50 protein-coding genes and 3 tRNA genes (1 of these 53 running past the window's edge) are annotated in these 57671 nt (G+C 47.2%); 23 read left to right on the forward strand and 30 right to left on the reverse strand.

Going from position 1 to position 57671, the window contains the following annotated elements; all coding sequences use genetic code 11:
• Positions 1–217: 217 nt before the first annotated feature.
• Entirely contained in the window at positions 218–1825 is a 1608-nt protein-coding gene (locus J0L70_RS02885) for a slr1306 family protein (RefSeq protein WP_287453025.1), read from the forward strand.
• Here the strand turns inward: J0L70_RS02885 and J0L70_RS02890 are convergent.
• Both J0L70_RS02890 and murD read right to left on the reverse strand, forming a co-directional pair.
• Entirely contained in the window at positions 1822–2124 is a 303-nt protein-coding gene (locus J0L70_RS02890) for an isochorismate lyase (RefSeq protein ID WP_287453027.1), read from the reverse strand. The genes J0L70_RS02885 and J0L70_RS02890 overlap by 4 nt on opposite strands.
• Positions 2121–3485, reverse strand: a complete 1365-nt coding sequence (murD, locus tag J0L70_RS02895; protein WP_287453028.1) for a UDP-N-acetylmuramoyl-L-alanine--D-glutamate ligase — start codon at positions 3483–3485, stop codon at positions 2121–2123. Before murD ends, J0L70_RS02890 begins: the two co-directional genes overlap by 4 nt.
• Before the next feature lie 175 nt (positions 3486–3660).
• Here murD and J0L70_RS02900 point away from each other — a divergent pair, with 175 nt between their 5' ends.
• On the forward strand, positions 3661–4983 hold the full coding sequence (locus J0L70_RS02900; protein ID WP_017288014.1) for a 16S rRNA (cytosine(967)-C(5))-methyltransferase: 1323 nt from the start codon (positions 3661–3663) through the stop codon (positions 4981–4983).
• Positions 4980–5396 carry a tellurite resistance TerB family protein gene (locus J0L70_RS02905; protein ID WP_017288013.1) on the forward strand — a complete coding sequence of 139 codons (417 nt, stop codon included), beginning with the start codon at positions 4980–4982 and terminating at the stop codon, positions 5394–5396. Before J0L70_RS02900 ends, J0L70_RS02905 begins: the two co-directional genes overlap by 4 nt.
• A 26-nt stretch (positions 5397–5422) precedes the next feature.
• Here J0L70_RS02905 and psb35 read toward each other — a convergent pair whose 3' ends face one another.
• The 5 genes from psb35 to petP form a co-directional block, all read right to left on the reverse strand.
• Positions 5423–5638, reverse strand: coding sequence for a photosystem II assembly protein Psb35 (gene psb35, locus J0L70_RS02910; RefSeq protein ID WP_017288012.1), 216 nt, complete (start codon positions 5636–5638; stop codon positions 5423–5425).
• Between the two features lie 109 nt (positions 5639–5747).
• Positions 5748–8120, reverse strand: coding sequence for a transglycosylase domain-containing protein (locus tag J0L70_RS02915; protein WP_287453033.1), 2373 nt, complete (start codon positions 8118–8120; stop codon positions 5748–5750).
• Positions 8121–8357: 237 nt separating this feature from the next.
• Positions 8358–9335: a chlorophyll synthase ChlG gene (chlG, locus tag J0L70_RS02920; RefSeq protein WP_017288009.1), complete on the reverse strand. Its 978-nt coding sequence runs from the start codon at positions 9333–9335 to the stop codon at positions 8358–8360.
• Between the two features lie 45 nt (positions 9336–9380).
• On the reverse strand, positions 9381–10472 hold the full coding sequence (locus tag J0L70_RS02925) for a Get3/ArsA fold putative tail anchor-mediating ATPase NosAFP (protein ID WP_287453034.1): 1092 nt from the start codon (positions 10470–10472) through the stop codon (positions 9381–9383).
• A 109-nt stretch (positions 10473–10581) separates the two neighbouring features.
• Positions 10582–10878: a cytochrome b6f subunit PetP gene (gene petP / locus J0L70_RS02930; protein WP_239741164.1), complete on the reverse strand. Its 297-nt coding sequence runs from the start codon at positions 10876–10878 to the stop codon at positions 10582–10584.
• Positions 10879–11074: 196 nt separating this feature from the next.
• Here petP and J0L70_RS02935 point away from each other — a divergent pair, with 196 nt between their 5' ends.
• Both J0L70_RS02935 and J0L70_RS02940 read left to right on the forward strand, forming a co-directional pair.
• Positions 11075–11836, forward strand: a complete 762-nt coding sequence (locus tag J0L70_RS02935) for an SH3 domain-containing protein (protein ID WP_287453035.1) — start codon at positions 11075–11077, stop codon at positions 11834–11836.
• A gap of 225 nt (positions 11837–12061) precedes the next feature.
• The gene (locus J0L70_RS02940) at positions 12062–12832 is read left to right on the forward strand and encodes an SH3 domain-containing protein (RefSeq protein WP_287453036.1); all 771 of its coding nucleotides are present in this window, start codon (positions 12062–12064) and stop codon (positions 12830–12832) included.
• Between the two features lie 55 nt (positions 12833–12887).
• Here the strand turns inward: J0L70_RS02940 and purB are convergent, their stop codons facing one another.
• From purB to J0L70_RS02955, 3 genes are all read right to left on the reverse strand, one after another.
• A complete protein-coding gene (gene purB, locus J0L70_RS02945; protein WP_017288004.1) occupies positions 12888–14210 on the reverse strand; it encodes an adenylosuccinate lyase in 1323 nt (440 codons plus the stop codon).
• A 117-nt stretch (positions 14211–14327) separates the two neighbouring features.
• Entirely contained in the window at positions 14328–15011 is a 684-nt protein-coding gene (locus tag J0L70_RS02950) for a cysteine hydrolase family protein (protein WP_017288003.1), read from the reverse strand.
• Positions 15012–15016: 5 nt separating this feature from the next.
• Complete coding sequence (locus tag J0L70_RS02955) at positions 15017–15790, reverse strand: slr1353 family protein (protein ID WP_287453037.1); 774 nt, start codon at positions 15788–15790, stop codon at positions 15017–15019.
• A gap of 248 nt (positions 15791–16038) precedes the next feature.
• Here J0L70_RS02955 and phoU point away from each other — a divergent pair, with 248 nt between their 5' ends.
• Positions 16039–16710, forward strand: a complete 672-nt coding sequence (gene phoU / locus J0L70_RS02960; RefSeq protein ID WP_017288001.1) for a phosphate signaling complex protein PhoU — start codon at positions 16039–16041, stop codon at positions 16708–16710.
• Between the two features lie 7 nt (positions 16711–16717).
• On the opposite strand, the gene J0L70_RS02965 is transcribed toward phoU, so the two are convergent.
• The 6 genes from J0L70_RS02965 to J0L70_RS02990 form a co-directional block, all read right to left on the reverse strand.
• Positions 16718–17383: a double zinc ribbon and FHA domain-containing protein gene (locus J0L70_RS02965; RefSeq protein WP_017288000.1), complete on the reverse strand. Its 666-nt coding sequence runs from the start codon at positions 17381–17383 to the stop codon at positions 16718–16720.
• Positions 17384–17479: 96 nt separating this feature from the next.
• Positions 17480–18187 carry a retron system putative HNH endonuclease gene (locus tag J0L70_RS02970; protein WP_287453038.1) on the reverse strand — a complete coding sequence of 236 codons (708 nt, stop codon included), beginning with the start codon at positions 18185–18187 and terminating at the stop codon, positions 17480–17482.
• 2 nt (positions 18188–18189) lie between these two features.
• The gene (locus J0L70_RS02975; protein ID WP_287453039.1) at positions 18190–19488 is read right to left on the reverse strand and encodes an AAA family ATPase; all 1299 of its coding nucleotides are present in this window, start codon (positions 19486–19488) and stop codon (positions 18190–18192) included.
• Positions 19489–19557: 69 nt separating this feature from the next.
• Positions 19558–19647 (reverse strand) — tRNA-Ser (locus tag J0L70_RS02980).
• A 70-nt stretch (positions 19648–19717) separates the two neighbouring features.
• Positions 19718–20809: a phospho-N-acetylmuramoyl-pentapeptide-transferase gene (gene mraY / locus J0L70_RS02985; RefSeq protein WP_017287999.1), complete on the reverse strand. Its 1092-nt coding sequence runs from the start codon at positions 20807–20809 to the stop codon at positions 19718–19720.
• Between the two features lie 83 nt (positions 20810–20892).
• The gene (locus tag J0L70_RS02990; protein WP_017287998.1) at positions 20893–21132 is read right to left on the reverse strand and encodes a DUF3134 domain-containing protein; all 240 of its coding nucleotides are present in this window, start codon (positions 21130–21132) and stop codon (positions 20893–20895) included.
• A 295-nt stretch (positions 21133–21427) separates the two neighbouring features.
• On the opposite strand from J0L70_RS02990, the gene J0L70_RS02995 reads away from it, so the two are divergent.
• The 3 genes from J0L70_RS02995 to J0L70_RS03005 all read left to right on the forward strand — a co-directional run bounded on the left by J0L70_RS02995 (position 21428) and on the right by J0L70_RS03005 (position 23873).
• Complete coding sequence (locus J0L70_RS02995) at positions 21428–22012, forward strand: PAP/fibrillin family protein (protein ID WP_190653702.1); 585 nt, start codon at positions 21428–21430, stop codon at positions 22010–22012.
• A complete protein-coding gene (locus J0L70_RS03000; RefSeq protein WP_190653701.1) occupies positions 22012–22782 on the forward strand; it encodes a PD-(D/E)XK nuclease family protein in 771 nt (256 codons plus the stop codon). The genes J0L70_RS02995 and J0L70_RS03000 overlap by 1 nt, the downstream gene beginning before the upstream one ends.
• Before the next feature lie 146 nt (positions 22783–22928).
• Complete coding sequence (locus tag J0L70_RS03005) at positions 22929–23873, forward strand: CHAD domain-containing protein (RefSeq protein ID WP_268184535.1); 945 nt, start codon at positions 22929–22931, stop codon at positions 23871–23873.
• On the opposite strand, the gene J0L70_RS03010 is transcribed toward J0L70_RS03005, so the two are convergent.
• The 8 genes from J0L70_RS03010 to J0L70_RS03045 all read right to left on the reverse strand — a co-directional run bounded on the left by J0L70_RS03010 (position 23870) and on the right by J0L70_RS03045 (position 29668).
• Positions 23870–24664 carry an ABC transporter permease gene (locus J0L70_RS03010; protein WP_287453041.1) on the reverse strand — a complete coding sequence of 265 codons (795 nt, stop codon included), beginning with the start codon at positions 24662–24664 and terminating at the stop codon, positions 23870–23872. The genes J0L70_RS03005 and J0L70_RS03010 overlap by 4 nt on opposite strands.
• Positions 24648–25532, reverse strand: a complete 885-nt coding sequence (locus tag J0L70_RS03015) for an ABC transporter permease (protein ID WP_190653700.1) — start codon at positions 25530–25532, stop codon at positions 24648–24650. The genes J0L70_RS03010 and J0L70_RS03015 overlap by 17 nt, the downstream gene beginning before the upstream one ends.
• Positions 25533–25544: 12 nt before the next feature.
• A complete protein-coding gene (locus J0L70_RS03020) occupies positions 25545–26645 on the reverse strand; it encodes an ABC transporter substrate-binding protein (RefSeq protein WP_017287992.1) in 1101 nt (366 codons plus the stop codon).
• 10 nt (positions 26646–26655) lie between these two features.
• Positions 26656–27780: an ABC transporter ATP-binding protein gene (locus J0L70_RS03025; RefSeq protein WP_353736604.1), complete on the reverse strand. Its 1125-nt coding sequence runs from the start codon at positions 27778–27780 to the stop codon at positions 26656–26658.
• Between the two features lie 236 nt (positions 27781–28016).
• Positions 28017–28622 (reverse strand): DUF3318 domain-containing protein, encoded by a 606-nt coding sequence (locus J0L70_RS03030; RefSeq protein ID WP_017287990.1) that lies wholly within the window; start codon positions 28620–28622, stop codon positions 28017–28019.
• Positions 28623–28685: 63 nt separating this feature from the next.
• The gene (locus J0L70_RS03035) at positions 28686–28814 is read right to left on the reverse strand and encodes a hypothetical protein (RefSeq protein ID WP_017287989.1); all 129 of its coding nucleotides are present in this window, start codon (positions 28812–28814) and stop codon (positions 28686–28688) included.
• Between the two features lie 158 nt (positions 28815–28972).
• The gene (gene psaJ / locus J0L70_RS03040) at positions 28973–29098 is read right to left on the reverse strand and encodes a photosystem I reaction center subunit IX (protein ID WP_071596157.1); all 126 of its coding nucleotides are present in this window, start codon (positions 29096–29098) and stop codon (positions 28973–28975) included.
• A 27-nt stretch (positions 29099–29125) separates the two neighbouring features.
• Entirely contained in the window at positions 29126–29668 is a 543-nt protein-coding gene (locus J0L70_RS03045; protein WP_017287988.1) for a hypothetical protein, read from the reverse strand.
• Positions 29669–29838: 170 nt separating this feature from the next.
• Here J0L70_RS03045 and tsaD point away from each other — a divergent pair, with 170 nt between their 5' ends.
• On the forward strand, positions 29839–30879 hold the full coding sequence (gene tsaD, locus J0L70_RS03050; protein WP_017287986.1) for a tRNA (adenosine(37)-N6)-threonylcarbamoyltransferase complex transferase subunit TsaD: 1041 nt from the start codon (positions 29839–29841) through the stop codon (positions 30877–30879).
• Here tsaD and J0L70_RS03055 read toward each other — a convergent pair.
• Complete coding sequence (locus J0L70_RS03055; protein WP_287453044.1) at positions 30876–31451, reverse strand: hypothetical protein; 576 nt, start codon at positions 31449–31451, stop codon at positions 30876–30878. The two genes, tsaD and J0L70_RS03055, sit on opposite strands and share 4 nt — an antisense overlap.
• Before the next feature lie 176 nt (positions 31452–31627).
• Here J0L70_RS03055 and J0L70_RS03060 point away from each other — a divergent pair.
• Together J0L70_RS03060 and J0L70_RS03065 are read left to right on the forward strand one after the other, a co-directional pair.
• Positions 31628–31701 (forward strand) — tRNA-Asp (locus tag J0L70_RS03060).
• A 457-nt stretch (positions 31702–32158) separates the two neighbouring features.
• Positions 32159–32338, forward strand: coding sequence for a hypothetical protein (locus J0L70_RS03065; RefSeq protein WP_287453045.1), 180 nt, complete (start codon positions 32159–32161; stop codon positions 32336–32338).
• A 78-nt stretch (positions 32339–32416) separates the two neighbouring features.
• Here J0L70_RS03065 and J0L70_RS03070 read toward each other — a convergent pair whose 3' ends face one another.
• The 4 genes from J0L70_RS03070 to J0L70_RS03085 form a co-directional block, all read right to left on the reverse strand.
• Positions 32417–35617, reverse strand: coding sequence for a hypothetical protein (locus J0L70_RS03070; protein WP_287453046.1), 3201 nt, complete (start codon positions 35615–35617; stop codon positions 32417–32419).
• 92 nt (positions 35618–35709) lie between these two features.
• Entirely contained in the window at positions 35710–38988 is a 3279-nt protein-coding gene (locus tag J0L70_RS03075) for a hypothetical protein (RefSeq protein WP_287453047.1), read from the reverse strand.
• Positions 38975–39214: a hypothetical protein gene (locus J0L70_RS03080; RefSeq protein ID WP_287453049.1), complete on the reverse strand. Its 240-nt coding sequence runs from the start codon at positions 39212–39214 to the stop codon at positions 38975–38977. Before J0L70_RS03080 ends, J0L70_RS03075 begins: the two co-directional genes overlap by 14 nt.
• Positions 39215–39430: 216 nt before the next feature.
• Positions 39431–39976, reverse strand: coding sequence for a hypothetical protein (locus J0L70_RS03085; protein ID WP_287453050.1), 546 nt, complete (start codon positions 39974–39976; stop codon positions 39431–39433).
• A 129-nt stretch (positions 39977–40105) separates the two neighbouring features.
• Here J0L70_RS03085 and J0L70_RS03090 point away from each other — a divergent pair, with 129 nt between their 5' ends.
• From J0L70_RS03090 to J0L70_RS03110, 5 genes are all read left to right on the forward strand, one after another.
• The gene (locus J0L70_RS03090; protein ID WP_287453051.1) at positions 40106–43105 is read left to right on the forward strand and encodes a M23 family metallopeptidase; all 3000 of its coding nucleotides are present in this window, start codon (positions 40106–40108) and stop codon (positions 43103–43105) included.
• Between the two features lie 617 nt (positions 43106–43722).
• Positions 43723–43899, forward strand: a complete 177-nt coding sequence (locus J0L70_RS03095; RefSeq protein ID WP_287453052.1) for a hypothetical protein — start codon at positions 43723–43725, stop codon at positions 43897–43899.
• Between the two features lie 150 nt (positions 43900–44049).
• Complete coding sequence (locus J0L70_RS03100) at positions 44050–44283, forward strand: hypothetical protein (RefSeq protein WP_287453053.1); 234 nt, start codon at positions 44050–44052, stop codon at positions 44281–44283.
• A gap of 337 nt (positions 44284–44620) precedes the next feature.
• The gene (locus J0L70_RS03105) at positions 44621–44866 is read left to right on the forward strand and encodes a plasmid mobilization protein (RefSeq protein WP_287453055.1); all 246 of its coding nucleotides are present in this window, start codon (positions 44621–44623) and stop codon (positions 44864–44866) included.
• A gap of 100 nt (positions 44867–44966) precedes the next feature.
• Positions 44967–47876, forward strand: a complete 2910-nt coding sequence (locus J0L70_RS03110; RefSeq protein WP_287453056.1) for a plasmid replication protein, CyRepA1 family — start codon at positions 44967–44969, stop codon at positions 47874–47876.
• 821 nt (positions 47877–48697) lie between these two features.
• On the opposite strand, the gene J0L70_RS03115 is transcribed toward J0L70_RS03110, so the two are convergent.
• Complete coding sequence (locus tag J0L70_RS03115; RefSeq protein WP_353736612.1) at positions 48698–49675, reverse strand: tyrosine-type recombinase/integrase; 978 nt, start codon at positions 49673–49675, stop codon at positions 48698–48700.
• A 179-nt stretch (positions 49676–49854) separates the two neighbouring features.
• Here J0L70_RS03115 and J0L70_RS03120 point away from each other — a divergent pair.
• The 6 genes from J0L70_RS03120 to J0L70_RS03145 form a co-directional block, all read left to right on the forward strand.
• Positions 49855–49945: transfer RNA gene (locus J0L70_RS03120), tRNA-Asp, on the forward strand.
• 191 nt (positions 49946–50136) lie between these two features.
• On the forward strand, positions 50137–51348 hold the full coding sequence (locus tag J0L70_RS03125) for a response regulator (protein ID WP_287453057.1): 1212 nt from the start codon (positions 50137–50139) through the stop codon (positions 51346–51348).
• Between the two features lie 40 nt (positions 51349–51388).
• Positions 51389–51754, forward strand: coding sequence for a response regulator transcription factor (locus tag J0L70_RS03130; protein WP_017287965.1), 366 nt, complete (start codon positions 51389–51391; stop codon positions 51752–51754).
• A gap of 13 nt (positions 51755–51767) precedes the next feature.
• On the forward strand, positions 51768–52328 hold the full coding sequence (locus tag J0L70_RS03135; RefSeq protein ID WP_287453059.1) for a chemotaxis protein CheW: 561 nt from the start codon (positions 51768–51770) through the stop codon (positions 52326–52328).
• A gap of 37 nt (positions 52329–52365) precedes the next feature.
• Positions 52366–56601: a GAF domain-containing protein gene (locus J0L70_RS03140; RefSeq protein ID WP_287453061.1), complete on the forward strand. Its 4236-nt coding sequence runs from the start codon at positions 52366–52368 to the stop codon at positions 56599–56601.
• Positions 56602–56690: 89 nt separating this feature from the next.
• Positions 56691–57671: the beginning of a hybrid sensor histidine kinase/response regulator gene (locus J0L70_RS03145; protein WP_287453064.1), read on the forward strand. It continues 2004 nt past the right edge of the window; 981 of the gene's 2985 nt are visible here — the first part of the coding sequence; its start codon is at positions 56691–56693; its stop codon lies off the right edge, out of view.

Here is a 57671-nt window from a genome sequence, read left to right on the forward strand (position 1 = left end):
TCACAACTTCCCGCTCGACTTGGCTGCTGGTGAAGTTGCACCTGTTGCAATGAGCGCACCTGCAATCAACGGTTAATCTTTAACTGATTTGAGCAAAATGAAGCCCTCCAGAAATGGGGGGCTTTTTCGTATTTGAGGATTGATCCCAGCTAGGGCAAGTCAATCGCGAGACTTTGATTTATCCTGGAAGTCAGAGATTTGCAAGAGTGGGTTAAGAATGACTAGTCCGTGGCAGCGATCGTTAATCTTAGGGGGTGTCGGCGCAACGCTTTCACTCTGGGTCCTCGAAAATTTGACGCATACCTTGGGAGATTGGCTGCCCGCCATTGTCATTGGAAGTGGAATTGCCTGGGTTGTTCTAAAATTTCAACAGAGCGATACGCCTAAGATTCGAGTCGAGCCAGTTTCGCTGAATAAAGTTCAGACTGAATTGGTCGAGGCGAAAGGACTGCTAGACCAACTCGCGATCGAGTCGCAAGATTTATCGATCGATGGCAGTGCTCAGCAATTGTCTGACCTACGATCGCAAATTCAAAACATTACTGCGGATCTGAAGCGAGATGAGATTCGGTTTGCTGTGATGGGCGGTAAGTCAGTTGGCAAAACCATGTTGATGAATTTGCTCGAGATCAAATGGGCAAGAGGCATTTCACAAAAGCTCGTTTTGCAGGACACTCCTGAACTCTTTGCAGCAACGGAAGGCGGAATTATTGCAGAGCGGGATGCGTGGAAATTAGCGCGATCGGCAGATGTCATTTTATTTATGACGACTGGTGATTTGACAGCAACGGAGTTTCAAGCCATTCAAAAAATTACTTCTGTGGGTAAACGGCTAGTTTTGGTATTCAACAAACAAGATCAGTATTTACCAGAGGAGCAAAAAATCGTTTTAGAGCAATTGCGTGAACGAGTTGATGGCATTCTCAGCCCACAAGATGTCATTGGAATTGCAACCAATCCAAAATCTTTGAAAATCCGACAACATCGATCAGACGGCACATTCAAGGAATGGATGGAGAAAGTCGAACCGCAGATTCTGCCCTTACTGGAGCGGTTAAATCAAATTCTCATCCAGGAAGGGAAGCAACTTGTTTTGTCTAGTTCTCTTAGCAATGTGACTGCGGTTCAGGCAGAAGCGAAATCAGCGTTAAATCGAATTCGACGCGATCGCGCAATGCCCCGAATTGATCAAGCGCAATGGATTGTGGCAGGTACAGCATTTGCCAATCCATTTCCAGCATTGGATCTGTTAGCAACTGCTGCTATCAACGGTCAGATGGTAATGGATCTGAGTAATTTGTATCAGCGCAAATTCACGTTAGAACAAGCGAAGACTGTCGCTGCGACGATGGCAGGTGTGATGGTGAAATTGGGGCTAGTGGAGGTTTCTACACAAGCGATCGCGGCAATTATGAAAACGAATGCGATCACCTTTGTCGCAGGTGGATTGATTCAGGGCGTGAGTGCAGCGTATTTGACCAGATTAGCTGGATTAACGTTGATTGAATATTTTGAAGGGGAATCAGCAGAAGAGATTAAGCCTGACATTCTGCAACAGATTATGGAGAAAGTCTTTGAGCAGAATCGACGATTGCCTTTTATGCAGATGTTTGTCAAACAGGCAGTTGATCGTTTGGTGAAAACGCCGCTTTCTGCTTCTGCGCCTGTCCCAACTCCAACTCCGCTAGATGGGTTGCCTGCTCCACAGGAAGCTCCTTTAGAAATCGGAGCAAAGCTAGAGAAAGATGTGAACTCGGAAATAGCAAAATCGGATGAACCAAAGCTTTTAGAAATTCCTGAAGTTTCTTTGGTTGAGATTAACTAATCTGGGTGTTGGGTTTTCCATTGCTGGAGTTCTTCCTGAATGAAGTGATTGACGAGATCTCGGTATAGCTTTTCGATCGCATCAGGGTTTAATCCTTCTACTTCTGCCCAAATTCTCCGCTGTTGCAGCATCGCTTGAAATCGTTCCGGCGCTTTGACGCTAGCTGCATCGGTTTTGAACTTAGCCGCAGCTTTCACATAAGCGAAACGTTGACCAAGAAGTTGGATGACTTGTCGATCGAGAGCATCAATCTCAGATCGAATCTCAGTCATGTTCTGGCATTCTTCAGGTGGCTTCATTGGAAGGATTCTAGACAGAGTTGACGGAAGTGATCGCCGCGATGCTCAAAGCTCTGATACTGGTCAAAACTCGCACAAGCGGGAGAGAGAAGCACGACTTTAGCGGAATGTTGTTTTGCGAGTTGGGGTGATCGTGCGATCGCGCGATCCATGGTTTCGACAATCTCGTAATTCGAGTAGCTCACCTCATCTAAGCGCTTCGCAAAGGTCGGGGCTGCTTCTCCAATTAATAGCACTGCGGCAGCATTGGATTGAATGACATTCAGCCAAGCTTGATCCTCGCCAATTTTCGGTTCTCCACCTGCAATCAGAATTGCTGGAGCTTTGACGGCAGAGAGTCCAACTTCGGCAGCATCGTAGTTTGTTGCTTTACTGTCGTTGATGTAATCGACCCCTTGATAAGTGCAGATGAATTCTAAACGGTGTTCCACTCCAGGAAATCCTGCAACGGCTTCGGCGATCGCACTCTTCTCAATGCCTGCAAAATGTGCGGCTGCAACAGCAGCTAGTAAATTCTGTAGATTGTGCGCTCCGGGCATTTTTAGCGCATCTGCTTGGACGATTTTTTCATCTCGGACAAAGACCCAATTGTTCTCGATATACGCTCCGAATGCGGGATTTCCAATCAACTCAGACCGTCCTTTGACACTTGTCCAACAGGCAGTCTCTTGAACTGGATAACCATGGGCTGTTCCAATCTTCCGAAGATAGGGGTCATCGCCGTTAAAGATCTGCTGCTTAGTTTGGTTTAGTAAACTCGCTTTGATGTTGTAATAGTTTTCTAAGGTTTTGTGGCGGGCGAGGTGATCGGGCGTGAAGGTGGTCCAGATGCCGATTTCAGGTGCAAGTGAAGGAGCCGATTCGATCTGATAACTGCTAATTTCCGCGATCGCCCAATCGGGTTTTTGGTCGAGTAATGCAACTTCGCAGGCGGCATAGCCAATGTTGCCAAAAGCAGGAGCATAAAGTCCGGCTTTCTGGAAAATTGCTGCAGTCAATGCCGTAGTTGTCGTTTTGCCATTGGTTCCGGTGATAGCGACCCAAGGAGAAGAATTGAGCGATCGCCAAGCGAGTTCCATTTCGCCAATAGTTTCGATGTTGAGCGATCGCGCTTTGACTAAACTGGGAATATCCCAGGGCACACCGGGACTGACTACGATTAAATCTGGGCGGGCTGATTCAGGGTCAAAGTTATCCCCTAACCGTACTTCAATGCCTTCTGCGATCAGGGCTTGCTGTTGAGAGTGGAGCGATTCGGAAGACCCACGATCGCTGATGATGACTTGCCATCCTTGACGTTTCAGAAGTCGGGCGGCAGCATTGCCAGATCTTCCCAAACCAATTACGTAAGCTTTCGGCATAGTCACAAACACAACAAGTCTTTTTGCATTCTTAATCGTACTGCGGAACGCTTCACGATGATTGAATCTCTATATGCTTCTTGCAGCGATCGAGACATTGAGCAATGTCACTTTCAACTGAAATCGATCAACCGATTGTTATCCTAGATAAGCCACTCTCGCATTTCCTCGATCTTTGAATCAGTCCTCTCGCCAGCTTGCTTTTACGACACTCCGATCGATTCAGAAAGGAGCCTTCGCTGATGTTGCAGTTGATCAAGTGCTGCATCAATCTGATCTGAATCTCCTCGATCGACGATTGTTTACCGAACTCGTTTATGGAACTGTTCGTCGTCAGAGAACCTTAAACGCGCTGATTGATCAGTTTGCGAAAAAGAAAGATCAACCGCCTGATCTCAGATTGATTCTGCAATTGGGACTGTATCAACTGCGCTATCTCAATCAAATTCCTGAATCCGCCGCAGTCGATACCAGCGTTGAACTTGCGAAGAAAAATAAGCTGAGTGGACTCACAGGAGTCGTCAATGGGATTTTGCGGCAGTATCTGCGATCGCAACTGATTCTTCACGCTGACCCATTAAAACTTTGCGATGATCCAGTCGAACAACTTGGAACACTACATAGCTATCCCGATTGGATCATTCAAGTTTGGTTAGAGCAATTTGGAATCGACGATACAGCTAAACTCTGTGAATGGATGAATCAACCCCCTCGGATTGATCTGCGGGTGAATACTTTAAAGACCAACATCGAGCAAGTTGAATCTGCAATTCCAGACTCGCAGTGCATTCCCAACGTGCCAAATGCACTGAGATTACCTAGCAACGCTGGAGCCATTCAGAACTTACCAGGCTATGCAGAAGGCTGGTGGATTGTTCAAGATAGTAGTGCTCAACTCGTCAGTTACTTAGTCGATCCGCAACCTGGAGAGATTGTTGCAGACGCTTGTGCGGCTCCCGGTGGCAAAACTCTGCACCTGGCAGAATTGATGCAAGATCAAGGAACCGTGTGGGCGATCGACAAAACCGCCTCTCGATTGAAAAAGCTTCAGCAAAACATCGATCGCTTAGGGGTCACTTCGATTCAGATTTTGACAAGTGATAGCCGAGACGTTCCCAGTTTGAAAGGGAAATGCGATCGGGTTTTAGTCGATGCACCTTGTTCAGGCTTAGGAACGCTGAATCGTCATGCCGATGCACGCTGGCGACAAACCCCTGAAAGCGCAACAGCACTTGCTCAACTGCAACAAGAAATTCTCACCGAAGCTGCAAGTTGGCTAAAACCTCAAGGCGTGCTTGTGTACTCAACTTGCACCTTGAATCCGCTCGAAAACGAATCCGTGATTGAGAAATTCCTCCATCAGCATCCAAATTGGGCGATCGAACACCCTACGCATCCAGCTTTGATCACACTCACTTCCCAACAAGGGTGGATCAAAGTCCTCCCGCACTGCCACAATATGGACGGATTCTTTATGGTTCGACTCAAACAAATATGAAAAACGATGTCAAAGATTTAGTAAAAATTCTGATCGGTGTCGCTTGGTTAGATGGGAAAATTCAGCCGGAAGAAAGAACGTACTTACAGCGAATTGCGATCGAAAAAGGAGTGGCAAAAGATCCAGAAATTCAACCCATCCTGCACGAACTTCGAGCGGTTCGATCAGAGGAATGCTACCAATGGATACAAGACTATCTGGGCGAGCATCCTACCTCTGAAGAATGCCATCATCTCATCGAAGCCATTAGTGAAATTATCTATACCGATGGCATGATCGACAGCGAGGAAGCCAAGCTTCTCACTCGCCTGCAAATTCTCGAATCTGAACCTGTCCCAACCCTGCAAACCAAGGTTGTCTCAGCGCTGCGTAAGCTCTATCAGCATGGACTCCAAAAAATTGAAAAGCTCTGAATCGTAATCCAGAGCTTGGTTTAAGCCTAAATACCAGGCGTTTCTTCTTTTTCAACTTCTGGCACGATATTAGGGCGCTCTTTATCTTCCCAACCGACCGGGCGTTTCGAGTTGTACCAAGCGATTGACCCAATCGTCACGGCTGCCACAAACCCAACCCCATAAACTAACGTGAACGAGGTCGGAAACTGCATTCCAGGCTTTGTTGCTACTTCGGTTGCCACTTCTAATAGAAGATTCATCTAAACTGCTCCTGTAAATTTTCTACTGTGGAATCCAGACTAACAAAGTCATCATAGCAGGGCATCTTTCGCCAGTTCGATCCGTTGTTACAGAATTAGGTACTTTCTGCTAATTCCCTGGAGGAGGTAGAGGATCAGCAGCGGCGGGAGCAGGATCAGCAGGAGGTGGCGCAACTGGAGCAGCCTCAGGTTCAGGTGGAGCAGCTTCAGGTTCAGGTGGAGCAGCCTCAGGTTCAGGTGGAGCAGATCTAGGAGGCTCTGGCTCAGAATAGCGGGGTTCTGAGTAAGTTGGTTCGGGTGGAGCTTCCTCATATCGACGACGAGGTTGTTCTTCAGGGGAATCTGGAGCTGTGCCCAGTGCTCGGAGCCGATTCGGTTTTACAGGCTGAGCCTTGATCGTGCCTTTGCGATCGTCCAAATTCTCTGGAATCTCAGCAAATTTTTGCGTCGGCATTCCTGCCACAGCTTCTTTCATGAATTCATGCCAGGTAAAAGCAGCCGTTCCACTGCTTCCCCAAGTGGGGGAATTATCGTCGTTGCCGAGCCATACACCTGTAACCAGTTGTGGGACATAGCCAATAAACCAAAGGTCACGCGCGTTTTCTGAAGTTCCAGTTTTTCCTGCCACGGGTCGATCGAGTCGGGCTGCTTGTGCTGTTCCATCTGAAACGACTCCACGCATCATCCAAGTCGTAATTGCCGCCGTTTCTGCATCTAAAACTCGTTTTGGTTTGTAGTTTGCATCATAGAGAACCTTGCCTTTACGATCGATCACTTTGCGAATTGCATGAGGTTCAACATAATTTCCCTGAGCAGCAAACACGCCATACGCACTGGTCAGTTCTAATGGATTCACTTCATATGCGCCTAGCGCTAATGAATAAGTGGGTTCCATCTTCGATCGAATTCCCATGCCCTGCGCTAGTTTGATCACAGGCTCAAATCCGACATCGATCAGCACTTTAACGGCAATCACATTCACTGAATTGGTCAGTGCCGTTTTCATGTTCAACCAGCCAGAATACTTATTGCTGTAGTTCTTCGGCTGATAGCCATCGACGCTAAAACGCTCATCCAAATAGGATTGATAAGGCGACTTGCCGGTTGCAATGGCAGTGGCATAGACAAAGGGCTTAAATGTCGATCCAGGTTGCCGTTGAGCTTGGGTCACTCGGTTGAATTGACTATCTTTGTAGAAGTCATATCCACCGACCATCGATCGAATTTCACCATTGCGCGGATCGATAGCAACGAGTGCGGCTTGCTTGAAGCCTTCAGCATTTCCGTCTACGCCGATCGCCTCTCGAATCGATCGCTCTGCAACTTTTTGCCACTTCGCATTCAGAGTCGTCTCAACGGTCACGCCACCTGCTGCAAGTACGTCTTTCGGTACAAGTTTCTCAAGCTGCTGCTGAACGTAATATGTGAAGTATGGCGACGTACTTTGAAGATTTTTCGGCATACTGGGCTTCACAACCAATTTCTCAGCCTGGGCTGCCTGAGATTCTGCTTCGCTGATGTAACCAGCCACCACCATTTTGTCGAGCACTGTATTTCGCCGCTCTTGAGCTTTTTCTAAGCTCACTAATGGGGAATATAAACTGGGCGCAGGAGGCAATCCCGCGATCATTGCCATCTCGCCTAGCGTTAGCTGATCGAGGCGCTTACTAAAATAGATCCACGCTGCATCTGCTACACCGTAAGCATTAGAGCCAAGATAAACAAAGTTCAGATATTTTTCGAGAATCTGCTTTTTATCGATCGTGCGCTCAAGTTTCTGAGCAATCAGGGCTTCGCGAACCTTGCGACCGAGAGAGCGATCGTCTTGATCGAGAAAGACCACTCGTGAAAGTTGCTGGGTGAGCGTACTTCCTCCCTCAACTACATCTCTCGAAGTCAGGTTGCGAAAGACTGCCCGCCCAATTCCCTGAAGATCAAGCCCGTTATGGTCGTAAAATCTACGGTCTTCCGAAGCAACAAATGCATCGATCAATCGCTTCGGAATCCGATCAACCGCCACTTGATCGCGCGTTGCGGGACCCAATTGATGTAAAACTGATCCGTCGGAAGCTCGAATGGTCAGTGTTCCGGGACGAGCAAATGTCTTTAATTCAGCCGGGTCAGGTAAGCTTTGATCGACTTGAATCGCAGCATATCGGAATAGTCCAGCTCCGCCCAAAATGACAATCCCGATCGCGACTCGCTTTTGTACCACCGGATTTTTGATCGGTGCAGGTATCTTATGGTCTAGTGCTTCAAGGCGACGAGTGGTAACATCTAAAAACCTTCGCACCCCTGCCATCCGAGGATGCTCCATGAGCTTCGTTACTCCTGCGGATAAAGGGTTGCGGGCGCGTTCTCGTCTAGATTTTGGCTTCACTTGGCGCTTCTTTCCTGTTCCGTCTGTCATAGAGTCCAGCCCTGTTGAAGATTGATCCATCCGAGTCGGTTTTTCTCTACGTTTTGAGCGATGCTGTGCCACGATTGTGCCTCTTATCACAAAGCAGAAGAAAAGATCCGCAGAAACCAGGGAATTCATCTCTGTTAGATTGACGGAAAGCGATTCTTACGTCAACCGTGTTCTTCAAACGGATGATCTCTGCTGCGGGGTCAGAATCATGACCGAATTTGAAGAATTACTGACGTTTAGTCTACAAGACTTTCAGGATTTTGCGATCGCAATCCCTTTGATTCCGGGGTTAGCGATCGCAAATCAAGGCTAAATATTTGCATGTCCTAATGCTAACGCCGTCACCAACATGCCAAACACAAGAAAGGGTTGGGCGCTGGCTTGATATTTAACATCGTTCTTGATCGGGTCTCGCAGGAAGTACATATCTTGAAAGGTGATCTGCGGAATGATTAACAAGATCAGCAGCGTCGCCATCAGATTCTGATGAATGGTCATCAGATAACCTGCAACTCCTGCTTGAAAAACATCAATCATTGCTACACAAATCCAAGCCGCTGTTGTTACTCCAAACATGACCGGAAGTGATTTGAGTCCTAGCGCTTTATCGCCTTCGACGCTCTTGAAATCGTTGACGATCGCAATTCCCAAGCCCGAAAAACTGTAGAACAAGGTCAAGATAATAATGGTCGGATTCAGATCGCCAAATAAAGCATGTCCTGTCCACCAGGGAATCGCAATATAGCTTGCACCGAGCGCATAACAGCCTAGCCAGCCATTTTGTTTGAGTTTGAGAGGGGGTGCTGAGTAGATATAAGACAAGAATGATCCGGCGATCGCCAGTACCGTAATCGTTGGAAATTCATGCCCTGCCCAACGATCCAAAACATAGGCAAGTCCCACACCGCTGAGGAGCAAGAACCAAATTTGGATCACAACTTGGTTCAGAGGAATCGCACCCGATGGAATCGGACGATACGGTTCGTTGATGGCGTCGATCTCGCGATCGTAGTAGTCGTTCATAATCTGCGTGTAGCCTGTGAGCAGTGGTCCTGCCAGCAGCATACAAGCCGCAGATTTCAGCACATCTTCGAGTGCCCAATGATAGTTTCCAGACGAAGCCGCACCGCAGAGAATTCCCCACATCAGCGGAATCCAGGTAATCGGCTTCATCAATTGCAGCCGAATCTTCCAGATCGAAGATTCTTTCACGTCTGCGCCTTTCATCCCCAGAATCTGGCGAGTTTTGGCAGAGCGCTCGGTTTGAAGTTCAGAAGATTCAGTCATAAGGTTAGGGTCGTGAATTGAATAATCGCGGACGACTAAGACACGCTAAAACGAGATGATTAAATAGCCGTCTTGGAATTTTGCGCCTGTCACAGGTTGCCCGCGTAATGGCGCAGGCAGGTCGATATTGCGCCGCTGATCGCCCGCTTCGATCGTGATTTCTGTCCCATACTGGGTCAGTTTGACTTGCTTTTTATCAAATCCCGGCAAGAATAAGCTTACTTTTCTTTCGGCGACATTCACCGCGATCGGTCTCGGGGCTTCAGAAGTGTGATCGAGTTCTGGCAATGCATCGATCAGGGACTGCCAGTCATTCACGGGCTGAACCGGAATCGCTGAAATTGGCAAAGGCTGAAATGCTTCGCTGACCGCAGAAGCATCGCTGGAACGATTACACAAAACGCCTGCAATGGTTAAGCCAATTTGCTGAGCGCTGCCCCAGAGATATTTTGCACTCGCGATCGCTGCTTCATCTTCAGTCGTCACTAAGAAAGCCGCCATGCGTTTCGGATCATTCACCGCTTGCTTCCCTTGATCTAACAGATCATTGGCTTGACGAGTCGGCTGGGCAAAGTTATCCCCGACGAAATTGTTGTTCGTGAAAATTGCAGCAGCGATCGGTTGAATCAACATCGAAACCGTTTTCCCTAAATCTGAATCGATAAAGACCTGACGGAATCGACGAATATACCAACTCAAGGTCTCAGGCGTTCCCAACAATCGCAGCGTATCTTGATTGCCTCCGCCATCGTAGATGATTACGTCATAGCGGCTATCAAACTCTCGCAGGGCATTCAAAGCGAGCAACTGATCCAAGCCTGGAAAAATCGCCAATTCTTGACCAAACACATTTTTTAGGATCGGTGACTGAAGATATTGCGCCTCCAACTTTTTCACTTCTTCCCAACTGCGTTCGAGCAGCGTTGTTGTCTGAAGTTGAACGGCGCTGAAGTTGGCAGAAATTTCTTGTGGATCAACGCCAACTGTTGTTCCGAGTGCTAAACCAAAAGCCGGAGTCGGATCTTGTCCGACTAGTAAAACGCGCTTTCCTTGAGCAGCAAACTTTTTGGCAGCCGCGATCGCGCAAGTTGTCCGTCCGGTTCCACCTTTACCTAAAAACGTCAATATAAAAGCCATATCCAAATCCGCAAAAAGGGGCGATTCATGAGAAGAGGGGTCAGGGAAAAAGGCAAACTGCTTGATTCCCTAACCCCTATGGTATCGACTGGTCGAATTCTTAGCTCGATTAGCCGATCGTTTCCAACTCATCCTCAAAAAACCAGGTTGAGTATTTATCCTCAAACTGGACGAGTAAACCAATGCCTTTGCCATCAACCACTTTGTATTGGCTGATAACGCCAGTTGCTCCGAGCTTTTTAACCACATCTTGGGGGACACGATCGCGCAGTCGCCGAACGCGCACTTTTTGACCAATTTCCATTGCCACTTCTGATACTTGACCATCCAAAAGTTTACCAGGATGTTGCGTCTTATTAAGCTGCTGACAAGACAGAATCAAATGTCGAGGGGTATTACCCCTCATGGGTCTGACCCAGATTATTTTGTCAAGTGGGAGAACACGATGAATTGAGAAGAGTTAATTTTCTAGGATTGTTGGGACTCCTGAACGCATTTGCATGAATTTTAGGGCAATCTACAAGAGTGAAGACGAGTCGCGGAACTGAACAAGCGCTTGTAAAGTTTGAATTCTCAATTTTGGATCAGCATGAGGCATCACCATGTCGGTTAACGTGAAGACGATTCTGAAATCTCCTTTGGCAGTTGGAGCTTGTATTACCGCAGTCATGACCGTGTCTGGAACTCTGTATGCGGTAGCGAAACCCAAGGCGACGATTAACAGTACAGAATCGGCGAATGTCATTCAAACGGTCGCGCAGGATTGTCAAACGATCGTCTTTGACGATAAGCCGCCATTGAATGTGAGATCGGCTCCAATCGAGAAGGTCGGAAATATTGTGGGGTCGCTACAGAATGGTATTGTTGTTACCGTGATTGGGCGCAGAGATGGCTGGTTACAAATTAGCCAACCTGTTGTGGGCTGGATTTATGAGAATTTAACTCGGAAAACCTGTGAAAGTGATGGTCCTGTTGCAACGCTCAATCGGAAACGAGCGAATGATCCAGCTTTAGCGAGTTTGCCGAATGATCCAGGCAGCCGCCTCTACCGTGAATCACTTTCGCATTTCCAAGCTGGAAATTTAGATGGCGCGATCGCACTTGCAAAAGCGGTGCCAGCCAACAGTGCCGCCTATCCCCAAGCTCAATCGGCTCTCAAGACGATGCCCAAATCCTGGGATAAAGCTGTGACTCAATATTCAACGGCGCTAGCAGCAGAAGAGCAGAACCGTTGGAACGATATTCTCAAGATCGCGACGAATTATCCCGATATTCGCTACTGGAGAGAGAAACTCACGCCGATTGTAAAACGGGCGATCCAGATGCAACACGATTTTTCCGGTTCAGATAGAGATGTTCAGTAAGGTGACACATTGAGCTTTGTACAATGCTCAAGACTTTCAGTAGGTCTTTGCACAGTCAAGGTCAGTGCGGGTTCACCATAGCCGAAACTCAACCCGACGCGAAAATTGAATTGAAACCTCTAGGCTTTTTCAAGTCTGGAGGTTTTTTGTAATTCAATGAACCATTCCGTGATTGAATTTGCAAGTATTGAAGTAATTTCTTGATCCCAAGCTTCTCTACGACATATGCCTTTTAGATCCTCAGCATTGATTTGGTTCCGCTCAAGCACTTGTGCAACCTTGTTAGCGATGATGGCAGCTTGTTCTTCTGCGCCTCAATCTTCTGCCCCAAGTGCAAGCTCTCCGACTGCAGCGCCTCAATCTCCTGCAAAACCGACTGAATCTCCCACGGCTGCACCTCAATCGATTCCTCAACTGTCGCCCGAATCCCCAAAATCGGATGCTGCTTCTGACGCTAAGCCCTCTGGATCAAAAGCGACTCGAACCGTCGAAAAATGTGTGATTCGTATGGCGAAAGTCAACGATCCGGAGTCACCTCTGAATGTACGATCGAGTCCCAATGCTTCCTCACAGATTTTGGGACAGTTGCCAAATGGAACGTTTGTCGATGTTGAGAATGAACAAGACGGCTGGTTCAAAATCACGGGTGAGAAGCCAGGTTGGATTGCGAAATCTAGAACAGAAAATAACTGTGGTGAAAAAGTTGAGCGGATCGAATTTGCTGGAGGACAAGACAACATTGAAATTAGAGATCGCTTCATTGGAACTGGCAGTCACACCTATTCCTTCAATTTGAGCAAAGGTCAGACATTGACGGTGACGCGCGATCGCCAAGTTTTTCCCAGAATTGTTGCGCCGGATGGGAAAGATTTGGTTGAGTACAGAGAAGACCGAAAATCTTGGACGGGTGAGGTTGCTGCGACCGGAGATTACGCAGTTATTTTTGAATCGAACTTCAAAGGATATGAATATGGAGTGTCTGTCGAGGCACGTTAGGGGAATGGGAAGTCAGCATAACCATTGCTACTTTCCCCATTCCCACATTCCCCGATTAAATCCCTAACCGTTGATAAACCTGATCGAGATTTTTCAGATGCACCTGTGGGTCAAAACACTCATCCAATTCTGTAGTCGATAGCGTTTTGGTCACGCGATCGTCTTCACTCAGCAATTGACGGAAATTCCCATCTTCCCGATTCCAGGCTTGGTGGGCGCAAGATTGCACGATCGCATAAGCATCCTCTCGGCTCAATCCCTTCTGCACCAATGCCAGCATCACCCGCTGACTAAACACTACCCCGCCGTAAACGTTCATGTTGCGAGCCATATTCTCTGGATAAACCAGCAGGTGTTTAATCAAGTCTGTCGTCTCAACCAACATAAAATGCGTCAAAATGCACGCATCGGGTAACGCAACTCGCTCAACGGAGCTGTGAGAAATATCGCGTTCATGCCATAACGCAACATTCTCTAATGCAGCGGTTGCATAGCCTCGGAGTAATCTTGCCATTCCGGTCAAACGCTCCGATCGAATCGGATTTCGCTTATGGGGCATTGCAGAAGATCCTTTCTGACCCTTTGAGAAAAATTCCTCAACTTCCAAAACATCCGTTTTCTGCAAATTGCGAATCTCAACCGCAAACCGCTCGATCGAAGCTCCTAACAAAGCGAGGCAATTCATATAATCGGCATGGCGATCGCGAGAAATCACCTGGGTTGAAGCGGCATCTGGTTCCAGTCCTAAATTCTGACAAGTCAGCGCCTCAATGCGCGGATCAATATTGGCGTAAGTTCCTACTGCGCCAGAGATTTGACCGACTGCGATCGATTTCCTCAATTGGCATAAACGATCGCGATGGCGCAACATTTCAGCCAGCCACCCTGCCAGTTTGAATCCAAATGTGATCGGCTCTGCGTGAATGCCATGCGATCGACCAATCATCACCGTATTGCGATGCTGTTGGGCCTGATATCGGATGGCTTGAATCAACGCTTCTACATGCGTCATGATCACATCTAAACTGGCGACCATTTGCAAGGCTAAAGCGGTATCCAGCACATCCGAACTGGTCATGCCTAAATGAATATAGCGACCCGCATCGCCTACATATTCATTCACGTTCGTCAAAAACGCGATCACATCATGACGAACCTGCGCTTCGATTTCTAAAATCCGCGCCACATCAAATTTCGCTTTCGCTTTAATCTCTTCAACCGCTTCAGCCGGAATATAACCTAGCTCGGCTTGCGCCTCACACACTGCTATTTCAACTTGGAGCCAGGTTTTAAATTTGTAGTGATCTGTCCACAAATCGCCCATCTCAGGCAGGGTGTAACGCTCAATCAAGGTAGGGGTGCCGAATTCAACCGTCACATTGTAGCGCCTCAAGTTCCCGATTCAAAGAGGGCAACAAAAAGGGTGACAAACCGCCACCCGAAACGCAAGGAATAATGATGAAAGTATTGATCGAGATGCACTGGACTTAACTTATCATTCTCCGGCTTTCCACGATCGTAAACCCTGTAACACCGCCTCTGTGTTTGCCGTCCATCCCACAATGCCCCCTTGTGCCCGCACCATCTCTAACGTCGCTTGTTTAAATTGTGGAAAGTAACTCTCAGTGGCATCTTCGACGAGTAAGCACTCATATCCTCGATCGTTTGCCTCTCGCATCGTGGTCTGCACACAAACTTCGGTTGTTACGCCTGCAATCAAAAGATGGGTAACATTGCGATTGATCAACTGCATCTCCAGATCAGTGTTGTAAAACGCTCCTTTTCCGGGCTTGGGAATCAAAACTTCCCCCGGTAAGGGAGCAAGTTCAGGAATGATTGCGTTTCCAGGTTCACCCAGAATCAGAATCCGCCCCAACTTGCCCTGATCGCCAATGGTCAGGTTTCCTTTTCCCCGCTTGAGCTTCGATTGCGGACAGTCAGAGAGATCCGGCAGATGTCCTTCTTGAGTATGAAAGATCGGCAGGTGCAGCGATCGACATCCTTCGAGCAGTTGTTTCACGGTGGGTACGATCGCTTGAGCGAGTTTCACATCATTGCCAAGGGCTTCACCAAATCCGCCTAACTCCAGGAAATCGCGCTGCATATCGATCACGATTAACGCGACTTGGGAATCACTCGGAAGTTCGTATTCGTAAGGCTGTGCGGCGATCGAAGGCATAAGGTTTAGAAGGGAATTTGGCTATTTTTACTGGGAAGGGCTTTCAAGTAATGCAGAAACTCGATCAGTTCATCCTCATCAAGCTCCGCACGGGTTTTCTTGCCGTATGTATCTTGCAAGTAAGTGCTGCCCTGTTTTTTCGTCCAGCCGATGCGCTCAATCTCAGTTCCAATCTGAGCGATCGCATCGGATAAGTCGATGGGTTCGGGTGCTGGAAAATCATCTTCCTCAAAATCGGGTGCAAAATCTGCTACAGGCGGCACAGGTTCGCGAGTAAATTCAAGAGGTTCAGATTTGATCTCGGGAAGATCGAAGTCTGGCACGGAAAATTCAAGCGCAGGTGCGATTTGATCTTCTTTCTTTTTGCGCGCGGGCTTTTTCGGTGCAACCCCTTCAGGAACCAACTCTTCAACGGGCGGCAACGGAATTTCTGCCATGGGGTCTAAGCTGGGTTCCACTTCTTTTGGCGCTTCTACCATCGGTCTTGCTGGCACATCAAATGTCGCGGCACCGCCAGTTGGTGAAATTCCCAACACTTCCATCGCTCTGACTCTGGCTCGATCTTCTGCGACTTCAATCTTCTCGGCAGCAGCCATCCCAGTTGCCATGGTAGTCGTTCCGACTTGCACGATCGCGCGAACGACAAATTGCCCATCCTGCACCTGCACCAGTTCTGAAATCAGCGCTCCTTGCGGAAATCGGCTCCGCAACTGAGCAAATAAACTATGTCCTTGGGAGTGAGATGCCAAATTGAGAGAATCTTCAGAGGAAGAGAACATAACAGGAGTGAGGTTCGCAATCATATCTATTGTAGGAAGAAGGGCAAACTGCCGCGACCATGAAAGTTTATAGGTTACAGGATCTCTCTCCAGATCGATCACTCTACAATAGAAAAAGAGTCAAAACGTTTTGTGTAATACCTGTCAAGATAAATTTCTCTTGTTATATTGAGGCGGCTGAAATTAACCGCTGTTCCTGATGTTCATTCGATACTCGGTTGTGTGTCCAAAATTTATCCCTCTAATTGATGCTGTATAGAAATGTGCCAGAAGGTCAGGAACCGATCCGTGTTCACTTCGAGCGTCAGATTAAACGCATTCAGCGTGATGTTTTGAGAATGGGCGCGTTAGTTGAACGCTCCTGTTGTCTAGCAAGAGAAGCTTTGTTCGATCGCAATCTTGAAGCGGCTGAGCAAATTAATAAACAAGATAAAAAAATCGATCGTCTCTATAAACAAATCGAACTCGATTGTGTGAATTTAATTGCGCTCCAGTCTCCGGTCGCGCAGGATTTGCGGCTGTTAAGTGCTCTGATGCAGTTAGTCCGAGATTTAGAACGAATCGGAGATTATGCCAAAAACTTAGGGGATGTCGCAGTGCAACTATTTCCCTATGCAGAATCACCTTACATGGGTCAGATTTTGCAAATGTTCGATCGCTGTCGTGCGATGTTGGCGTTGAGTCTAGAATCGTTGTCTGATCTGAATGCAGAATCCGGAATGGATGTGCGCCAGCGAGATGATGCGGTCGATTCTGACTATGAAACGCTTTACAACCTACTGGCGCGTCAGCAAGACGTAAAAGGCATTATCGAGCCAATTGTGCTGCAAATCCTGGTGATCCGCCATCTAGAACGAATGGCAGATCACGCTGCAAATATTGGCAAACGGGTGGCTTATATCGTGACTGGCAAACGGTGAGGATGGATTAGGTTTGAAAGAGAAACGAAATCTTATCGCCTTTGCCGAGTGAAATGCGATCGCCCGGTCTTAATCGATGCCGATTGCCCATCGGTAGGGGCGAATTATTAATATAAGTTCCGTTAGAACTGCCGACATCTTCAATGTAGTAGGTTTCACCTTCGACGCGAATGTCGGCATGAATCCGTGAAACGATCTCCGAGTTTGGAAACCCCGAAACATCAATGTCGGGTGGAATCTGATCGTTGGGTTTTCCGATATGCACCACAGTTAGACCTGGCGGGATTTCCACCACCGTGCTGGTTTGTAGATTTAACAAACGGGCGAAGGATTGCTGAAGCTGAGTTGCCAAGACTGGAGGCTGAATGGCGGCAGCTTCAGGGATTCTTTCAGCTTGGGTCGGTAGAAGAATCGGATCGGGCTGAACCAAAGGTTCAGGCACGATCGGTTCAGGCGATTCTAAGGGATCAGGCAGCGAAGATTCAGGAGTCGATAACATAGGAGCGCTCACAGATTTCAGGTGATAGCCGCACTGTCCACAGAAACTGGCATCCGCTTGCACGGTCGTGCCACAGCTTGGACAGGCGATCGAGACGGGCAAAGGCGTGTAACACGCTTCACATTGCACTGCACCGTCAGGATTAGCATGATTGCAATTGGGACAGACAATCATTTCGACAGGTTCCGATCAAAGGTGAATTTAATGATATCCGCTGAAGTTCTCAACAGCGTTTGTAACTTGCAGTAAATACAAGCTTAAATCGATTAATTACGGGATTTTAGCTCGTGAGAGTCGCTTCTCAAGATGAAAGACAACATAAGGAAAATATTCAAGGTGAGCGTTATTGTGGCGTTGACTCACTGTTTGAATCGCTTTCTTCAAAATTGCGCTTGACCAATTCCCAGTTGGGGCTTGTTGTTTGAGCTTATCGATCGTTGCCATGAGTGCGGCACTACGATTTTCGCGAAAGGTTTGAGAATTGAGATTGAGGATTCCTTTGGAAGTAACTGTGCCCAGCTCTTGTTGAATTTGAGGATTTTTCGAGCAGATTTCTCCAGAAGTACTGTAATAAATTTTGGTTTCACAGTTTTTCTGGGTCGGGTTGAGGATAATTTCTTGATTGCCTTTCAACACATCGCAGTGATAGTCTTTTGACTCGCTATCTTCGTTTCCATGACAAGCTGCAAGGAGATTGCGGTAACTTAGCCGCAGATCGGCTTTGCCTTTTTCGCCGTTGTAGATACTTTGCGGTGACCAATGTTCAATTCGAGTGTCAGGTTTTCCTGTAAGAGGGTCGAGACTTCCCGTTACTCTACGCAGACAATAGCAACAGAGATATCCCTGTTCTTTCAATAGAGACTGCCGCAAAGGCTCTTTGTCTGGATAGTCATCAAATACTGTTTTAGACTTGGGATCTGCTGCCTTGCGATATTGTGTGAGGGAAGAGGGTTCCTGATTTTTCTGAATGTATCGCATCGCTATTCGTAGAGAAATTGAAGCAAAGTGTTGGCTCTCACGATATCGGGATCGTTCTGTCCAAGGAATTGTTTGAGTTCTTCAATGGCACTCTTCGCTGCGTCGGTATTGCCTTCATCAATTAGGTGAAAAGCATGATCGAGTTGCTGCCGCATCCATTCGGGGCGCTTCTCGACTCCCATAAATTCGTAAAGGATCGAATTGCTGTCTCTACCATAGGAATAGGAAACATTATTAGAGATTTTCCCGTTATCCAAGACAAAAATTTCTTCTGGCTGCAAATTGCTGAGAACTTGAGGAGAATGAGTTGTGGTGATGAATTGGCAATTGGGAAAAGTAGTGTTCAAGGCTGGAAGAATTCGACGTTGCCATTGAGGATGAAGGTGATTATCTATTTCGTCGATGAGAACGATTCCGTGTCCGGTTTTGGGGTCGTCTAGAGCAGGATTCGCGATCGTCAATCGGCGAGCAATGTCACAAACGATCATGATGATACTTTTCTCGCCTTCTGATAACTGCTCAATCTTCAATGAGACTCCAGCTTTATCAACTTCTAAAGAACCAGTAATACTTGAGCGAAAACTGTAATCCGAATCACGTCTTTCTCTAACCACACGAAGATTAGAGAATTCTGAAACGTTTAACCTGCTCAAAAAAGTCTCTAGAGCAGTTCTAATTGTCTTTAAATTTGGGTTGACATAGCTACGGTCTTCTCTAGAAATAATTTCATTTTCTAAGTCTTCTTCGAGTCTGAACCAATTGAGAAAATCTTCGTAGTGGATTAGCCCGTTAGCAAACGCATTCTGATACGCATAGAACTGCGTAAAATCATAGGCTTTGGGTTTCGATCTCGCTCTAGAATCTAAACTGTGAATTAGTCGGTTTGCAGGATAGTATGCAAGTATCGGTAATGATGAAGTTGGTTCTTCTCTTAACTGACGATGCATTATTGCGGCGAGAAAACCATATACAGAAGCATGAGTTATGGATTGGAGTATTTCAATTTCAAAGGTCTGCGTTTCTGAACCGTGGCTGAACGTTGAAGAAAGTGTGGAGGTATCTTCTCCATCATAAATGTCGTCAACATCCAGTCCTAGCCTTGGAAATCGTAATGGTTTGGATGGTTTTAGGTGAATTAGGTGCTCAACGAATAGATTAAGAAAGCTATTAATGCTATCGAGGATAGATGACTTGCCAGCACCATTGATTCCGATGAGAACTAGTGCATTAGACTTTGGAAATTCAAGCTTGAAGTCTTTGAAGCCGCGAAAATTAGTCAGATGGAGTGCTTCGATCCTCATATTTCTAATGCTTCCTACATTTCAGATTTCTTTTTGGAGGGGTAGAAAGCTATTAATTCAAGTTTAGAACGGAGAGAGAGGGATTCGAACCCTCGGTACGGTTCAAGACCGTACAACAGATTAGCAATCTGCCGCTTTCGACCACTCAGCCATCTCTCCAGAGTTGTCGAGTCACATCATAACAGCTTTCTTGTGACTCGATCAAAGTTTTTTGTGCGGATTTGAGAAATTAGTGAATTGCAAGACTGAATCCAGCTAGGACAGCCGCGATCGTATAAAACCAACCGACAACCTGTGTTTCTGTCCAGCCCGTCAATTCCAAATGGTTATGGAATGGAGACATCCTGAACAAACGCTTGCCGATGCCATTTGCATCTTTTGTGGCTTTGTAATACGTCACTTGAGCAATGACAGAGAGAGTTTCTAAGAAGAACAAGCCGCTCAGAATCAACAACGCGAACAGCGAATTCGTTAGTAATCCAACTGCCGCTAATGCGCCACCTAACGCCAGCGATCCAGTGTCTCCCATGAAGACTTTTGCCGGATTGCGATTGTGAACCAGGAAGCCGAGGCAACCTCCACTTAGGGACGCACAGAAGATACCTAAATCAGCATGCTCAGGTGCGATCAAAGCACCCAATCCCAACAGCGCGATCGCGACTGTTCCACCTGCCAATCCATCCATTCCATCAGTCAGATTCGTCGCATTGCTTTCTGCAACTAAAACGAAACAAGCCAACGCCCAAAAGAGCGATCCCAACGGCAGCACTAGACCCAACGGCAATGCGATCGAAGTGACGCTCGGATTTGTCAGGGCTAACCAGAGACAAAACGCAACTGCAAAGAAGATTTGCAGTCCCATTTTCATCCGCGGAGAAATGCCTTTGTTGGACTTGCGGCGAATGATTTGCCAATCGTCGAGAAAGCCGATCGCAGCGTACGCCATGGTCAATGCTGAAACGGCAATTACATTGCCCGAAAAATTAGACAAAATTAAACCCAGTGCAACCGCGATGGGAACAAAGAAGGCTCCTCCCATCGTCGGGGTTCCTGCCTTCTTCAAATGCGATTGTGGGCCATCTTCGCGAATAATCTGTCCAGCTTTCAGTGCCTTGAGGAAAGGCACAGCCCAAAAGCCGATCCCTGCCGTTGCCAGTCCACTCATCCACATGGGGAACGTCAGTGATGTATTCTGGCTCCAAACTCGTCCACTAAAATGATCCAGCGAGATTGCTGCGATCGTCATGCCAATCGTGAGTAGAAGAAATAGCTTCGTACCCGAAAAATTTAAGGCTCTTCCTGTAAAAAGTTTTGCGTCCACAGGTTTCTCAATTCACTCCGCACATTTCACCACTTAATTATCAAATCAGGCACAAGATTCAGAAGAATCTCGCGCCTCATCGTCTAATCTTCTAAATCTAAATCATCATCGTCATCGTCTGTGTCAAAGGCACTGCTGCCTTCGCCATCCATCAGTTCATTGATCTCTTCTTCATCGTCTAGATAGTCGAAATCTGCATTGTCGCGTGCCAGAAGTCGTCCTGTGCTTTCTAACCAGTCGAGGATCGATGATTCCTGCTGCATCGGGATCACAGCGGCACGTTGGGTTCGAGGTTCTTGACGTAGAGAGGGGTTGTAAATCATTGAGCGGTTGTAACTCCAACAGTAGAGAGCTTCTACTTTATCTTAGATCGACCGAAACACCCAGAGTGTAACACTTACGGGTATAGCTGGCACATTGAATTTGCTTTTGCTTTCGCAAATTAGCAATATACGGTTTAGATTCAATGCATTTTCTACGTTTTTCTGAAATTGTCAAGTAAATAATTTCGGAATTTCGGATTTTTTGGATCAAGACTGAATTTAAGAAACTTTTTGAATCTGAAGCAGAGCCGTGGAGAGCGATTACGATTAATTCTGTTTACGCTAGGAGCGCATCATGATCGGGAAAGCTGCTTTACTCGAAGCGATCGCGGGAACGAATCGCGGCATTCTCGCCTCAGAGTCCGAAAAACAGGCAATTTTAGCGGCGATCGCTCAACTCGAAGATCGCAATCCTACCCCTCGCCCACTTGAAGCAATTCACTTACTTGATGGTAATTGGCGGTTAATTTACACGACCAGTCGCGGCATTTTGGGGATTGATCAATTTCCGTTGCTCAAATTGGGACAGGTTTATCAGTGTATTCACGCTCCCGAAGCGAAACTCTATAATATTGCGGAAGTTTCGGGCGTGCCGTTTTTAGAAGGAATCGTGGCTGTGGTTGCTCGCTTTCGTCGGATGACGGATCGCCGAGTCGATGTGAAATTTGAGCGATCGTTCATTGGTCTGCAACGCTTAATCGATTACCAATCTCCCAGTTACTTTATTCAACAGCTAGAATCCGAGAAGAAGTTTGCCGCGATCGATTTCCAGATCAAAGACCGGGATCAACAAGGATGGCTGGATGTGACTTATCTTGATGAGGATTTGCGGATTGGGCGTGGCAATGAAGGCAGTGTGTTTGTTTTAACGAAGAACTAATGCGAATCTCTCAAGGACATTTGAATTTACTTGAATTGTGTCCGCGCAAATTTCAGCACACTTATATAGAGCAGTTGGGATCAGCAAATTCACCAGAGCAACAGGAGCGACTTGCAGCGGGAAGTCGATTTCATGCGCTGATGCAACAGTGGGAAATGGATTTACCGATCGAGCCTTTTCTGCAAGAAGATCCGCAACTTCGCCAATGGTTTCACGCTTTTACGGGTGCTGCTCCAACAATTCTTCAGATTGAGCGTCCTAGCTTTCGGGAGAGTGAGCATCTTCGGACGCTCGAATTCAATGGGCATTTATTGACTGTGGTCTATGATTTGCTACTTTTAACAGATTCAGCAGCGCAAATTTTAGATTGGAAGACTTATCCAAAACCAGCGCGAAAGGACTTATCACAAAACTGGCAGTCTCGCCTGTATCCATTCGTTTTAGCGGAGACGAGTGAATACGCACCAGAGCAGATTTCGATGACGTATTGGTTTTTCCAAGCGCAGGGAGCCGCTGAATCTCCTCAGAGCTTGAGATTCGCTTACAGTACGCAACAGCATAAGGAAACGCGGCAAAGCTTGCAGCAATTGTTAGCCCAGTTGGATGAATGGCTCGATCGCTATGAGACCAAAAATCAGCCTTTCCCGCAAATTCCACAAACCGAAGAATGTAGCGGATGTAGTTTTGCGGTGCGATGTCAGCGATCGACAGAAGCAGTCAATGCGGAAGTGTTCTTAAACTTGGCAGAGATCCAAGAGATTCCTTTATGAAAGAAGCTGAAATTTAGGATTCCGAAATATCTCTAAAACACCACTGAATGCGTCAGAACCGCAATCATTAACTTAAGTGAGATGTTTCTATTCTGGGAGTGACAGAGACTCAGAATAGAGGTGTATTCCCTTGATAAAAACTCGCCATGAATCTCCATATCCCACTGCAATCAGAAACGCTGAGTCACTTTGCTTATCGTGCGATCGAGAAACATTTCCGTAAAGCGATGAAGCACGAAGAAGAAGTTTTAGCGGATCAAGATCCAGAGGCACTGCATCAAATGCGAGTCGGACTGCGGCGACTGAGAACCGCAATTCAGGTTTTTGGATTTGTAGCAGATCTGCCAAAAGCCGCGAGTGAAGCAAAAATCCGTAAGTTTGCTCAAATTTTAGGTGCAGTGCGAGATGCAGATGTGTTGCAGCTTGAATTGAAGTCGCCCACTTTGCCAGAATCAGAGCAGAAAGAATTAAAACGGGCGTTGAAGAAACTCCAGAAGCAGCGATCGCGAGATTTCAAAAAACTGCAAAAGGCGTTGAAATCGCATGAATACAAGGCATTTCGGAAAGAAATGGAGAATTGGTTAGCGTTGCCACATTATCGGGTGATTGGGCAACTCCCAATTCAATCCGTCTTACCCGATGTCTTGATGCCTCTGATTCATGGCGTTCTGCTGCATCCCGCTTGGCTGATTGGACGAGAAGAATCTGGCAGATTTGCCCCAATTACAGCCGAATCGATTCGAGAACAATTGCAGCAGAACGCATCGCTCCACGATTTACGGAAGCAAATGAAACGGGTGCGCTATCAAACTGAGCTGTTCACCGAGTTCTACGGAGAGGCTTACAAGGCTCAAGTTGAAAATTTCAAAGCGATTCAAGAGAGTTTGGGAGAGATTCAAGATAGCGTTGTGATGCAGGAGTTCTTAGAGAGCAGCTTGAAGCAAGCGATCGAGAAAACTTGTCCGATTTTTGCCGATCGCCTGCAAGAGAAAATCATCAACGCTTGGCAGCAATGGCGATCGCAACAAGAAAAATATCTCGACCCTTCATTCCGAATGCAGCTTCGGCGGACTGTACTAGAACCGACCTAAGTGAATCGCTTCTTCTCACCCTGGTAGCGAATCCCTTCAGCCAGTAGAGCGAGTCCACCTGAAATCACCAGCAAAACGACGCTCAATGCATTCATATCCGGTCTTACACTGGTTCGGATTCGGCTGAAGATCTCCATCGGCAAAGTTGTAATCCCTCCACCTGCGGTAAAGCTTGCGATGAGAAAATCATCCATGCTCAACACGAAAGCTAGGAGACAGCCCGAGACGATCGCGGGCATTAACTGCGGCAGCAATACCATCATCAATGACTGCATCGGAGTTGCACCCAAATCTAACGCTGCTTCCTCCAGATGCGGGTCAAGATTGACGAGTCGTGTTGAAACGACTAATGCGATGTAAGCCAGGCAGAAAACGACATGGGCAGCCACGATTGTCCAAAGGCTCAGGGGTACTGCAATGACTGCTAAAAATACAAGGGTTGCAACTGCGATCGCGATATCAGGAATAATCAACGGCAAATAAGCTGCACCTTGAAATAACTTTTTGCCAAAGAACTGATATTTTGCAAGCCCGATCGCCAGTAAGGTTCCAATGACAGCTGCGATCGCAGTTGCCAAACTTGCAACTAACAAACTATCTCGAAGCGCTGAAAGAATTCGACTATCTTGGAAAAATTTGATGTACCAAGATAATGTAAATCCAGTCCACTGAGCACTGTTTGGAGCTTGATTAAAGCTGTAGAACGCGAGCACTGATAGCGGTAAATACATAAAGCCAAACATCAGCAAGGTAAACCCTGCTGAGATGCGATTTCTAAATTGACTTTGCATTCTGATCTCCGTATTTAATGAGCAGTGCGATCGCAATACTGACGATTAAAATCAGCATCATGCTCAAAGCTGAGCCATATCCCCAATTCTGCGTTGCACCTAGGAATTGGTCATAAACGACACGCGCCGCAGTTCGGCTCGATGTTCCGCCTAATAGCTCTGGATTGATAAAGTCTCCTAGCGCCGTGATGAATACCAGCAAACCTCCAGCAATAATGCCCGGAAAGCATTGGGGGACAGTCACTTTCCAGAACGCTTGTTGAGGGGTTGCGCCTAAGTCTGCGGCGGCTTCTAACAATCGTCGATCGAGCTTTTCTAACGAGGCATAGAGAATCAGAACCATGTAAGGCAATAAACCATAGGTCATGCCGATCAGGACTGCGATCGGTTGATTTAATAAATCTAAGGTCGGTAAACCGAGACTCATCAGAAAGCTATTGAGTACGCCAGTTCGACGCAGAATGCTAATCCAGGCATACGATCGCAACAGCGAAGATGTCCAAAGTGGCAATGTAAAGCCCATTAAGATGAGATTTTGCCAGCGTTTGGGAGAAGTGAGAGCAATCCAATACGCGACGGGAAAGCCGAGGACAAGACAAGCGATCGTCGTTCCCGATGCGAAGAGGAACGATCGCCAAAGAGCAGGGAAACTCTCAGGCTGAAAAATTCGCAAGTAATTCTCCAATCCTGATGGATTCACGACATCGCCCGGTTTGATGTTGGGAACAAGGCTCAATTGGAAAATAATCAGGGTCGGAACAATCAACAGCAACAATAGCCAAAGTCCCGCAGGCGAGAGCATCAAGACTGGCTGCAACCAGCGAGGAGCGCTAGAGGTAGAGGATTCAGAAATCGAGGGCGCTTTCATAGTTTAATATCCTCAGCTACTCGTGAGTTTCGTCCAATATCGTTCGTAGGCTTCTAGCGTTTCCCGCTCTACGGGTGCGATCGATTCGGATCTATTCAACAACTCCATCGCGGGGAACAAGCTAGAATTTGACCGAATCGCTTCAGGGAGTTGAGCAATGCCAGCTTGATTGGTCGTTGCAAAGGATAACCGTTCTGTCATTTTGGCGGCGACTTCAGGCTGAAGCATAAACTCCAACCAAGCGTAAGCTCCATCAGGGTTGGGAGCCGTTTTGGGAATCACCATCGTATCTGTCCAGAGAGAAGTGCCACTGCTCGGGATGACATATTTCAACTTTGGATTGTCTTTCATTGCCAGTGCCGCATCTGAGGAGTAAGCCATCGCGATCGACAAATCTCCAGCAATTAATTGATCCCGCCAGGCATCGGTTGTGAAAGTCGCGATTGCAGGTTTCAATTCTTGTAGCCGATCGTATGCTTTTTTCAATTCGGCTGGGTTGGTGGAATTGTAGGAGAATCCAAGCGATCGTAACGTTGCTCCTAACACTTCCCGCACATCATTCATCAAGGTCATGCGTCGCATCAACTTCTCTTTGTTCTCCCACAGATAGTTCCAATCTTTGGGTGCATCCTTGATTTTTTCACTGTTATAGATCAATCCGGTCGTTCCCCAACTCATCGGCACACTGTAACGATTGCCGGGGTCATGTAGTGAGGTTTGAAAACGCGGAATCAGATGACGGAGGCTTTCTAACCGTAAGTGATCAAGCTGGCTCAAATAGCCGAGCTTACTCATCTGAGTCACTTTATAGTCCGATGGATAAATGACGCTATAGATTTTTGCTTTTCCGGCTTGGAAAGCTGCCAACATCGTCTCGTTAGAATCAAACACATCAAACTTAACTTTGATCCCTGTCTTGGCTTGAAATGCATCGACGAGTTCTTGATCAATGTAATTCGACCAAGTGTAGATATTGAGTTCATCGGAAGACTGCACGATCGCCTGATCAGTCTGAACTTTTGCTAATGTCCAACCACAACTTGACAGCGCAAACCCTGAAACTCCTGCAGCTGCAGTTTTGATGAATCGGCGACGAGAGGCACAATACGACATAACTGCCTCCTTACAACTCAGATAACGCTAAACTGTCAGCTGCATCCCAAGACACATAGAGTGGAGCGTCTGCGTTTGGAAGTTTAGGTGATTTTGGCTGACGCACAATCACACGATCGCCAGAGTTCAGGACTATCACACAATAGACATGAGTTCCCAGATACATCACATCTTGCAATCTGCCTTCAAAGCAGTTTGCTGCTGCTTGAGGAACTAGACTAATCTGGATTTTTTCAGGACGTACGCTCACCGTGACCCAGCCAGAAGTCAGGGATTTCGAGGCAGTATCCTGCTGAACGGTCATTTTGATACCCGTCTCGGTTCTAATCCAAAGCGTCTCAGGATGTGCGCCTTCAATCTTGCCGCGAAATAGATTCGTATCCCCGATGAAATCTGCAACAAATGAAGTGCGTGGACGATCGTAAATTTGCTCAGGCGTTCCCACTTGCTCAACTTGCCCCAAGTTCATCACGGCAATGCGATCGGATAATGACAACGCTTCTTCCTGATCATGCGTCACCATCACAAAGGTCATGCCTAATTCTCGATGTAACGTTGCGAGTTCAACCTGCATCTCTTTGCGTAACTTCAAATCTAATGCGCCTAGCGGTTCATCGAGCAGCAGAACGGCGGGGCGATTGACTAAAGCACGGGCAACGGCGACTCGTTGTTGTTGTCCACCGGAGAGCTGCGCTGGAAATCGATTGGCAAGCGCTTCGAGCTTGACTAATTTCAACGCATCTCGAACTCGATCTTGAACTTCTGATCGCGAACATTTCTGAATTTTCAGCCCAAATGCAATATTTTCTGCGACGGTCATATGACCGAACAGGGCGTAGCTCTGAAAGACTGTATTGGCAGGACGTTTGTACGGTGGGACATTCGACATCGAGCGATCGCGGATCAAAATCTCGCCCGAGGTCGGATGCTCAAATCCCGCAATCATCCGCAGCGTCGTCGTTTTACCACAACCAGACGGCCCTAAGATACTAAAAAACTCGCCGCGCCGAATGCCCAAATCAATACTGCGAACCGCAGGTTCACCGTGATAAACTTTGGTGACGTTTCGCAACTCGACATCTAAGCTGACATCAATGCTGCGAGAGGGTGGAGTTTGGGTTGCCATGTGAGACATAAAATATGCTGCCCTGCGATCGTGGGTCACTGACGGCGCGATTGTCCGTCATTTCCGCAACAAACCCATAGTATCCAGAAACTTTGAATTCGGAGCAGTCCGTGAATTCATGCCTTCAATCATGAAGTCTTTATTTCCAGTGGGGTCGTATTGCTAAAGTTCCCTGCCCCGATCTCAAATTCCTAAGTGATTTCCCGGAGTTCACCGCAATTTAACTCTCCCAGTCATTGGGTAGATCATTCGCTTCTCAACTCGTCAGGAATGCCAACGGGAGAAAGTCCCCCAATGGCTCTCAAACCTTGACATCGCAGTAATTCCACAAAACTCAACATGCGCCCTTCATTTTGGGCGACAGCTTCGATCGCACTCAACAAAGCCCGTGCCGCTTCAGTTTCTGTATAGCCTCGTCGTTGAGCAATTTTCAGCGCTTGTTCATCCGCTTCGAGTTCCATCCGCGAGCTGCGGTTATTCCGCCAAATTTGAAAGAGTGCGATCGCGCTTAATCCACTTGCCGCTGCAACTCCCACAAAATCCTGCTGAGCAAGTTCAACCCCCAATCCGATCGCGCCTAATGCGGTCAGTCCTAACATTGGGGTCGGTTGAAACCATTTAATATTGCTACTCCAACTGACCGTTCGCAAGATCAGGAGATCACGCTGAGATCGCGACAACCGACTCCAAAGGTCGAAATTAATATAAACCGGGCGATCCCTGCCCCAGGGTAACGGTGCAGGAGTATCAATGAACGATCGCTGATCTGGCTTACTGACCAACTTGACAAACATCCGACCCGATGCAGGCATCACGTCTAACAATCGTCTAATCTCAAGCTCAGGATTCATAACGGCAGGCAATACGCGACACGCCTCAAAGTATAAGCGAATCAGCGTATTGCCTGTAAGTTTCTAATGCATCAAATACAGCAGATCAGGCGAAACCCAGTTAATCAAAATAAATAAAGTCAAAAAGAAGCTAACAGTTGCAATCCCTAGAATTGAGGAAAGCGAGAGAAATCTGAGAAAACCAGAAGACATAAGCGGCTCCAATATATTAAGGACGCTTACACCTTAAAAAAATTGCGACTACGAATCATCAACCCAATGAAGACCCCTCACTCTACTAATGGATAGATTTCAACAAAAATGCGCGATCACAGAAGTCGATCGCGCATTCAAAAAAGTTCCAAATCCGCTTATCTCGGATGAGACAGCAAATCAGGGAAGAACCGATTAAATTCAATCAAAAGACCTGCAGTAAAAGTCAACCACAGTGCAGTCGCTACAGGAGCCGATGAAAGATATCTCAGAAGACCAGACATGGATGAACCTCCAAAACGTGAAGAAAATTAGCGTGCTCGGTTTTGTGAAGCCGCAGGTGCTTGCTTATTCGCTTGAGCCAATAGGACAGAATCTGCTCCAACTGGAACATTTCCGTCACGCTCGGTCAATTCGCCGCTCAGCAACTCTTTCACTGCCAATAAAGGCCATAAAGCAGCCCCCAACATGCAGGAGATTGCCAAAGGCACATTGATAATGATTTCGTTTTCTTCAGGCTTACCTGTCTTCTTAACGGCTTGGAGATAAGAGCGACCTGCCCAACCGATCCAGCCCGTAATCAGCAAGAACAGAATGCCAGGAATGGTGAATTCGCCAGCATGTGCCAGGTTGCCATCCGTGATCAAGTGAGGTAGACCATCATCCTTACCGCATAGCAAATCGGAATACTGCTCAAAACGACGCTGCGCGCTGGCGCTAGTCGAATCTTTCATTCGTTGAACGAACACAGGATTGTCGCCACACCGAGTCAAATTGTAGGCGTGAGCAGGCTGAGGGTTGGCAAAGCCCAATCCTAGGAAAAGAACGAGAACTAGAGCAAACAATCGTTGCATGGAATTGTTTCCCTTTATTTACGAATTACAAAGAAAAGTTGTGTCAAAAACGAAGTTGATTTTTCCACAAATGGGGGTGAATCCAACAGAGCGCTAAACTAGGAAATCAGCTTAGCTCACTCTAATTCGAGCGACTGCTAAAGTCACCTACTCCCAAAACCTACCAGCAAATGGCAACGGTCTTAGCAATTGAAACAAGTTGTGACGAAACTGCGGTGGCAATCGTAAAAAATCGTCACATTCTCAGCAGCATTGTGTCGTCTCAAATCGCGATTCACCAGAAATACGGCGGGGTTGTTCCTGAAGTTGCTTCACGGCAACATGTGGAAATGGTCAATTTAGCGATCGCTCAAGCCCTTGAAGCATCCGGCATAACCTGGTCAGAAATCGATGCGATCGCGGGCACTTGTACGCCCGGACTCGTCGGTGCACTTTTAGTGGGATTGACTGCCGCCAAGACTTTAGCGATCGTCCATCAAAAGCCCTTTATTGGTGTACATCACCTAGAAGGGCACATTTACGCCTCCTACCTCAGTGATCCCCATCTCGAACCGCCCTTTCTCTGTCTTCTCGTCTCTGGCGGACATACCAGCCTAATCTACGTCAAAGACTGCGGCAAATATGAAGTGTTAGGACAGACCCGGGACGATGCCGCAGGTGAAGCGTTTGATAAAGTTGCTCGCTTATTGAATCTGGGCTATCCAGGCGGCCCAGTTATTGATCGGTTGGCGGCAGAGGGCAATCCACGCGCTTTTGCCCTACCTGAAGGTCAGATCTCTTTACCTGAAGGTGGCGTTCATCCTTATGATTCAAGTTTTAGCGGCTTAAAGACAGCGGTTTTGCGGCTGACTCAAAAATTGCAGGCAACTGGTGAACCGATCCCCATTGCCGATCTCGCGGCTAGTTTTCAAGCAACCGTGGTACGAGCCTTGACGAAACGAGCGATCGCCTGCGCTAAAAATTACGGACTAAACACAATTGCAGTCGGCGGGGGTGTTGCAGCCAATCGAGGATTGAGAGCAGAACTTCAAGCGGCGGCTGAACCGCATCAGATTAAAGTTTTATTTCCGCCGATGAAATTCTGTACAGATAACGCTGCCATGATTGGATGTGCCGCAGCGGAGCATTTTGATCGGGGGCATACATCAGACTTTGCGATCGCAGCACAGTCCCGTTTGCCACTATCCGAGGTCATGACCCTCTACGCTTAATTCTCAATCACAAGCTCCCATTCCCCTGTCTGAGCATTCCAATCGGGTCGCTCAGTCTCTCCGACGACAAACGGCCCCCAATACCGTTGTGAGCCATCCTGAGCGAAGGCAACCACGACATCACCTCGTTTCAGTCGAATTGATCGCTGCGGCAACGACACTAATAATCCGGTTTGGCTGCCTTCTTGCGGCGCAAAATCCCAGTGCGCCGGAAGTGCAAAACCGCTCTGCGGTGAACCCGACTTGAGATTTGCCTCTTTTGGTTGTCGCGAAAGCAGCGCAACTCGGATCGGATAATCTGATCGATTGCGAATTCTAAGATTGCCTTGTTTTGCAGCAATTGCTGTCGCGTCAGGCTTCTCAATTTTTACAGGTGTAACTAGTTCACCTGAAGGAGATTCATCCGTTGTGATCATCGGCACAGAATTTGGCGCAGCGGGCGCGATCGAAATCTCGATTGCAAATAATTTCATCAGAACCGCGCCCACAATTCCGATCAAAACGATCGCAGCCAAAGCAACTTGCAGTGCAACTCTCTCAGTCGGACGAGATCCCGATTTTATTTCTTTCATCACCTGTGCCTAGCTCGTGTCAATCTTCCTACTTCAGTAATAACAAGGGAATTTGAGATCGGGGCAGAAATTTTTATTGAGGTTGAAGAAGCACGCCAAAAAAATCTTTGTAATTTGTTTGACAAATCTACTGAAACACTGCAATATAGAAATCGCGCCACCAAACGCGCAAATCTGGGACTGTAGTTCAATTGGTTAGAGCACCGCCCTGTCACGGCGGAAGTTGCGGGTTCGAGCCCCGTCAGTCCCGTAGATCTGAGACATCTAGAGGTATCAACAGACATCACTTCTGTCTTAAGTCTGTCCTAACCCTAGCATCACTTGATCTTGTCTAGCTATATGCAACAAAGTTCATAGCTTGTACTGTTTTGGAACTTCTGCCTACTGAGCAGTTAACCAGCATCGATCAAAGTTAGACACAGCAGAGGTTTAACCTTGGTGTGCTTTTGGTGCTGGACTACTTTTGGACTAACTAAACAACCTTTGTTTCATCGATCGGTTATGCCACTTGAGTTTTTCGATCATAAACTGGACTAAGATCTAGTTTACTCTATACTCCGTCGAGGACGGTCTATGACAGACGACACAAGAGACACGGTAGGTTTGTACCTTAACTGTCTTAGAGCCACCTTCCTGATCCTTCTAGAACCGTCTGCTGAAACTCTTGATATACTAAGAAGATCGGACATACTACATAAGGATCACGTATGGAACTTACCTTTGAAGAAGCGATCCGAGTTACCAGGTTGGATGTCGAAGCAGGTGTGAACTTGATCGAAGATGACTACGTGACAGCGCTAGATGTTTACGCGAGTCAGCACCCAGAAGACAACCATCGTGTGATGAAGGCTTACCAAGAACTGATCACTAGGCTGGTTGCTGCTTGACATCTAAGCATATATACTTAAGACAACAAAGCACCAAGGAACTCAACCCTGGTGCTTTAAGTTTTATGTACGACGCAACTACTTGATGACTTGCTTAAGGAACTTGTCACGCTCTTGTGTCTGTTCCGTGATGAAGCTTTCACCCTCTGATGGTACAGGGATACTACGAACAGGGATACCCTTCTTTCGCATCATCTGTAGTGCGTCCTCAACTACTTTCTTTTCACCCACGGACTTACCTTGTTGTCTCATCCACGAAGCGACACGCATACCATCTACTTGTAGCTGTACGTATGTGCTTCGTAGTTGGTCAAGTTCGGTTAGTTCTTGTTGTGTCGGTTGTCGTCCAACACTAAGGATGTCTTGTTCCTTACGCTTCAAAGCAGACCGTACATCACTTTGTGTCTTCATCAGTTGCTCAAAGGTGTACTGGTTGTTGTCTAACAGGTCGATGGTTCGTACCTTCAGACCAACAGCAGCACGTATATGCTCAAACCAACCAAGCTTTTGCTGTGTGAAGTATCTGTCTCGCTCTGCTGGTGTTGCCTTTCCGGTTGGTGGTGGAAGGATACCGTATGCCCCTTTTGCTGGTGTTACTTCACGACCAGCGTAGTCAAGCACTTGACCTCGTGCCCCTGACTGTCTACTAAGTGTGTTGATAAGCGGAAAGAGATCAGTAGCCCATGCGACAGACTTAGGTACATCCATACCAAACAGCCGAACTGTGTCACGTCCGTATCTGTCTTGTATCGCTGCATCCTTAGCAACCTTAAGAGCAAGCTTGGCTAGTGGCTGTACATCGTCGCCTCTGTCACCAAGTAACAGTTCTTGTACGAAGTCACCGAAGTTATACGGCTTCTGTTTGTCGTCCTTACCTCGTAGTGCATCACCAAAGTTATTACCCATCTTCACGAGATAGCTAGTGCTGTCGCTGAAGGGGTCAAAGTTACCGGGATACAACACGTAAGCCTTCTTTGTGAAGGGGTCATATACCGCACCACCTGGCATATGATCAAGGTCATACTGTCCTAGTCCTGCTTGTGTGATGTCTTTGTGGTTAAGCTCTGAGTTCAAGAAGGACATCAACCGCAGATAAGACACAAACTGAGATGGGTTTCTCATAGCGTGTCTTAGCACCATCGGTGTACTGTACAGTGCCCATGTCGCGAAAGGTTTCACCCACTTACCAAAGGTGCTTTGTAGCTCACCGATGTTCGTGTAGTCCACGAAGTAGTTATCTGCGTGTCGTAGTGAGTCCTTCAGTGTGCCTTTAACCTCAGTTCCTAGTACGTCTTTAGCACCATAGCCAAGCATACGGGACTGAACTAAACTTGCCTTGAAGACCGCATCAGTGTACGAAGCAGCACGACTGAAGACAGACAACAACTTATCTTGTGTGTCTTTCATCCCCTTAACCACGTACGCACCTGTACCCAGTACATCACCTGTCTGTTTGAAGTACTCGACTGTGTTCCGTACCCCCTTATCAAGTCGAAGTACGTCACGTACACCAGCTTTGAAACCTTTCTGTGTCACCTGCTCACCGATACCTTGACTTACCAGGTCTACCTTTACGAGCTTAAGGTACTTGTCCCACCAACCACGCTTGGTTAAGTACTTATCACCGTCTTTAAGGAAGGGCTTTGTGTCGTCGAGAGCTTCAAGACCAAACTTCATGATAGTGCTAAGGTCGTGACTTACTGGGATGACTCGCGCAGGGTTTCCACCACCAGCAAGAAGCATCACCGAGTTACCAAGTACTTGCTTCGCTACATAAGGGACACCAAGCCACGGTAGACCACCCTGGGTAAGCATACCCTGTGTCGTAACAAAGCGGTTAAAGTGTTGATACATCTGAGCAAGATGCCCTAGTTGTCCAGCGTCAGTACTTAAAGACACATAAGCTTTCATCATGTCGTGTACTACTGGATGCACATACCCACCTTCGTCTTTGAAGAACCGACCAACAGCAGGATGACTACCGAAAGCTTCGCCGAGGTTCACAAAGTCTTTGTACAGTTCTCGGTTACTTTGGTACTCAAGCTCAGTGACTACCCACCCTGACTGCTTACCTTCAGTCGAGAGCTTCATGAACATCGCACTGTCACCAGCAGCACGACCAAGAGACTTACTGTAGTTCTGTAAGACCTCCATCGGGTCAGTAACAAACAGTTCGCTCATGTTCGTGTACGGTAGCTTGTACTGCTTTACCATGTAGTCAAACACTTCACGACTGGACATAGGCACTTTAGACAACACACCAGCATCTACAAGGTCGTCAAGTTGTTTACCTGTGAAGTGTGCGTCTAGTGTTTCTACTAACTTAAGAGGTTCATCCAGCAGTTCATCCCACTGTTCTTGTGTGTACTTCAGACCTGAGTACTTGTTCAGCAGTTCGTAGTCTTCAGGGATAAACAAGTATGTGCTTCTACTACGTGCATATGATGTCTCACCTACAACACCAGGAAACAGACCACCATCAGCTTGACTGAGCTTACCTAGTTTGAAGTTTGCATCTTCTGTCGCGATACGGGTAAAGTATCCAAGGTTGTTGATAGGGTCTACATCGACACCAAAAGCCTTAGCCGCATACAGTACGTCGTCGTACACGGATGCGTGTTTCATCGACAGTTCAAGTAGCTGTTCTACCTCTGTGTCACTTAACCCGATGGTTTCAAGACGGTCTAGGAACTTCTCGTACCGTCTTTGTTGAAACAGTCTTACCGCTTCAGTGTCACCGTACGCAAGTTGACTTCGTGGGATAGCTCCAACTTCAACAAGGTCTACGAACAACTCGTCTGCTTCGCGCTTACTTAGGCTGTGTGTTTTGGCGATGTCGTCGAGTTCACTTCGGATGTCGCGCAACATACCGACCTTCTTGTACTTAGCGATGTTCTCAACCGTGTTCTCTGCTACGCGCTTAGCTTCACCCACTGATAACTTGACAGATGCAGATGTAGATAGCTCGTCACTTAAGCCTAGTACCTTTTGGTTAAGTCCAAGCTTCTTAGACAACCATGCTTGCATCTTGTATGTCTCACGTGGTTTCAGGTTTACAAGGTCTGCCGTGGTTGCTTCCCACTCGCGTAGTGTGCTTTCAAGTTGTGCTGACTTAACTGCTACTGGGTTGTCTGGTACAAGTGCTTTAAGTGTCTTGGCTCTGTCTCGTGTTCGCTTACGGATATCAGACACTTCATCTGGTGTCCAGCTTGCTTTACGTCTTCCTGTAGTTGCTTGTGTTACTGCGGTTGTTGCGGTCTTACATGGTACTTGTGTCATGGTGTCGTCTCCTGTTAGGTGTGTATGTCATCTTTAGCGAAAAAACAGCGCAAACTGCTATATACTTGCGAAGTTTCTTCGCCAACCTTTTACTACAGACACGGGTTGTCCATCGGTTTGCTAAGTTCTTGCTTGAACTTCTGGTATGCTTCTTCAGTCTTCAGCGCATCTGACTGCTGTTTACGTCTCATGGTATCCAGTGCCTCAGCTTCAAGCTTTTCGTCGATGTCCAGTAGTCGGTTTACATCGTCACGTACCGCGCTCTGAGATGCCTTTAGCTCGTCCTCTGAGACACGCTGTAACCGCTTAAGTAGTCTGCCCTTAGACTCTTCGTATGATGCCTTTAGGAAGCTGCTAGATGGGTTACGTGCAAGACTTAGGCTGTCACTGTTGAACCTGTGTGCTGCGTGTTGTAGTGTGTCCTCAAGTTCAGGTAGACCACGGATACCTTGCGTCTCAAGTACACTGGGGTTGTAGACAGCAAGCATATCTACCGCTCCTTTGTCGCTTTTTACGACAGCACCATCGATACCACGCTGTCTTAGTCCGTCTACCACTTCACGCTGGAAGCTCAGTAGGTCAGCTTCCTTGAACATAGTCTCGGTATCAGCACCAGGAAAGTTCTTCTTAAAAGACTTCATGATGCTTCTGTCTGCGAGGTCAAAGGCTTGTGATAAAGTGACTTGTTTTGTCTCAAGTACTTTACGGTAAACCCTAGCAGCTTCACTCATATGGGTATCTGTGTCCTTCAGTGTTCGCTCAAAGGCATCGATAAACACTTGCTTCGCTTCAGATGACAGTGGTGCATCTGCATCTAGTAGTTTTGCTTCTGGTCGTACTCGTGTCTCGTATACTCTGCCATCACCGAAGCTTCGACCTTCGATAGGTGGTAGATGTCTGTTTACGTCTGTAAGCCCCTTGGCTACTGCTTCATCACTGTTATGTGTGAGATAAAGTGCAGTGCCTAGCTCAGATCTTGACGCACCTTGTACAGGGTCAACCTTGGATAGTTCAAGGTTCTGTACACGAGTGCCATGATAGAAGGGGTCTTTGTTCGGAGATACAACAACATCAGGTAGTGACTTAACTTCGAGGTTACTCGGCTTCGGTCGTCCTGGGTTGTCGAGCAGTGTTCGCGCCCCTATATCAGGCACTTCGTCAAGCTTACGAACTGCGCTGTCTAACAGGTCATCAAGTACCTGCTTGCTTCGTGTTGCTTGAGACAACACATCTTGGTTATAACTAAGGCTGTTCTGTGTCCGTAGTCGCTGGTTAGTTAGCTCGATGCCTTGTTGTGTCTCAGTTTTGAGGTTGCTTGGTAGCTGCTTCTGGTATGCCTGTCTTGCTTGGGTGTTCGTCACTAGGTCAGGTTCAACAGTATCACCGATAACCTTACCTACTTCTGTGTCGTCGCTGCCCTTAGCTACCTTGACATACGTGTTGTCATCTACCTTGACCAAGAACTCACCTTCACCCTTCGGCAGCGAGATACCGTGTTTGCCGAGGATGTTTCGTACTGCCTCTTGTTCTTCGATCGATAGCTTGTTGAGACGTGCGTATAGCTGTGCGTCTAGTTTTGCCCAACTGTCTACAGTCGAGGGAGACAACACAAGAGGTTTACCGTCACTGAGAACTATCTGACTACCAAGCTCAACCACGTCCTTTAGTGGTCTTTCACTACGGACAAGTACCTGTGTGTTGATAAGTTCACCTGGTTCCGCTTTGGCGACAACCATCCCGATATCACCTAGTGACCCTTGTGGTTTGACTGCAAGAGTTTCGACAACACGAGATGTTTGTGTAGGTTGGACTACCTCACCAGTTATCTTGATATCTGGTACGTCGATAGTGGTGATACCTTTTGGTGGTTGTATGTCTGTGCTTGGTTTCCAAGTCGGGATAGGCTGAGAACTTGGACGAACACCGACAGATGTTAAGTCAGGTTGTCTAGGTCTTGTTGCTTGCTTGGCTACCGTACTAGGTGCTGATACCTCTGTTGCCTTACGAGACAGAACAGACTCACGAACCCATCCACGTACATCTTGTACAGCCTTACCTACTGGTCGCGCTACCGGACGTACTGCAACACCGATAGCGTCTCCAAGGATATCACCAGTAACTACACGTGCTGCTTGTTTGGGTAGTACCTTTCGTGCTATCTCATCTGCTTTACCACCTAGCGCTAGGTCAACAGCTAAACCGAACACAAACCCACCAGTACGCTTGATGTTGTTGAAGGGGTCTTTTTTGTTTTCCTCAACACCGTACCCTATAGGTTGTTTCTTGGTGCTGTTAGTCGTACTGACATCGACACCACTAGCACCTGCTGCTGTCCAGAAACCACCGCGTAGTTGCTGTACTGGGTTGTTGTCTGGTTTAACTCGCCCATATGCCTGTGGTGTGCTACTGTTCCAAGCCTTTCCACCTTCTTGTGTTGCGTCATCCCAAGTACGACCAAGTATGTTACCTGCTTTTGAGAAGTCCCCTTTGTATGCTTCCCATGTTGCTTTACCAGTACGGTTAAGTAGTACACCAAGAAAGTTGCCTGCTGTACTTCCTACTCGTCCTGCATCCATCATCGCACCTGAAAGCGTACCTCCTATAGTTGACCACGTAGCGAGTACACCAGGAACAACACCAGAACCGAACTCGCCAAACCTACCTTGAAGTGGGTTGAACTCACCACCGGGGTTAGGAGACATAAGGATAGACCACCAAGGTTTGTCTTGTGTTGTCGAACCTCGTACTGATGTATCTAACTGTCGCTGTTGATATATACTTGCCTCAAGTCTTGCTCTGTTACTTCTGTTAGCTTCTTGTTGGTCTTGTATAAGTTCCTCAAGTCGCTGTCTGTCTTGTGCTGCTGAAACAGGTTCACCGTAGACATACGGTTCAGGGTTTGACCAGACACTTTGAGGCATGGTGTCTGGTACTTGATAGCCTTCACCAACTGGTTTATAGTCAGGGTTACGCTGCGTGTTCGGTGGGTTAAGGATACTGATCGGTTTCGGTGTATCCCAGATGGGGGTCACTACTTGCGGTGCATCAGGGTCAGTCTGACTTTTGTTGTAGACACGACCTTGTGGGTTAACCTGTTCAGTTGGTGTAAGAAAACTATCAGGGTTGTTCGGGTCTACCGCAACAGCTTCGCTGTTCGCACCTACGGGAGGTTGCTGCTCTGGTTGTGTCGCTGCTTCGCTTCGCAGTGGTTCTGGTGTTGATGTTGGTTGTGGTCTTGGTTGTTGTCGTGCCGCGTCTTCAAGTACCTTAGTGAACTCTGCTTGTGTAGTTTTTTCTTTCACCTTGATGTTGGGTACATCTATGCGCTGGTCATCTTGAGAAGGCGACAACAAAGGTTTATCGATGCTCATCTGCTTGCTCCTCCTTCAGGATAGTTTCAAGTAAGTGTGGGTTGAGCATGACGAGACGCACAGCTAACCGGATAAACTTAGCTGTGCTTAACCCGTGGATGTCAGCGAACCGATGCCAGACAACACCTTCATCTGGTGTCACTTGCACGTATAAGCGCTTACTTAGGTTAAGCTGACTCATGTACGGCTCTACGAACTCACGGACGGGGTTTACTAGTTGATGCATACTGACTGCCCTCCATGTAGTTGCTCGTATCGGTCGCGTAGTTCAGACAAAAGTGATGGGTTCCAGTAGGCTAGTGTAAGAGCATAGTATGTGAACTCTTCAGGACTCATATCGTGACGGATACGTGCGTAGTCTGCAAAGTCTAACTGGTGTCTTTTTAAGATGCCGTAGGTCGCTGCATCTCTGATGTTTACTTCTTTTAAGTCAGTGTTCATGTTAGTTGTCTCCTGGTACTGCTGTTGCGGTTGTTAGTTGTTTTGCTAGTTCGTCGATGTCTAGTGTTTCTTGCGGTGGGATAACATAACTTGGGTGGCAGTAAACCGTCTCACCGCGTAAAGCGCTTTTTCTTGTATCTACTACTGGTTCACCATCTTCTGGGTAGACAAGCAGTTCGTCTAGCGAAAGGCACAAAGCACCGAAAGCATAGCCAGTTAGCTTGTTGTACCAGACAAAACAGATGGGAGGGTTTCGCCACTGGAGACTACGAACTTCTCCTACCATGTACCCTCGACCACTGCGCTTGTATGCTTCTGGTAGTTTATGTCTGTCAGTAACACCAGTAGCTTTTACAGATACCCATCCAACATAGTTACCTTGTTTGTCGTATAGATGTAAGTCTTCGTCGGTTGTTTTGATGCTCAGACCAACACGGTGTTTACGTGTTGTACCATCTCGTACATCTAGCCCACGCCCTCGTAGTAACTCTTTTACCTTTTGTTCGATATCCCTTGCCTGTCTTAGTTGCTCAGTCCACGTAACCACGATACATCACCTTTCTTTGTTGTCCCTTTAGTAGGAGTGGAGGTTTGTATACAAAGGTTTGCTACATCCAACTCAAGAAGAGGTACAAACAAACATGGAGACGACAAAGATATGGCACGGCTAGTAGGGGTGGATACCCCACAAACAAGTAGTTCAGTACCTCAACCAGGTGTTAAACCAGTTCAAGGTGTAGACACAGCACAAGCAAGCTTTAGTGTCGCTCAACAAGCAGTACAAAACACTGGACAGTTTTTACAGCAGTCGATACAGCAGCAGTCACAGATGACGAACCAGATGACTCAAAGCAACATCGCTGTGACACAAGCACAAGCACAAGCTGAGACAACACAAGCAGCGACAAACAAAGATAACTTTGGTACTGTTTTGGCTGGTCTAGGTAACACGGCTTCCGGTGTTGCGAAGGTTCTTGAGTACGTGGATAAGCGTGACCAAGCGATGCGTGAAGCTCAGTATGATCAGGAGTTCGCGCAAGCTAGTTCAGAAGTAGAGCAACTTAAGTCAGTCGCATCGTCACGGGCTATGGGCACACCGGAAGGGCGACAGGGGTTAGAGCGTGACTTTCAGAACATCCTGAGCAAGCGTAAACTTAGATCTGAAGATGCAGCAAAACTGTATGGTAGCTGGTACGGGAAAGTACAAGAGATAGATGGAGAGTACGCACGTAGACAGCGAAGTGAGATGGACAAGGTTCAAGACGCACAGCGAGAAGAAGCACGAGCAAAGCTTGAGATCTTACTATCTAACAAAGTGTCTCAAGTAGCTGCCGCGACTGACCCAGGTGAAGTCAACAAAAACCTAGAAGAACTAAACAAAGTACTTCAGACAGTTTATGAAGACAAGAACCTGGATACACGGACAAAAGCAGAGCTACTAGCACACGGATACAAGGTCATCGCTGGTGGTGTTTGGAAGTCCACAGATGCACAGGCGAAAACCCAAAAGCAACTGCAGAACTGGGATGAGTTCAGTAAAGCAGCAGTCGATATCGAAAGACGTAAACAAGCGGGTGAACTAGACGAAGCACAAGCTAACCGTGAGCGTGTTATCGCTGCTGAGCGTCTTAGTATCCCGGCATCTATCGCATCTACGTATGACCCTCTTGAGATGCGTAAGCGTACCAACAGCATCATGAAAACTGAGCAAGAGGAGTACGAGCTTAGGAAGACTGGCGACCTTATCGACTATGACAACACCCCGCTTTCCTCTATGGCTCGTGGCTCTATCGCTTGGGACTTAGCAGTATCTCCAGATGCAGAGGCACAGTACCGCGCTCAGATGGGTGACACGGCACAAGGTAAAGCAGTGCTGGCTATCGTAGACACATACAAAGAGTACAGGAAGCGTAAGCAGGAACTCGCTGAAAAAGAAGCAGCATGGCAGACAGCAAAGAACAAGATAGCCCTAGACGACGCTCAGGAGTTCTACAGCTTTCTGAAGACACTTAAACCAGAGACAGCAAAACAGGTAGCTGATACAGTAGGTCTAGGTGGTCTGTTATCTACGGAAGCACAGGCACTTAAAGCTAAGGCGGATGCAGGTGATGAACAAGCAAGACGCGAGTGGGAAGCAAGACTAACCGAAGCACGAGGTATCCTTACCAACAGACGACGAGACATCATGGACGGTATCGATCGGGAGCGTGACGCTATGTACCGTGATGTCGAAGCGCGTGAAAAACAACTTGAGCAGTACGGCTTTAAGACTGGAACCTTTGACCCTCAGACCTACCAGCGTGCAGTTGACGAGCGTAACCAAGCGATGATGAAGCGTGAAGCATCACGAAGGGCACGAGAGCAGAGCACCTACGGAGGGCAACAACCGGGTTTTAACTCCCCTCGTCTGCACACCGCAACAGTACGAGGTGGAAAGAAAGCGGTACTACCCATACCTCAAGGTACACAGGTCACGACGTGGGATAACTACGGGCAAGACAGAGGCACACACCGACACCAAGGAGAAGACCTAGCAGTGTCTAAGGGGACACCTATCATCGCGGCTATGGGTGGTCGTGTAACTCGTGTCGATAAGACCAGTGATCCTGACGGTTACGGGTACTTTGTCGAGGTACAGCTTGACGACGGAACCTATCACCTGTTCGCTCACCTTAGCAGTATCGATGTTAAGAGAGGTCAAAGGGTTGTACCAGGTCAAGTCATCGCTAAGTCTGGTGGTGTACCTGGTGAACCGGGTTCTGGTCGTACTACTGGGGCACATATCCACTGGGAAGTACGAGATAAGTCTGAGCGGGTTATCGATCCCTATGCATGGGCTACCACCGTACAACTAAACACACCGAGCAAAGCAGCACGAAGCGGAGACAACAGACAAGAGCGACCAAGTAACATACCTAAAGACGCTATCCCTGTGAAGGGTGGATATCTCGTACGTGACAGTCAAGGTAAGTCTAAGTATGTTCCCTACGGTTCGACAGAACAGAAAGACACAAACTACAAGGCATCCTCTCCACTACGAGCGAACAACAACAGCACAAACATCGCAGACTACCCAAAGCGGAACAACCCAACCGCCAACTATGGGTATGCTGTACTAGCACAAGACAAACAGTTTGCTCGTACTCTTGCTGAAACAAGTGATAGACTCGGTATCCCTGCTCAGTGGCTTGCTGATGTCATGGCTTATGAGACAGGCGGCACTTTTGATCCTAGTGTCCAAAACAAAGGAGGCGCACCAGCGTACGGACTTATCCAGTTCTATGAGGATGAGGATAGACCAGGTGGTAAGACTATCGGTGGTCGCTGGTACAGTTTCGGCGAGCTACGAGCTATGTCACGAACACAGCAGATGAAACTTGTTGAACAGTACCTTGTACCCTTTAAGGGTAAGATGCGTGAACCCCGTCATGTTTTAGGTGCTGTTTTTGGTTACGACCCCAACCTAAGTAACAGTGCGTCTGACGGTGATATCTCGATGGGTGAGTACCTTGATGAGCTTGGTTCTCATGCTGGTCGCAGGTACTATAACAACAAAGGCAGTAACCGAGTATCACGCATGTTTGGAGAGATAGACAACAAGCCTAACCATGACTGTACACTGTGTCGTCAGATGCTTGCTGCTGGTACTTGGGTTCCGCATGAAAGCTTAGCCTAGACCAGCATATGAACTACCTGACATGTCCACTACGTACACCCAAACCCGTCTTATCAAAACTACCATGAACAACATCTTACCCTCGGTTTCACTGTTCAACCCACGTGTTGTGACACCTATCACATCTTTGTTGTCTAACTTGTGGCAACCACCTCCAGATGAAAAGACAAAACAACAGAAGATGCAACCTAAGAAAGTACAACAGGTAGTGCCTCGCGACCCTCTAGGGCTACTACGTCTGGACAGCTTGTTCAACCGAACTACGCTTTGAAAGGCAACTACACGTATCCACACCCACCCTGTCTTCGAGCGCGTGTAGGTCATCTTCCCCCGTACGCTTATCTTATATATATACTAACTGTTTGACATAGAACCTTCCACCAGTCGAGCGTAGATGCCCTTAGAAGGCACGAGATAAGCTAGGGGTATACATCAAGACAAGACAACCTAGACACATCTTCCCGGTCACACCAGAGCCTACTCACGACACGTATGATACCTCTACCCACCAGCCTAGTTACCCTTTGGTTGGTGGTTTTTTTTTTCTCTGGTCGAGTGTACGACTCCTGCTATAACAAACAGACAACAAAGCATATAGCAACTTGGAGGTATCACAGATGACGAGACAACAACAAGCATGTGCAGTGATGAACTTAGTAGGTAACTTATGTCTAAGTTTGTTGCTCATGCCAGCAGTGATGGAGGACGTACAAAGTGAGAGAAGCGAACACCAGATGCCAACTAAACATACGAGTACCAAAGAAGCTCAAACAGCACGCACATCTCGCAGCTAAGGTCGAAGGGCTGAGCGCTGAGCGTCTGATGATCAAAGCACTTGCACAGTACTTAGGCATCTCAGTCGGACAACTTGAAGAAGACTATGACTTAGACACACAAGCGAAGGTGCATAAGATAACAAAGGCACTACAGAAAGGAGGGAGACTATGACAGTCAAGCCAGTTAGTACTGATGAGCTAAAGCATCTACTTAAGAGGTACGAGCTTTGTACGTCTATCAAAGAACTGACAAGCAAGGAACAAGCAGAGGAGTACGCAGAGTACCACGAAGACCAAGCGACTGACTTACTGAGTTTCCAAGGTAAAGCAACTGATGGCTTCTGGGTTTCTGTGAAAGAAGACAACAAGTACACAGTACACAGACTCGTAACAGCAGCATAGATATAACACACATCACTACATAACCCGCTTAGACACTCTAGGTGGGTCTTTTGTTGTCGAGGCATGAAAGGGAAGTGAGACAAACTAGAGGGGTCTTCCTGGAGCTTCTAGGTGCGAAACATGAAGTGTTTGCGGTAGAGGGCACTGAGCAAACATCCACATGAAAAGACCACCAGGTAAACCCTTGGTGGTTGTCTTGTAGATCGAGAACTACACAGTATATGGAGCGGACTAGCGGTGGTTCGGTCATCACTACATCGGTGGTGCGGTCGAGTTGATGTGTATGTGGACATCCCACTACTCCCTTTAAGACAGAACAGAGTTCAAAGGAAAAGATATGAACAGAACACGAGACAAAAGACTGAACTTACGACTGACTGAACAAGAGCGTGACGACCTACACGAAGAAGCAAAGGAACTAAACCTAAGTGTTGTCGAGTACATCTTAACAGCCACGACAAAGTACTACCTCGACTTACATCCAGAAGCAAGTGAGTACAGAGGTGACGAGGGCTTCGAGTACGACGGTACATGGGACTATCCAGGCAGCCCTTACCTCAGTGAAGAAGATGACATCTACTAAACAAGACTAACAAAAACAAACATCCCTCACTAAGCTACCAACTTGGTGAGGGAGACAAAAAAGATGATGTAAGAGCCGACACAACCAAAGGAGACAAGTTATGTCAGATATGAACAGTGTAGCACAGAAGTTTCTGTCTTACTTCTTACACGTAGATGAGTGTGTACACCTCAGAGCGTACAAGAAGACAGAAGATGGTAAGACGAAGGGTATCAACAAGACATACAAGAAGAACAGTATCAACTGGACTGAACTAGACAAGCTGAACCAGGACGGGTACAACATAGCCTTTGTGGTCAACAGCCAAGGGCACAAGTCCAGTGACATCACGATGGGTACGACCGTGTTCTTCGAGTATGACTACGATAAGGACGGTAACACGATACCGCTTGAAGTTCAGATGGAGATGTTAGGTAAGCTCGGTTTACCTGAACCGACAGTCATCATCTTCACAGGTAACAAGTCACTACAGTTTCACTACTGCTTTGACCTTCCGACTAACATCGACGACCGCAACAGGCTACAAGCTGACCTACTGGAGTACGCGGATGCAGACCGTAGCTTGACTGATGCATCAAGATGTATGAGGCTACCAGGGTTCAAACATCCAGCGACAGGCAACATGGCTGTCATCTATGGTGGCTGCGGCAAGAGATACCTGTACCATGAGCTTCGTGAGCTTGTACCAGAACTGACACCACACACCAAGCAGATAACACTTGATGTCGATACCTGCTTTGAAGACGCAGAAGATAGACTACAAGAACTTAACCTACTGGGTTATCGAACCGAAAGCGAACAAGTTACCGAGGCACTGAACAAACTACGTGAGACACAACCAGGCAGTAGACACCACACACTTGTAGATACCTCTCACTATCTTGGTGCTTTGTGTGTCGAGACTGGACTGGATATGTATCATGTGTTCGACCAAGCACTTGACGCAGTAGCACACTGGGATAACCCGTACAAGACACGACATACCTTACAAGCTTGCTTCTTGTTGGGGTTGGCTAAGGGTATCCATAACATGACGACTTGGACACTAACTGAGCCTATCACGAAACACCTGAACCCGATAGCTGACTTCGTACTAGAGATCAGTGAACTTGATAAGGGTAAGTATCTGTTACCTAAACACACCAAGCTTCATCCACATCTGGCTATCAAAGCACCGATGGGGACAGGCAAGACGACTGTTATGGAGCAAGTGACCAAGCAAGATACATCACTGACTATCACCTTTCGTACGTGCCTCGTCAAGGCTATCGCATCTAAGTTTGGTCATGCGTCCTACCAAGACACCGTAACAGCAGACAACCAAGTGACGACGATAGACAGCCTACATAAGTTCCGTGGTCGTGTGTTTGACACGGTGATCATCGATGAGGTTAGTCAAGCGGTTAAGTATCTGTGCTTCAGTGATACAGACGTGAAGCATCACAGACTAGAAACAGTAGAAGTACTACGGGAACTTTTGACGACAGCAAAGAACACGTACTACCTTGATGCTAACCTAGACACAACCACGATGGACTTTATCCGTGGTCTGGGTATCGATGTGAAACTTGTACACAGCCTGTACAAAGCACCACAAAAGCGTGTATGTTACACACATAACAACATGACATCACTGCTTAAGAGTCTGTACAAGGACATCGAAACTGGTCGTAAAGTCCTTATCATGTGCGACACACAGAAGATGGTGGATACCTTACGGAAGCACCTTGAACTATGGCACAGTGGGTTACGTGTGTTGTCGGTACACGGTAAGAACAGCCAGCAAACAGCACAGCAAGACTTCATCAACAACCCAGTCGAGGTGTTCAAACAGTACGACGTGGTTATCGGTTCACCGAGTATCTACACAGGCATCGACATCAACACACCTGATGTGTCTCGTGTATATCTGGTGGTAAAAGACTGGGGTGGTCTTACTGCTCTTGATAACCTTCAGGCTGTGGCTAGAGCTAGACAGGCTAGTGAAGCGCATGTGTTCCTGTATCCACGCAAGTTTGAGGCTGGTGATACCGAGTCAGTGTTAGACTATGAGCAAGACCTTGGCGAAAAAACTGGGCAAGATACTATATACTTGCGAAGTTTCTTCGCCACAGTCGAGGAACTAAGACAAGTCCACAACTTACTGACACAACATACCCGGTCTATCCTTTACCTTTACTTGACTGAGTTCTACGGTTACACCTTGACACCAGCAAGTGAACCCACCGATAGCGACATGATGCAAGCACTGTCCTACGCTGAACACGAAGCACGACAAGACTACATCAACCACGTACTCGATGCACGAGAACTAAGCCACGAACAACACGCATATCTACAAGCTAAGGTCAACCGGGGTCAAACCTTGACCGAAGCAGAAAGCTACGAACACCAGCGACACATGGTCATGAAGCTGCTTGGTCGTGTCGATGAGGATACTGTTGGTTTCTATGTTGACCGTGGATATGAGAAGGTACTGCGCTTTAGTTATGCCTTCGTCTATAACCGTGATATGTGTGAGTTCAGTGACATCTTAGAACAGAAGAACAGCCTACTAGCTTACGACCGTAGTAACTGGACTGAGCTACATGACCTCATGTCTGAAGTTACCAGCTTATGTTTCGATGAAACTGGAACCCCTCGTACCTTCTACGATGTAGAACTTGACCTCACAGAGTTACGTGTTAAGTACAAGAAACTTATCAGTGTACTTACTGGACGCAAAGTACCAAGCAAAGACACCGGACTACTACGTAACTTGCTTCGTCTCTGTGGTCTTGAACTTCGGTCTGACCATACGAAACTGAAACAAGAGTACGTGAACAAGTGTTACATCACACAAGAGTCCTTCGAGTTCATGGGTTCGGTAACAGGTATGCACAAGTACTGTTGGGAAGTCGTGAAGTCAGTTCCTATCAAGTGGCTTGATGGTGGGACGAAAGCGCAGAAGCAACTATCTTTGTCTAAACAGAAGGTTATGCAGCACGGACTAGATACGGGTTGGTTATAAGACAAACAAGGGGGATGTTCACACGAGCATCCCCTTGACTTATACTAGATAATACGTGTGCTTACTATCTATAGATGAACCTGGTTACGGTGTGGAAGCTTCGCTTCGCGGTGGTGCTGTACTTGGTGTGTCTGTACTTGGTATGCTTTGTTCCCTCTGTCGGTTCTGTTCGACAAACTTCTTGTGGTTGTCTAAGGCTTCCCGTCTTATCTGATCACTATGCTCGTTCTGTCTCTGTATACTATCTAAGACAGGTTTCATCTTCTCTTGTAACTCTGCTTGTTCTCGTGCTTTCTGCTTTGCCTGTTCCTCTACGTAAGCTTGAGGCATACGCCAGAGAGCGACACCAAGAAAGATAAGGCATATGTTTGTTATGGTTCTGTTCATGTCTTGTCCTCTTTTTGTCCTTAAAGTCCTCGATCTTCATCATCGCCTAACACTACGGATATGAACTGGATATCTCGTGTGTCAACTGTAACAACCTCATCCACTAAGTACTTATCACTAGGGTCTATATCTGCTCGTACAAGTTGCACTCGTGATACCTCAAGCAGTTGTTTCAGTAGCATGGGTGCTGTTTGTCTTGTTGCTTGTGCCTTCACTACCTCACCTGACTTCATACGCAACACTAGATACATGGCTAACTCCACTATCTCGATATACTTGCTGCCCTTTCTCGCAACTCGTCCTTAACCTTAAACATGATATAACACGCACTACAGTCGTGTTACAGTATGTTACTCCTGGCTGTCACATCATCTGGCACATACGTCATACTCAAGGTATAGTTTGGGTATAGATAGTCTGTACACGTAGTACTTTTATAACTTTAGATCTGGTAGATCTGGTCTGTTCACCATATGTCCGTAAGTCTTCATCACCATGCGTGTGTCAGTGTGACCTAACAGGTACGCCACACCAGTTATAGCTATGCCTTGTTCCAGTGCGTGAGACGCAAAGCTGTGGCGTAGGTTGTGAAGGTTTCGGTACGGTACATCCATCTTCTTTAGTATCGGTATCCAGTAGTCTTCACGAAAGTTTCCACCATCGATATGTTTCCCAGTCGGTGACACAAACACAAGGCTACCTTTTGGCAGGTGCGAGTTGCTCTGCGCTTGTTGCAACAAAGTGTAAAGCGCTTGGTTCATGGGAAGGTAGGTGATGCTTCCTGTTTTACGCTCCTTGCGTACCCGCTTGTACCCGTCTCCTGCTCTGTCCTTACTTAAGGACTCATGGATGAGTACTTGTTTTGTCTTAAAGTCTACGTGTTCCCACCGCAACCCGATAGCTTCCGACAACCGTACACCAGTCAGTATCAGGAACTTGACGAAGTGTGTATAGTGTGGTGCGTATGTGTCGAACCCTTGTACTATCCTTCGTAGCTCGTCTTCAGTAAAGGGCTTCACTGGTCTTCGTACTTCTTTTCTGTTCTTAAGTGCTGCGTACGGGTTTGTGTTTGTTAGTCCAGTCTCGACTGCCCACTTGAAACATCTCTTCACGTAGCTTAACCGCTTGTTGTAAGTTGCTGGTGCAAGAGTACTAGTCACCATCCATGTTGTGTCGTCAAGCTTAGGGTTCGCTTTTACCAACATCCTACGGATCATCTCATAGTGATCTGCCTTTGTCTGCTCTGACAGTTCAAGTGTACTGACCCACCGATCCCAAAGCTCCAACAAGGTGTGAGCGCTTTGCACTGAGGTTGTCTTAAGCTGTCTTGTTTGTGTCTTACTTTGAGACGGTGTTTGTGGTTGTCTTGGTGTTCGATACCTTTCCAAACTTGGATCGAAGCAACCTGCCATGATGTCTGTCGCGATCTGTGCTGCTGTTACTCGTGCCAAGTGGATATCTGTTTTGTTGTCGTACTGTCCGCCTGTGTTGAAACTGTACCGCTTCCCACCGACCGAAACCTTAAGTTGGATCGATCCGTGGTTGTTGATAGGGTTGATCTGTTTCACCTGTCCTAAGTCCTGTCCTAAAAGGGTTGACTGTGACTTAAGACATAAGTGGTGTCTGCCTTTCGCACCGCCCTGTCACGGCGGAAGTTGCGGGTTCGAGCCCCGTCAGTCCCGTAGATTACACTATCCCCTCCGATATAGGAATTTAGCCCATCAGCTTCTGGTAGGTGGGATTGTCAACATTCATTGAATCGTGCATGAAATTTCTTACTTGGAGATAGTGAAGATTCATTTCGACATGGGAAAGATAACCTTAGAAAAACCTGGGTAAATGCTCAAAGCCCAAATCTAAGGAACTTTAGGAAATGTTAGTTGACGATTCCTCAACCGATTCTCCTAGTGGTCTGTTAGGTCTCCGTAGTCGGATGCACTTTAGTGGACGGCTGGACGTTTCGACCCGTGGACAGCAATGGAGCTTATATCTTTATATGGGTCGGCTGATTTGGGCAACGGGTGGGCCTCATCCTCGCCGCCGCTGGCATCGCTATTTAACCCAGCACTGCCCACACCTCAGCCCCAACCTGCTCACGCTTCCTCCCTCGGATGAAAATCCATGCCAGGATTATGATGCTTTAGCGGTCTTAGTAAAACGTCAGCAAATTAGCCCTGAACACGCAGTTGCGGTGATTCGGAGCACCGTTATTGATGTCTTATTCGATATTATTCAACAGGAGGAAACTAAACCTGTTGCTTTCCGATCGGATGCCTCAGCGATGTTGGAGGCATCGTTAGCGCTTCTGAATGCTGAACAACTCCTTGCAGAGGTTCAACAGCAATGGAATATTTGGCGATCGCTTGGACTTGCCGATCATTCTCCAAATCTCGCCCCAGTTCTACGCAATCCTAAACAACTTCCAGAGTATGCGCCTGAGAAAGTTTACAAAATGCTGGTATCACTCGTTGATGGTCGGCGCACTCTACGAGATTTAGCAATGCTGATGAAGCAAGACCTCATTCAGATGACGCGCGTTCTCGTTCCCCTGTATCGGAAAGGACTGATTGGCTTAACTAAAATTCCTGACTTACCCCCTCCGGGTGCATCCCGATCAAGCAGCACTCCCATCTCTGACACTTCTGATCCACCGATCTCTGGGGCACCTGTTTCTGGGATCGTGCCTTCTCTCCCCTTAACGGGTTCAAATCAGGCACCCGTCGTCGCTTGCATTGATGATAGTCTCCGCGAATGTCAAATTATGGAACGCATTTTGACTGAAGCGGGGTATCAGTTTGTCGGCGTTCAAGATTCTGTGCAGGCAATACCGACACTCATTGAGAAAAAGCCAGGACTAATTTTTCTCGATCTAGTTATGCCAATTGCGAATGGCTACGAGATCTGTGCCCAAATTCGTCGGGTGTCTACTTTCAAAGACGTTCCGATTGTTATTTTGACGAGTAACGACGGAATCATAGATCGGGTTCGCGCAAAATTTGTGGGTTCATCAGGGTTTCTCGCAAAGCCAGTCGATGCCGATCGCGTGTTAGCGATCGCGCGAAAGATGCTACCGATTCTTGACTAAATCATTAAAAGCTTCTCATCTCAGTAACCCGGAGGAACATATGAAAACCGTACTCATCGTGGAAGATAGCATCACTGAGATGCAACTTCTCACAGGCTATCTGCAGAAAGCTGGGCTGACAGTCGTCAGTGCAACTAGTGGAGAAGAAGCCCAAACGAAACTCTCGACACAAACGCCTGACCTGATTGTATTAGACGTAATTTTGCCAGGTCAGAGTGGTTTTGAACTCTGTCGAGAATTGAAAGCTGACCCCAAAACCAGCCAGATTCCAGTTGTCCTTTGCTCTACCAAAGGCACAGATGTCGATATGATGTGGGGCAACTTGCTCGGTGCAAATGCATATTTGCCAAAACCCGTTGATCAGACAGAACTCCTCAACACGGTTCGCCAGTTGATGGTGAATTAGGCTCGGAGGAACTATGACCAAATTGTCTGAGTTCACGCGAACTCCAATTGCAACGGCTTCACTGACTAGTTTGGCATCTCTTCTCAGTCCGCCTGCTGGCACTGAACCGATGCAGAGATTTCTGCGATTTCGCCTGGATCGAACTCAATCGATGCTCCTTGCAGTGGAGGGTATTGCAGCTGTTCAGATCCTTGCGATCGCAGATATTCTGCCTGTGCCCCAGATGAATGCTTGTATTTTAGGCATGTCAAATTGGCGCGGAGACTCCCTCTGGCTTGTTGATCTCGCACAACAACTGGGAGTTCAAACTCGCTTGAATCGGATGCAAAAGCTCACCACCTTAAGCACGATCGTGGTGCAAATTAATGACAACACTCTCGGTCTTGTTATTCCAGAGATTTACGAAATTGAGGAATACAACCCCAAAATGTTGCTCAATCCTCCTGCTGATCTTCAGACGAGCCCATTTTTTCCATTTATAAGAGGATATTTTAAGCATGATCGCAGCTTGGTTTTAGATGCGGCGGCGGTTGTACAAGATCCGTCTTTACAATTGCATCATTTCAATTCTTGATAAATTTTCTTTTTCTATTGCCTCCAGGAGATTCCCTATGTCCGCATCGCGTCGTACTGAACCCACGCTTGATATGTCTTCTATGATGTCTTCAGAACCCACTCTTGAGGAATTTACTGCTTTCCTTTCAGAAACTCCCGTTGAGATATCAAGCAACGGTGCGGATTTATCGATCGAGGTTTCCGAATCTCCAGGCTACTCCAATGGTAATGGGGTCAGTCGTTCAGAACCTGAAGATGCAGGGCGAGACATTCAGCAAGTTGTGACTGCTTTGACAGGTCTAAAATCAGAACTCAAACGGGCTGGACTTCTGGACAAGCCGAATGTCCAAAATCTATTCCGTCAAGTTGCTGAATTTGCTGCGACTCAACCCAAAAAAACGAACCAGCAAGGTGCATCGCGTGAGCTTCGGTATCAGCGGAAGCAATTAAACGCAATCTCTGCTCAAATGCGCCAAATGCCTGACTTAGATGCTTTGCTCAAAGGTTTTGTCAAAGTCGCGCGCGAAACCTTGCAAGTCGATCGAGCCATCATCTATCGCTTTGGTGCACAAGAAGGCGGTTCGATCGTGGCAGAATCGGTTCAGCGTGGATGGACCCCAGCACTTGGGGAAGCGCCGGCGTTAACTTGCTTTTGCTTTGATCAGCCTGAAGATTATGTCAAGAATCAAGTCGTCGTCATCGAAGATATCACGCGCGTCGATTTGATGCCTTATCAACATCAGCTTCTGGATCAGCTTCAAGTTAAAGCGAGCTTAAGCTTACCGATTCGTGTTGCCGGTGAGGCTTGGGGATTGCTCGTGGTTCATCAATGTTCTCGAGCGCGCCTCTGGCAAGAAGTTGAAATTAACTTACTGTATCAACTTTGCCTAGAATTGACGATCAATCTTCAGCAGTCTGACTTTGCATTAAGGCTGGCTCAGCAAGGTGAAACTGAAAAAGCCGTTTTCAAAGTTATCGATCGGATTCGTCGATCGCTGGATTTAGATGTTGTTTTTCGTACTACTACCCAAGAAATTCGACAATTGCTGAAAGCGGATCGGGTGAGCATTTATCGGTTTGAAGAAGATTGGAGTGGTGAATTTGTTGCAGAATCCACGGCACCAGGTTGGACTTCGCTGCTCCAAGAGCAAATTGATAATCCTGTTTTGAAAGAGAATGTTAGCGAATGTAGTGTGCGATCGCTAGGAAAGCTGACAGATACTTATCTGCAGCAAACTCAAGGCGGAAGATTAGCGAAAGGCGTCAATTTTAGAGCTGTCACTGATATTCATCAAACCGGATTTTCGCCTTGCTACATTGAGATGCTGGAGCGATATCAAGCAAGAGCGTACGTGATGATTCCAATTTTACAGAATCAGAAGCTTTGGGGATTGCTTGCAGCTTATCAAAACTCAGGTCCACGGCAGTGGCAAGAAGCAGAAATCGCCCTGCTGATGCAGATTGGAACTCAGTTAGAAGTTGCACTTCAGCAAGCTGAGAACTTACATCAATTGAAATCCCGTACAGCGCAACTTGCAAAAGTGACTGAACGTGAAAGAGCAGGCGCACGAGTGATCGAAAAGATCCGCACTTCATTGGATCTCAATACCATCTTCAAAACTGCGACCCAAGAAGTTCGACAGTTATTAAATACAGATCGAGTAGGGGTCTACCGCTTTGAGCAAGATTGGAGCGGCGAATTTATTGCGGAATCTGTGACAGCGGGTTGGCGTTCAGTGATGGAAGAGCAACTCAGCGATTCAAGTTTTCGAGAGAATGCGAGCGATTGCACCATCAGATCGATGGGTAAATCTGCAAAATCGATCGACACGTATCTGGAACAAACTCAAGGTGGAGCCTATACGCGAGGAGAAACCTTTAGAGCCGTTGAGGATATTTATAAAGCAAACTTTTCTCCCTGCTATCTCGGTGTACTGGAGCGGTTTCAAGCAAGAGCTTATATCATCGTTCCCATCATGCAAGGAGATAGGCTGTGGGGACTGCTGGCAGCTTATCAAAACTCTGAGGCGCGTCGATGGGAAGAGTCAGAAATTTCTTTGATGGTTCAAATCGGAACCCAGCTTGGAGTTGCAATCCAGCAAGCTGAATATCTAGAGAAAGTTGAGAATCAAGCTGAGCAATTGACAAAATCAGCGGCGCGGGAACGGAACTTTATTCGCGTGATTGACCAGGTGAATAAATCAGTGCTAGAGCGGATGCGGCAGTTTGAAAGTACTGAAACGATTTTTGGTCAAACCACTCAGCAGATTCGTCAGTTCTTGCAAGCCGATCGCATTGCCATCTACCGCTTTAATCAAGATTGGGGAGGTGAATTTGTTTCAGAGTCAGTTGCCCCAGGTTGGGTGCGCCTAGTTGGAGCAGATGTCAAAACCGCTTGGGACGATACTCATCTACAAGAGACTCAAGGCGGGCGATACCGAAATAATGAACGCTTTGTTGTGAATGACATTTATCAGGTTGGGCATTTGCCTTGCCACCTTGAAATTTTGGAGCAGTTTCAAGTTAAAGCTTATGCGATTGTTCCAATTTTTTCGGGGCAGAAGCTTTGGGGATTGATGGGTGCTTATCAAAACTCGGCTCCGCGTCAGTGGGAAGAGTCAGAAGTGAATCTTCTCGCTCAGTTGGCAGCACAGTTAGGGGTTGCAATTCAGAAAGCTGATTACGTTTCTCAGATTCAACGGCAAGCTGACCGAGAGAAAGTCTTGGCAAAAGTAAGTGATCGAATTCGTCAATCGATCGACTTTGTGCGCCAATCTGCTGACATCAGTTCAGTCTTCCAAGTGATCACGCAAGATATTCGGCAACTTCTGAAAGTCGATCGGGCTGCCATTTATCGGTTCAATCCAGACTGGAGTGGCGACTTCATTTATGAATCGATTAATAGTGGATGGGGTAAGCTGGTTGGCACTGAAATTGGTACCAATGTCAAAGATACGTATCTGCGGGAAACCCAGGGTGGACGATATCGCAATCGAGAAAGCTTAGCGATCGATGATATTTACAATGCAGGTCATGACCCTTGTCACGTTGAGCTTCTAGAACAGTTTGAGGCGAAAGCTTATGCGCTTGTTCCTGTCTTTAAGCACCAAGAGCTTTGGGGAATTTTGGCAGTCTACCAAAATGGAAGTACCCGTCACTGGGAAGAAGCAGAGGTTGTATTGCTGAATCAGATTGCAGGACAATTGGGTGTTGCCCTAGAACAAGTGGATTCACTTGAACAGTTAAGAACACAGTCCGAGCAGCTTGCTCAAGCGGCTCAACGTGAGAAAACTGCGAAAGAACAATTGCAAATGCAGGTGATTCAACTGTTGGGTGCAATTAAACCTGTATTCTCGGGAGATTTAACCATCCGAGTTCCAGTCGTAGAAAATGAAGTTGGAACGATCGCAGATGCCTACAACAATACAATTCAAAGTTTGCGGAAGATTGTAACTCAAGTCCAAGCGACATCGACCAAAGTTGCAAGTACTTCTAAGAATAGTAGTGGTGCGATCGCAAAGCTGACACAACAAGCAGAAGAGCAGTTGCAGGAAGTCACTCGGGCTTTGGATCAGCTCCAAGCAATGGTCAGTTCAACTCAAGCAGTTGCGACAAATGCGCGTCAAGTTGAAACTGCACTTCAGCAGGCGAATCAAACGGTTCGATCTGGAGATGCTGCTATGAACCGGACGGTCGATGGGATCTTGGCGATTCGGGAAACGGTTGCAGAGACCAGTCAGAAGATTAAACGCTTAAGTGAATCTTCTCAGAAGATCTCTAAGGTCGTTAGCTTGATTGGGAGCTTTACAACACAGACGCAACTTCTAGCGCTGAATGCTTCGATCGAGGCAACGCGTGCGGGAGAGTATGGACGTGGCTTTACAGTCGTTGCGGATGAAGTGCGATCGCTCGCGAGACAATCGGCAGACGCGACGCGTGAAATTGAGAAACTTGCACAAGAGATTCAATCGGAAACGAGTGCTGTTGCGGCAGCCATGGATACAGGAATTCAACAGGTTGTCAGTGGAACAGGGCTGGTGAATGAAACTCGTCAGCAGTTGACTGAGATTATCAATGCAACCGCGCAGATTAGCCAACTGGTACAAGGAATTACCCAGGCAACGCTAGCACAGACGCAGCAGTCGAAACTCGTGACTCAATCGATGACAGACGTGGCAACACTAGCAAGTAAGAACTCTGCTCAGTCGAGTCAAATCTCTGCATCTTTCCAAGAGCTACTCAATACAGCTCAACAACTGCAAACGAGTGTTGGACAATTCAAAGTCAGCTAGGAAATATGAGGTGGGAGGTTTGAGCCAAATCCGGCTTGAACCTCAATGCCTTGAATTGTTTTGTTCATCTGCAATTCTGTGAGTTCCCTATGATTTCTGATGCTAAACTTCGCGAACAAACTTATTCCTATTTTTTAGCTGAAGCTGAAGATTTGCTGCAAACGATCGAGCAAAATTTACTGTCTCTGCGCAAAGAGCGTTCTGCTGCGAAAGTGCATGAACTGATGCGTGCGGCACATACCTTGAAGGGTGCAGCAGCCAGCGTTCAGTTTGATAGCATGAAATCAATGGCACATGCATTTGAGGATGTTTTCAAGGCGTTCTACAAGCCAGAAGTTGAGATTGATGCGGAGTTAGAAGCCTTACTGTATGAGGGATATGATTGCTTACGCTTACCTTTGACAACTGTTGTCTCAGGAGTAAAGTCTCAGGATGCGGAAGTGCTCGATCGATCTGAAATTATCTTTTCTAAAATTCGGAACAAGTTAGGCAAACACTTTGATCCAGGTGCAGCTTTGCCAACCTCAGCAGATTTGGGATTTGATATTGCTCAATCGCTGTTTGAAACGGGAGTGACGGAGCGACTAGAACAATTAGCGATCGCAATTTCTCAAAACGATGACGACACGATCGCGCTGACGCTACATACTCAGTCCGAGGTATTTCTGGGATTAGCAGAGTCGCTTAATTTGCCGGGATTTGGGGAAATTGCACACACGGCATTAAAGGCAATGAAGCAGAAGCCTCATCAGGTTCGTGACATTGCCCAAGCTGCATTAGCTGATTTTAGACAAGGGCAAATTGCAGTGTTGTCAGGAGATCGTGTCTCAGGTGGAAAGGTGTCATCCACACTCCAGAGCTTTGTAGAATCAAATTCGATTCAAAATAGCCAGCAACTCTCTCATCGCGCCTGGAGAAAGATCAAAAACTTCTTCCAGCGTTCACGAAATGAACTCTCTGAACCTCAAGTTGCCGAAAGCTTTGACGAACCGAAAGCGGTGTTTTCGGTTGATCCTGAGATTGAAGCATTGGCGGATCAGTTTGAGGCATGGCAGACCGAATTGCCTGAA

Source organism: Leptolyngbya sp. UWPOB_LEPTO1, from assembly GCF_017302695.1.
GTDB lineage: Bacteria > Cyanobacteriota > Cyanobacteriia > Leptolyngbyales > Leptolyngbyaceae > Leptolyngbya > Leptolyngbya boryana.

Excerpts from the sequence above, each read along its gene's own strand:
- J0L70_RS02885 (WP_287453025.1), top strand. The coding sequence starts at position 218 with ATGACTAGTCCGTGGCAGCGATCGTTAATCTTAGGGGGTGTCGGCGCA.
- J0L70_RS02890 (WP_287453027.1), bottom strand. The coding sequence starts at position 2,124 with ATGAAGCCACCTGAAGAATGCCAGAACATGACTGAGATTCGATCTGAG.
- murD (WP_287453028.1), bottom strand. The coding sequence starts at position 3,485 with ATGCCGAAAGCTTACGTAATTGGTTTGGGAAGATCTGGCAATGCTGCC.
- J0L70_RS02905 (WP_017288013.1), top strand. The coding sequence starts at position 4,980 with ATGAAAAACGATGTCAAAGATTTAGTAAAAATTCTGATCGGTGTCGCT.
- psb35 (WP_017288012.1), bottom strand. The coding sequence starts at position 5,638 with ATGAATCTTCTATTAGAAGTGGCAACCGAAGTAGCAACAAAGCCTGGA.
- chlG (WP_017288009.1), bottom strand. The coding sequence starts at position 9,335 with ATGACTGAATCTTCTGAACTTCAAACCGAGCGCTCTGCCAAAACTCGC.
- J0L70_RS02925 (WP_287453034.1), bottom strand. The coding sequence starts at position 10,472 with ATGGCTTTTATATTGACGTTTTTAGGTAAAGGTGGAACCGGACGGACA.
- petP (WP_239741164.1), bottom strand. The coding sequence starts at position 10,878 with ATGAGGGGTAATACCCCTCGACATTTGATTCTGTCTTGTCAGCAGCTT.
- J0L70_RS02935 (WP_287453035.1), top strand. The coding sequence starts at position 11,075 with ATGTCGGTTAACGTGAAGACGATTCTGAAATCTCCTTTGGCAGTTGGA.
- J0L70_RS02940 (WP_287453036.1), top strand. The coding sequence starts at position 12,062 with ATGCCTTTTAGATCCTCAGCATTGATTTGGTTCCGCTCAAGCACTTGT.
- J0L70_RS02950 (WP_017288003.1), bottom strand. The coding sequence starts at position 15,011 with ATGCCTTCGATCGCCGCACAGCCTTACGAATACGAACTTCCGAGTGAT.
- J0L70_RS02955 (WP_287453037.1), bottom strand. The coding sequence starts at position 15,790 with ATGTTCTCTTCCTCTGAAGATTCTCTCAATTTGGCATCTCACTCCCAA.
- phoU (WP_017288001.1), top strand. The coding sequence starts at position 16,039 with ATGCTGTATAGAAATGTGCCAGAAGGTCAGGAACCGATCCGTGTTCAC.
- J0L70_RS02965 (WP_017288000.1), bottom strand. The coding sequence starts at position 17,383 with ATGATTGTCTGTCCCAATTGCAATCATGCTAATCCTGACGGTGCAGTG.
- J0L70_RS02970 (WP_287453038.1), bottom strand. The coding sequence starts at position 18,187 with ATGCGATACATTCAGAAAAATCAGGAACCCTCTTCCCTCACACAATAT.
- J0L70_RS02975 (WP_287453039.1), bottom strand. The coding sequence starts at position 19,488 with ATGAGGATCGAAGCACTCCATCTGACTAATTTTCGCGGCTTCAAAGAC.
- J0L70_RS02990 (WP_017287998.1), bottom strand. The coding sequence starts at position 21,132 with ATGATTTACAACCCCTCTCTACGTCAAGAACCTCGAACCCAACGTGCC.
- J0L70_RS02995 (WP_190653702.1), top strand. The coding sequence starts at position 21,428 with ATGATCGGGAAAGCTGCTTTACTCGAAGCGATCGCGGGAACGAATCGC.
- J0L70_RS03000 (WP_190653701.1), top strand. The coding sequence starts at position 22,012 with ATGCGAATCTCTCAAGGACATTTGAATTTACTTGAATTGTGTCCGCGC.
- J0L70_RS03005 (WP_268184535.1), top strand. The coding sequence starts at position 22,929 with ATGAATCTCCATATCCCACTGCAATCAGAAACGCTGAGTCACTTTGCT.
- J0L70_RS03010 (WP_287453041.1), bottom strand. The coding sequence starts at position 24,664 with ATGCAAAGTCAATTTAGAAATCGCATCTCAGCAGGGTTTACCTTGCTG.
- J0L70_RS03015 (WP_190653700.1), bottom strand. The coding sequence starts at position 25,532 with ATGAAAGCGCCCTCGATTTCTGAATCCTCTACCTCTAGCGCTCCTCGC.
- J0L70_RS03020 (WP_017287992.1), bottom strand. The coding sequence starts at position 26,645 with ATGTCGTATTGTGCCTCTCGTCGCCGATTCATCAAAACTGCAGCTGCA.
- J0L70_RS03025 (WP_353736604.1), bottom strand. The coding sequence starts at position 27,780 with ATGTCTCACATGGCAACCCAAACTCCACCCTCTCGCAGCATTGATGTC.
- J0L70_RS03030 (WP_017287990.1), bottom strand. The coding sequence starts at position 28,622 with ATGAATCCTGAGCTTGAGATTAGACGATTGTTAGACGTGATGCCTGCA.
- J0L70_RS03035 (WP_017287989.1), bottom strand. The coding sequence starts at position 28,814 with ATGTCTTCTGGTTTTCTCAGATTTCTCTCGCTTTCCTCAATTCTAGGG.
- psaJ (WP_071596157.1), bottom strand. The coding sequence starts at position 29,098 with ATGTCTGGTCTTCTGAGATATCTTTCATCGGCTCCTGTAGCGACTGCA.
- J0L70_RS03045 (WP_017287988.1), bottom strand. The coding sequence starts at position 29,668 with ATGCAACGATTGTTTGCTCTAGTTCTCGTTCTTTTCCTAGGATTGGGC.
- tsaD (WP_017287986.1), top strand. The coding sequence starts at position 29,839 with ATGGCAACGGTCTTAGCAATTGAAACAAGTTGTGACGAAACTGCGGTG.
- J0L70_RS03055 (WP_287453044.1), bottom strand. The coding sequence starts at position 31,451 with ATGAAAGAAATAAAATCGGGATCTCGTCCGACTGAGAGAGTTGCACTG.
- J0L70_RS03065 (WP_287453045.1), top strand. The coding sequence starts at position 32,159 with ATGGAACTTACCTTTGAAGAAGCGATCCGAGTTACCAGGTTGGATGTC.
- J0L70_RS03070 (WP_287453046.1), bottom strand. The coding sequence starts at position 35,617 with ATGACACAAGTACCATGTAAGACCGCAACAACCGCAGTAACACAAGCA.
- J0L70_RS03075 (WP_287453047.1), bottom strand. The coding sequence starts at position 38,988 with ATGAGCATCGATAAACCTTTGTTGTCGCCTTCTCAAGATGACCAGCGC.
- J0L70_RS03080 (WP_287453049.1), bottom strand. The coding sequence starts at position 39,214 with ATGCATCAACTAGTAAACCCCGTCCGTGAGTTCGTAGAGCCGTACATG.
- J0L70_RS03095 (WP_287453052.1), top strand. The coding sequence starts at position 43,723 with ATGACGAGACAACAACAAGCATGTGCAGTGATGAACTTAGTAGGTAAC.
- J0L70_RS03100 (WP_287453053.1), top strand. The coding sequence starts at position 44,050 with ATGACAGTCAAGCCAGTTAGTACTGATGAGCTAAAGCATCTACTTAAG.
- J0L70_RS03105 (WP_287453055.1), top strand. The coding sequence starts at position 44,621 with ATGAACAGAACACGAGACAAAAGACTGAACTTACGACTGACTGAACAA.
- J0L70_RS03110 (WP_287453056.1), top strand. The coding sequence starts at position 44,967 with ATGTCAGATATGAACAGTGTAGCACAGAAGTTTCTGTCTTACTTCTTA.
- J0L70_RS03115 (WP_353736612.1), bottom strand. The coding sequence starts at position 49,675 with ATGGCAGGTTGCTTCGATCCAAGTTTGGAAAGGTATCGAACACCAAGA.
- J0L70_RS03125 (WP_287453057.1), top strand. The coding sequence starts at position 50,137 with ATGTTAGTTGACGATTCCTCAACCGATTCTCCTAGTGGTCTGTTAGGT.
- J0L70_RS03130 (WP_017287965.1), top strand. The coding sequence starts at position 51,389 with ATGAAAACCGTACTCATCGTGGAAGATAGCATCACTGAGATGCAACTT.
- J0L70_RS03135 (WP_287453059.1), top strand. The coding sequence starts at position 51,768 with ATGACCAAATTGTCTGAGTTCACGCGAACTCCAATTGCAACGGCTTCA.
- J0L70_RS03140 (WP_287453061.1), top strand. The coding sequence starts at position 52,366 with ATGTCCGCATCGCGTCGTACTGAACCCACGCTTGATATGTCTTCTATG.